General features: G+C 65.8%; 49 protein-coding genes and 4 tRNA genes (2 of these 53 cut by a window edge). 15 read left to right on the top strand and 38 right to left on the bottom strand.

The annotated features are described in order from the left end of the window. Positions 1-602, bottom strand: the 5' portion of a protein-coding gene (locus tag LK459_RS15020; protein ID WP_227919252.1) for an MlaE family ABC transporter permease. It extends 262 nt beyond the left edge of the window; the window shows 602 of its 864 coding nt (coding positions 1-602); its start codon is at positions 600-602; its stop codon lies beyond the left edge, outside the window. Positions 603-620: 18 nt separating this feature from the next. Continuing rightward, positions 621-1,400, bottom strand: a complete 780-nt coding sequence (locus LK459_RS15015) for an ABC transporter permease (RefSeq protein ID WP_007239685.1) — start codon at positions 1,398-1,400, stop codon at positions 621-623. A gap of 275 nt (positions 1,401-1,675) precedes the next feature. On the opposite strand from LK459_RS15015, the gene LK459_RS15010 reads away from it, so the two are divergent. Continuing rightward, positions 1,676-2,284: a TetR/AcrR family transcriptional regulator gene (locus LK459_RS15010; RefSeq protein WP_227919250.1), complete on the top strand. Its 609-nt coding sequence runs from the start codon at positions 1,676-1,678 to the stop codon at positions 2,282-2,284. A 76-nt stretch (positions 2,285-2,360) separates the two neighbouring features. Here the strand turns inward: LK459_RS15010 and LK459_RS15005 are convergent, their stop codons facing one another. From LK459_RS15005 to rplJ, 15 genes are all read right to left on the bottom strand, one after another. Further along, on the bottom strand, positions 2,361-6,317 hold the full coding sequence (locus tag LK459_RS15005) for a DNA-directed RNA polymerase subunit beta' (protein ID WP_227919249.1): 3,957 nt from the start codon (positions 6,315-6,317) through the stop codon (positions 2,361-2,363). Between the two features lie 79 nt (positions 6,318-6,396). Continuing rightward, positions 6,397-9,894 (bottom strand): DNA-directed RNA polymerase subunit beta, encoded by a 3,498-nt coding sequence (gene rpoB / locus LK459_RS15000; protein ID WP_227919247.1) that lies wholly within the window; start codon positions 9,892-9,894, stop codon positions 6,397-6,399. Between the two features lie 482 nt (positions 9,895-10,376). Beyond that, positions 10,377-11,408: a ribosomal eL19 family protein gene (locus LK459_RS14995; protein WP_227919245.1), complete on the bottom strand. Its 1,032-nt coding sequence runs from the start codon at positions 11,406-11,408 to the stop codon at positions 10,377-10,379. Further along, positions 11,408-12,067 carry a hypothetical protein gene (locus LK459_RS14990; protein ID WP_007239680.1) on the bottom strand — a complete coding sequence of 220 codons (660 nt, stop codon included), beginning with the start codon at positions 12,065-12,067 and terminating at the stop codon, positions 11,408-11,410. Before LK459_RS14990 ends, LK459_RS14995 begins: the two co-directional genes overlap by 1 nt. An 81-nt stretch (positions 12,068-12,148) precedes the next feature. Then, positions 12,149-13,426, bottom strand: a complete 1,278-nt coding sequence (locus LK459_RS14985; RefSeq protein ID WP_007239679.1) for an MCE family protein — start codon at positions 13,424-13,426, stop codon at positions 12,149-12,151. Then, positions 13,423-14,760 (bottom strand): MCE family protein, encoded by a 1,338-nt coding sequence (locus tag LK459_RS14980; protein ID WP_227919244.1) that lies wholly within the window; start codon positions 14,758-14,760, stop codon positions 13,423-13,425. Before LK459_RS14980 ends, LK459_RS14985 begins: the two co-directional genes overlap by 4 nt. Further along, entirely contained in the window at positions 14,760-16,076 is a 1,317-nt protein-coding gene (locus tag LK459_RS14975) for an MCE family protein (protein WP_227919243.1), read from the bottom strand. The genes LK459_RS14980 and LK459_RS14975 overlap by 1 nt, the downstream gene beginning before the upstream one ends. Beyond that, positions 16,073-17,128, bottom strand: a complete 1,056-nt coding sequence (locus LK459_RS14970) for an MlaD family protein (RefSeq protein ID WP_007239676.1) — start codon at positions 17,126-17,128, stop codon at positions 16,073-16,075. Before LK459_RS14970 ends, LK459_RS14975 begins: the two co-directional genes overlap by 4 nt. Positions 17,129-17,130: 2 nt before the next feature. After that, complete coding sequence (locus tag LK459_RS14965; protein ID WP_007239675.1) at positions 17,131-18,210, bottom strand: MCE family protein; 1,080 nt, start codon at positions 18,208-18,210, stop codon at positions 17,131-17,133. After that, positions 18,207-19,544: an MCE family protein gene (locus tag LK459_RS14960; protein ID WP_227919242.1), complete on the bottom strand. Its 1,338-nt coding sequence runs from the start codon at positions 19,542-19,544 to the stop codon at positions 18,207-18,209. The genes LK459_RS14965 and LK459_RS14960 overlap by 4 nt, the downstream gene beginning before the upstream one ends. Before the next feature lie 3 nt (positions 19,545-19,547). After that, on the bottom strand, positions 19,548-20,420 hold the full coding sequence (locus tag LK459_RS14955) for an MlaE family ABC transporter permease (RefSeq protein ID WP_007239673.1): 873 nt from the start codon (positions 20,418-20,420) through the stop codon (positions 19,548-19,550). Positions 20,421-20,422: 2 nt separating this feature from the next. Beyond that, positions 20,423-21,229 (bottom strand): MlaE family ABC transporter permease, encoded by an 807-nt coding sequence (locus tag LK459_RS14950; RefSeq protein ID WP_007239672.1) that lies wholly within the window; start codon positions 21,227-21,229, stop codon positions 20,423-20,425. Between the two features lie 2 nt (positions 21,230-21,231). Beyond that, positions 21,232-22,476, bottom strand: coding sequence for an ABC transporter ATP-binding protein (locus tag LK459_RS14945; protein ID WP_227919241.1), 1,245 nt, complete (start codon positions 22,474-22,476; stop codon positions 21,232-21,234). A gap of 377 nt (positions 22,477-22,853) precedes the next feature. Next, positions 22,854-23,243: a 50S ribosomal protein L7/L12 gene (rplL, locus tag LK459_RS14940; RefSeq protein WP_005169747.1), complete on the bottom strand. Its 390-nt coding sequence runs from the start codon at positions 23,241-23,243 to the stop codon at positions 22,854-22,856. A 96-nt stretch (positions 23,244-23,339) separates the two neighbouring features. Next, positions 23,340-23,864, bottom strand: a complete 525-nt coding sequence (gene rplJ / locus LK459_RS14935; RefSeq protein ID WP_007239223.1) for a 50S ribosomal protein L10 — start codon at positions 23,862-23,864, stop codon at positions 23,340-23,342. 297 nt (positions 23,865-24,161) lie between these two features. On the opposite strand from rplJ, the gene LK459_RS14930 reads away from it, so the two are divergent. Further along, entirely contained in the window at positions 24,162-25,385 is a 1,224-nt protein-coding gene (locus tag LK459_RS14930) for a glycoside hydrolase family 76 protein (protein ID WP_227919239.1), read from the top strand. A gap of 255 nt (positions 25,386-25,640) precedes the next feature. Then, the gene (locus LK459_RS14925) at positions 25,641-27,683 is read left to right on the top strand and encodes a CocE/NonD family hydrolase (RefSeq protein ID WP_227919237.1); all 2,043 of its coding nucleotides are present in this window, start codon (positions 25,641-25,643) and stop codon (positions 27,681-27,683) included. Positions 27,684-27,698: 15 nt separating this feature from the next. Here the strand turns inward: LK459_RS14925 and LK459_RS14920 are convergent, their stop codons facing one another. Then, entirely contained in the window at positions 27,699-28,196 is a 498-nt protein-coding gene (locus LK459_RS14920; protein WP_227919235.1) for a TIGR04338 family metallohydrolase, read from the bottom strand. Between the two features lie 109 nt (positions 28,197-28,305). On the opposite strand from LK459_RS14920, the gene LK459_RS14915 reads away from it, so the two are divergent. Beyond that, the gene (locus LK459_RS14915; RefSeq protein ID WP_007239219.1) at positions 28,306-28,752 is read left to right on the top strand and encodes a hypothetical protein; all 447 of its coding nucleotides are present in this window, start codon (positions 28,306-28,308) and stop codon (positions 28,750-28,752) included. 11 nt (positions 28,753-28,763) lie between these two features. Here the strand turns inward: LK459_RS14915 and LK459_RS14910 are convergent, their stop codons facing one another. Together LK459_RS14910 and LK459_RS14905 are read right to left on the bottom strand one after the other, a co-directional pair. Beyond that, complete coding sequence (locus LK459_RS14910; protein WP_007239218.1) at positions 28,764-29,600, bottom strand: DUF2786 domain-containing protein; 837 nt, start codon at positions 29,598-29,600, stop codon at positions 28,764-28,766. A 72-nt stretch (positions 29,601-29,672) separates the two neighbouring features. Further along, positions 29,673-30,605 (bottom strand): L-lactate dehydrogenase, encoded by a 933-nt coding sequence (locus LK459_RS14905; RefSeq protein ID WP_007239217.1) that lies wholly within the window; start codon positions 30,603-30,605, stop codon positions 29,673-29,675. 289 nt (positions 30,606-30,894) lie between these two features. On the opposite strand from LK459_RS14905, the gene LK459_RS14900 reads away from it, so the two are divergent. Next, positions 30,895-32,466 carry an amino acid permease gene (locus tag LK459_RS14900; RefSeq protein WP_227919234.1) on the top strand — a complete coding sequence of 524 codons (1,572 nt, stop codon included), beginning with the start codon at positions 30,895-30,897 and terminating at the stop codon, positions 32,464-32,466. A gap of 107 nt (positions 32,467-32,573) precedes the next feature. After that, positions 32,574-35,156 carry a helix-turn-helix transcriptional regulator gene (locus LK459_RS14895; protein WP_227919232.1) on the top strand — a complete coding sequence of 861 codons (2,583 nt, stop codon included), beginning with the start codon at positions 32,574-32,576 and terminating at the stop codon, positions 35,154-35,156. A 109-nt stretch (positions 35,157-35,265) separates the two neighbouring features. Here LK459_RS14895 and LK459_RS14890 read toward each other — a convergent pair whose 3' ends face one another. Next, the gene (locus LK459_RS14890) at positions 35,266-35,637 is read right to left on the bottom strand and encodes a PLDc N-terminal domain-containing protein (protein WP_007239214.1); all 372 of its coding nucleotides are present in this window, start codon (positions 35,635-35,637) and stop codon (positions 35,266-35,268) included. A gap of 159 nt (positions 35,638-35,796) precedes the next feature. Between LK459_RS14890 and LK459_RS14885 the strand changes: the two genes are divergently transcribed. After that, the gene (locus tag LK459_RS14885; protein ID WP_227919231.1) at positions 35,797-36,729 is read left to right on the top strand and encodes an alpha/beta fold hydrolase; all 933 of its coding nucleotides are present in this window, start codon (positions 35,797-35,799) and stop codon (positions 36,727-36,729) included. Between the two features lie 92 nt (positions 36,730-36,821). Here LK459_RS14885 and rplA read toward each other — a convergent pair whose 3' ends face one another. The 5 genes from rplA to LK459_RS14860 all read right to left on the bottom strand — a co-directional run bounded on the left by rplA (position 36,822) and on the right by LK459_RS14860 (position 39,786). Further along, complete coding sequence (rplA, locus tag LK459_RS14880) at positions 36,822-37,538, bottom strand: 50S ribosomal protein L1 (protein WP_007239212.1); 717 nt, start codon at positions 37,536-37,538, stop codon at positions 36,822-36,824. A gap of 133 nt (positions 37,539-37,671) precedes the next feature. After that, positions 37,672-38,106 carry a 50S ribosomal protein L11 gene (rplK, locus tag LK459_RS14875; protein ID WP_007239211.1) on the bottom strand — a complete coding sequence of 145 codons (435 nt, stop codon included), beginning with the start codon at positions 38,104-38,106 and terminating at the stop codon, positions 37,672-37,674. Between the two features lie 119 nt (positions 38,107-38,225). Beyond that, entirely contained in the window at positions 38,226-39,134 is a 909-nt protein-coding gene (gene nusG / locus LK459_RS14870; RefSeq protein ID WP_227919228.1) for a transcription termination/antitermination protein NusG, read from the bottom strand. Between the two features lie 82 nt (positions 39,135-39,216). Then, complete coding sequence (gene secE, locus LK459_RS14865; protein ID WP_227919226.1) at positions 39,217-39,675, bottom strand: preprotein translocase subunit SecE; 459 nt, start codon at positions 39,673-39,675, stop codon at positions 39,217-39,219. 38 nt (positions 39,676-39,713) lie between these two features. After that, a tRNA-Trp gene (locus LK459_RS14860) sits at positions 39,714-39,786 on the bottom strand. Positions 39,787-40,128: 342 nt separating this feature from the next. On the opposite strand from LK459_RS14860, the gene LK459_RS14855 reads away from it, so the two are divergent. Next, positions 40,129-41,001, top strand: coding sequence for a type IV toxin-antitoxin system AbiEi family antitoxin domain-containing protein (locus LK459_RS14855; protein WP_227923776.1), 873 nt, complete (start codon positions 40,129-40,131; stop codon positions 40,999-41,001). A gap of 88 nt (positions 41,002-41,089) precedes the next feature. Here LK459_RS14855 and LK459_RS14850 read toward each other — a convergent pair whose 3' ends face one another. Further along, positions 41,090-42,499, bottom strand: a complete 1,410-nt coding sequence (locus LK459_RS14850; protein WP_227919221.1) for an aminotransferase-like domain-containing protein — start codon at positions 42,497-42,499, stop codon at positions 41,090-41,092. Between LK459_RS14850 and LK459_RS14845 the strand changes: the two genes are divergently transcribed. Both LK459_RS14845 and LK459_RS14840 read left to right on the top strand, forming a co-directional pair. Further along, positions 42,498-43,502 (top strand): DMT family transporter, encoded by a 1,005-nt coding sequence (locus LK459_RS14845; protein ID WP_227919220.1) that lies wholly within the window; start codon positions 42,498-42,500, stop codon positions 43,500-43,502. The two genes, LK459_RS14850 and LK459_RS14845, sit on opposite strands and share 2 nt — an antisense overlap. Continuing rightward, positions 43,499-44,815 (top strand): diacylglycerol/lipid kinase family protein, encoded by a 1,317-nt coding sequence (locus tag LK459_RS14840; protein WP_227919218.1) that lies wholly within the window; start codon positions 43,499-43,501, stop codon positions 44,813-44,815. Before LK459_RS14845 ends, LK459_RS14840 begins: the two co-directional genes overlap by 4 nt. 44 nt (positions 44,816-44,859) lie before the next feature. Here the strand turns inward: LK459_RS14840 and LK459_RS14835 are convergent, their stop codons facing one another. The 5 genes from LK459_RS14835 to LK459_RS14815 all read right to left on the bottom strand — a co-directional run bounded on the left by LK459_RS14835 (position 44,860) and on the right by LK459_RS14815 (position 46,992). Next, positions 44,860-45,945, bottom strand: coding sequence for a fused (3R)-hydroxyacyl-ACP dehydratase subunits HadA/HadB (locus tag LK459_RS14835; RefSeq protein ID WP_227919216.1), 1,086 nt, complete (start codon positions 45,943-45,945; stop codon positions 44,860-44,862). A 362-nt stretch (positions 45,946-46,307) separates the two neighbouring features. Then, entirely contained in the window at positions 46,308-46,475 is a 168-nt protein-coding gene (gene rpmG / locus LK459_RS14830) for a 50S ribosomal protein L33 (protein ID WP_003929651.1), read from the bottom strand. Between the two features lie 88 nt (positions 46,476-46,563). Beyond that, positions 46,564-46,637 (bottom strand) — tRNA-Met (locus LK459_RS14825). A gap of 77 nt (positions 46,638-46,714) precedes the next feature. Beyond that, positions 46,715-46,787 (bottom strand) — tRNA-Thr (locus tag LK459_RS14820). A 124-nt stretch (positions 46,788-46,911) separates the two neighbouring features. Further along, positions 46,912-46,992 (bottom strand) — tRNA-Tyr (locus tag LK459_RS14815). Between the two features lie 170 nt (positions 46,993-47,162). Here LK459_RS14815 and LK459_RS14810 point away from each other — a divergent pair. Then, positions 47,163-47,654 (top strand): YajQ family cyclic di-GMP-binding protein, encoded by a 492-nt coding sequence (locus tag LK459_RS14810; protein WP_005169630.1) that lies wholly within the window; start codon positions 47,163-47,165, stop codon positions 47,652-47,654. 96 nt (positions 47,655-47,750) lie between these two features. Here the strand turns inward: LK459_RS14810 and htpX are convergent, their stop codons facing one another. Together htpX and LK459_RS14800 are read right to left on the bottom strand one after the other, a co-directional pair. Further along, positions 47,751-48,605 (bottom strand): zinc metalloprotease HtpX, encoded by an 855-nt coding sequence (htpX, locus tag LK459_RS14805; RefSeq protein WP_407648595.1) that lies wholly within the window; start codon positions 48,603-48,605, stop codon positions 47,751-47,753. Between the two features lie 105 nt (positions 48,606-48,710). Next, on the bottom strand, positions 48,711-49,724 hold the full coding sequence (locus LK459_RS14800; RefSeq protein ID WP_227919214.1) for a polyprenyl synthetase family protein: 1,014 nt from the start codon (positions 49,722-49,724) through the stop codon (positions 48,711-48,713). A 119-nt stretch (positions 49,725-49,843) separates the two neighbouring features. Here LK459_RS14800 and LK459_RS14795 point away from each other — a divergent pair, with 119 nt between their 5' ends. Together LK459_RS14795 and LK459_RS14790 are read left to right on the top strand one after the other, a co-directional pair. Continuing rightward, a complete protein-coding gene (locus LK459_RS14795; RefSeq protein ID WP_227919213.1) occupies positions 49,844-51,130 on the top strand; it encodes a geranylgeranyl reductase family protein in 1,287 nt (428 codons plus the stop codon). A 114-nt stretch (positions 51,131-51,244) separates the two neighbouring features. Further along, entirely contained in the window at positions 51,245-52,186 is a 942-nt protein-coding gene (locus LK459_RS14790) for an oxygenase MpaB family protein (protein ID WP_227919211.1), read from the top strand. A 343-nt stretch (positions 52,187-52,529) separates the two neighbouring features. Here LK459_RS14790 and LK459_RS14785 read toward each other — a convergent pair whose 3' ends face one another. From LK459_RS14785 to menD, 4 genes are read right to left on the bottom strand one after another with little or no spacing between them, the layout of a single operon-like run. Then, positions 52,530-53,225 carry a demethylmenaquinone methyltransferase gene (locus LK459_RS14785; protein ID WP_007239199.1) on the bottom strand — a complete coding sequence of 232 codons (696 nt, stop codon included), beginning with the start codon at positions 53,223-53,225 and terminating at the stop codon, positions 52,530-52,532. A gap of 13 nt (positions 53,226-53,238) precedes the next feature. Next, a complete protein-coding gene (locus tag LK459_RS14780; RefSeq protein ID WP_227919204.1) occupies positions 53,239-54,396 on the bottom strand; it encodes a glycosyltransferase family 4 protein in 1,158 nt (385 codons plus the stop codon). A 10-nt stretch (positions 54,397-54,406) separates the two neighbouring features. Then, a complete protein-coding gene (locus tag LK459_RS23335; RefSeq protein ID WP_407648594.1) occupies positions 54,407-55,084 on the bottom strand; it encodes a hypothetical protein in 678 nt (225 codons plus the stop codon). A 32-nt stretch (positions 55,085-55,116) separates the two neighbouring features. Next, the gene (gene menD / locus LK459_RS14770) at positions 55,117-56,823 is read right to left on the bottom strand and encodes a 2-succinyl-5-enolpyruvyl-6-hydroxy-3-cyclohexene-1-carboxylic-acid synthase (protein WP_227919202.1); all 1,707 of its coding nucleotides are present in this window, start codon (positions 56,821-56,823) and stop codon (positions 55,117-55,119) included. Positions 56,824-56,835: 12 nt separating this feature from the next. On the opposite strand from menD, the gene LK459_RS14765 reads away from it, so the two are divergent. Then, on the top strand, positions 56,836-57,000 hold the full coding sequence (locus LK459_RS14765; protein WP_227919194.1) for a hypothetical protein: 165 nt from the start codon (positions 56,836-56,838) through the stop codon (positions 56,998-57,000). Between the two features lie 10 nt (positions 57,001-57,010). Then, positions 57,011-57,671, top strand: partial view of an AbrB family transcriptional regulator gene (locus LK459_RS14760; protein ID WP_227919193.1) — the 5' portion only. It continues 494 nt past the right edge of the window; 661 of the gene's 1,155 nt are visible here — the first part of the coding sequence; its start codon is at positions 57,011-57,013; its stop codon lies off the right edge, out of view.

The raw sequence follows: 57,671 nt of genomic DNA, 5'->3' as shown, positions 1-57,671 counted from the left end.
TTGCCGTAGACAACGCTGACGACGATCCGTGACGAGAGGTAGGCCAGGCACAGCGAGATCAGGTAGAACGGCACGATCGCGAGGACGCCCGCGATCACCCGGGTGCCGACCACGAACGGGATCGGCCGGATCGCCTGCGCCTCGAGGGCGTCGATCTCCTCCGAGATCCGCATCGATCCGATCTCGGCCGTCATGCGACAGCCGGCCTGAGCCGCGAATCCGACGGCGGCCACGATCGGGGCCATCTCACGGGTCGCGGCATACCCGGTGATCAGGCCTGCCATCGGCGAGAGGTTCAGCGACGACAACGAGGTGACGCCGAGGATCCCGATCATGCCGCCGACCGAAACACCAAGGATGGCAAGCACACTCGCGATGCCGCCGCCGACGAGGATCGAACCGTTGCCCCAGGTGGTCTCGGCGAACGCCGCGAGTGTCTGATTGCGGTAGGCGCGCACCGTGTGCGGCAGGCCCGCGATGATGTCACCGATGAACGTCGCCTGGCGACCGATGTGTTCGAACGGCCGACCGGCGTCGTCGGCGACCTTCTCCAGTCGCGCGAACTTTGTGCTGGGAACGAACCCGCCAGCGCGTTGTGCCATCTCAGCTCACCACCACTGTCAGATCACCTGCGGCGGGATGAACAGTGTCGTGATCTGGGTGATGATCACGTTGATCACCATCGAGGCGACGATGCCGAGTACGACTGCGGCGTTGACCGCGTCGGCGACCCCGCGCGCCCCGCCGGCCGCTTCGAGGCCACGACGGCTGGCGATCACGACCACCACGAAACCGAAGACGACTGATTTACCCAGGCAGATCCACAGATCTGTGGTCGAGGCGTAGCTACCGAACGACTGCCAGTACGAACCGGCGATCACCCCCTGGCCGACGATCGCCACGATGAAGCTGGCAGCCACAGCGATCACGATGATGAGCACCGACAGCACCGGAGCGACCAGGATCATCGCCACCATGCGCGGCGCAACGAGGCGTCGGGTCGGATCGATGCCGAGGACCCGCATCGCGTCGATCTCCTCGCGCACCGTCCGCGCGCCGAGATCGGCCGTGATCGCCGACGCGCCTGCACCGCCGAGGAGCAGCGCGGCAGCCATGGGTGCGCCCTGTTGGATCACGCCCATGCCGCCGACCGCGCCTGCCATCGACGTCGCGCCGAGGTTGCTGGTGAGGCCACCGATCTGTACGGCGATGATGACTCCGAACGGAACAGCCATGAGCAGCGCGGGCAGCACCGTGATGCTGAGCAGGAACCACGCCTGCACTGTCGCCTCCCGGATCGGAAACCGGCCGCCCACGATGTCAGTCGCCGCGATGACAGAGGTGCGTACGCCGAGCCTCACCGTGCGACCGAAGCCCTGCACACTCTGCGCCACCGGCACGCGCAACCCCCAAGAATCAATCAAGCATTTGTTTGGTTTTGAGACGCAGACCGCGCCCCGGTTTCACTTACGGTCAGTGGTGAGTATCACACATGAATACGTCCGCTGTCACACCCTCGGCGAGACAAGCGGCATCAACAGCAATAATGAAGCAGCACTCGGATCTCTGAGCTCGATACCGTCGGTGTCGAGTGTTCGCTGCAGTGAAACGCAAGTGTGGGATATGGTTCACCCATGGTGACAACAGCGGTGTCTGAACGGTCGGCCGTGACACGATGTCGACGTTGAGTTCCGCTCGGAGTCGCCGCACCCAGGAGCAGCAGCGTCAGGAGCGTCGAATCGTCGACGCGGCGTCGGCGGAGTTCGTGCGTGCGGGTGTTCGCCGCGCCAGCATCGATCGGATCGCGCGCGACGCGGGTGTCAGTCGAAGCACTCTGTACCGACGCTTCCCCAGCAAAGAGGCGCTTCTGACCGAAGTGGTCCTCCAATTGCAGCGGGACTTCTTCACCGCGATGGAGAACGCCGTCGGCCACCTTGACCCCCGCCAGTCGGTGATCGAGGGTTTCCAGGTGGCCATCGCGCGCGCACGTTCCAGCGATCTGGTCAAGAGAATCATCGCCGACGAGCCGGGCGCCGTCGACCTGATCATCGGGCTCGACGGACCCAACATCGTCACCCTGGTCGATCAGTTCAGCGCCCGCATCGTCGAATCCCTGCGTAGCGCGGGAGCCAACATGCCCGACGCCGACCTGCGTCTCGCGGCCGAGACCATGTTCCGGCTGATCATGTCGTACGCACTGACGAGTTCGCATTCCATCGACATCGACGACCCCGACGCCCTGCGGGACTACGCGGCGAAGTTCCTTGCGCCGATGGTCTGGTAACAGACGCCCCGGATAGCACTCGGCCCCCGCACTCACGAGAAGTGCGGGGGCCGAGTCTTTTTCGATCAGCTGCGGATCAGCGGTAGTCGCTGCCGAACCCGTAGTCGTCGAGCGGAACCGCAGCGCCGGCCGGAGCACCGAAGGTGCCGTCCGGGCTGTAGTAGGTGTCGTCGTAGGACGGCACCGCGTAGGCGGCCGCGCGGGCCTCCTCGGTCGGCTGGACCTCGATGTTGCGGTACCGGTTGATACCCGTACCGGCCGGGATCAACTTACCGATGATCACGTTCTCCTTCAGACCGATCAGCTTGTCGCTGCGGCTGTTGATGGCCGCATCGGTCAGGACACGCGTGGTCTCCTGGAACGACGCCGCCGACAGCCAGGACTCGGTCGCCAGCGAGGCCTTGGTGATACCCATCAGCACCGGACGTCCGGCAGCGGGCTCGCCACCCTCGGACACGACCTGACGGTTCGCGGCCTCGAACTCGGCGCGCTCGGTGAGCGAGCCGGGCAGGAACTCCGTCGAACCCGAGTCGATGATCGTCACGCGACGCAGCATCTGACGCACGATGGTCTCGATGTGCTTGTCGTGGATCGACACACCCTGGCTGCGGTAGACCTCCTGGACCTCGTTGACCAGGTGCACCTGCACCTGACGCGGACCCATCACGCGGAGAACCTCGTGCGGGTTCGCCGAACCCTCCATGAGCTGCTGGCCCACCTCGACGTGGTCGCCATCGGCGAGAAGACGCTCGGAGCCGTCGTCGTGCTTGAAGACACGCAGACGCTGACGCTTCGAGATCTTGTCGTAGACAACCTCTTCCGATCCGTCATCGGGGATGATCGTGATCTTGTAGAAGCGGTCGTCGTCCTCGAGACGAATCCGTCCGGAGACCTCCGCGATCGGTGCGACACCCTTGGGTACGCGCGCCTCGAAGAGCTCCTGGACACGCGGCAGACCACCGGTGATGTCGTCACCGACACCACCCTGGTGGAAGGTACGCATCGTCAGCTGGGTACCGGGCTCACCGATCGACTGGGCCGCGATGATACCGACGGCCTCGCCGATGTCGACGAGCTTGCCGGTGGCCATCGAACGGCCGTAGCACATCGCGCACACACCGGTGCCGGTCGCACAGGTCAGGACCGAACGGACCTTGACCTGGTCGATGCCTGCAGCGAGCAGGGCCTCGATAGCCGGATCGCCCAGATCGTGACCACGTTCGACGATGACGTTGCCGTTCTCGTCGACCGCGTCAGCGGCCAGGGTGCGGGCGTACGCCGAGGTCTCGACGTGCGCGTCGCGGATGATCGAACCGTCGGGCTGCTTCTCGCCGAGCGACACGTTGATGCCGCGCTCGGTGCCGCAGTCGGTCTCGCGGACGATGACGTCCTGGCTGACGTCGACCAGACGACGGGTCAGGTAACCCGAGTCCGCCGTACGAAGTGCCGTGTCCGCCAGGCCCTTACGAGCGCCGTGCGTGTTGATGAAGTACTCCGCGACGGTCAGACCCTCTCGGAACGAGGACTTGATCGGACGCGGGATGAACTCACCCTTCGGGTTCGTCACCAGACCCTTCATACCCGACAGGTTGCGCACCTGCGTCATGTTTCCGGTCGCGCCGGACTTCGGGATCATGGTGATCGGGTTGTCGTCGGGGTAGTAGTCCTCCATGGCCTTACCGACTTCCTCGGTGGCCTGCTTCCAGATCTCGACCAGAGCGTCACGACGCTCGTCCGGGGTGAGGGCACCACGCTGGAACTTGCGCTCCAGACCGTCGGCCCGCTCCTCGTAACGCTCGAGGATCTCCGCCTTCGCCGGCGGCACCAGCACGTCGGCCATCGACACGGTCACACCCGAGCGGGTCGCCCAGTAGAAACCGACGTCCTTGAGCTTGTCGACGGTCTGCGCAACGACGATCATCGGGTAGCGCTCGGCGAGATCGTTGATGATCGCGGCCTGACGCTTCTTCGGCATCTGCTCGTCGACGAACGGGTACTCCACGGGCAGCAGCTCGTTGAAGAGCACGCGACCCAGCGTCGTCACGACGTCCCACGGCTGACCGTACTTCCAGCCATCCGGGAACTGCTCGGCCTCGATGTCGGCAGGCGGACGCTGATCGGTCAGGCGCACCTTGATGCGCGACTGCACGGTGAGCGCACCGCGGTCGACGGCCATGATGGCCTCGGCCGGGCTCGAGTAGACGCCACGTTCGATGTCGTCGTCGGTCGCCGGGGTGTACTCGCCGGCCGCACCCTCCTTGAGGGTGGTCAGGTAGTACAGACCGGTCACCATGTCCAGACGCGGCATGGCCAACGGACGACCCGACGCGGGCGACAGGATGTTGTTCGACGACAGCATCAGGATGCGTGCCTCCGCCTGCGCCTCGGCGCTCAGCGGAAGGTGCACGGCCATCTGGTCACCGTCGAAGTCGGCGTTGAACGCCTCACACACGAGGGGGTGCAACTGGATGGCCTTGCCCTCGACGAGCTGCGGCTCGAACGCCTGGATGCCCAGACGGTGCAGCGTCGGAGCACGGTTCAGCAACACCGGGTGCTCGGCGATGACCTCTTCGAGCACGTCCCACACGGCCGGGCGCTGACGCTCGACCATGCGCTTGGCGCTCTTGATGTTCTGTGCCTGGTTCAGGTCGACGAGACGCTTCATCACGAACGGCTTGAACAGCTCGAGCGCCATCAGCTTGGGCAGACCGCACTGGTGCAGCTTGAGCTGCGGGCCGACGACGATGACCGAACGGCCCGAGTAGTCGACGCGCTTGCCGAGCAGGTTCTGACGGAATCGACCCTGCTTGCCCTTGAGCAGATCCGACAGCGACTTGAGCGGACGGTTGCCCGGTCCGGTGACCGGACGACCGCGGCGGCCGTTGTCGAACAGGGCGTCGACCGACTCCTGCAGCATCCGCTTCTCGTTGTTGACGATGATCTCGGGTGCGCCGAGGTCGATCAGTCGCTTGAGGCGGTTGTTGCGGTTGATGACACGGCGGTACAGGTCGTTGAGGTCGGAGGTCGCGAAGCGGCCACCGTCGAGCTGCACCATCGGACGGAGCTCCGGCGGGATCACCGGCACGGCGTCGAGCACCATGCCCAGCGGCGAGTTGCCCGACTGCTGGAACGCGGCGACGACCTTGAGTCGCTTGAGCGCACGCAGCTTCTTCTGGCCCTTGCCGCTACGGATGGTCTCGCGCAGCGACTCGGCCTCGGCGTCGATGTCGAAGTTCTCGAGGAGCTTCTTGATCGCCTCGGCGCCCATAGCACCGGTGAAGTACTCGCCGTAGCGGTCCTGCAGCTGGTGGTAGAGCTTCTCGTCGATGATCAGATCGCCGGGAGCGAGCTTGGTGAACTTGTCCCAGAGCTCTTCGAGAGCGTCGAGCTCACGCTGCGCGGCGTCGCGCATACGCTTCATCTCACGCTCGGCACCGTCACGCACCTTGCGGCGCACGTCGGCCTTGGCTCCCTCGGCCTCGAGCTCGGCCAGGTCGGCTTCGAGCTTCTGCTGACGCTCGGCGAGATCGGCTTCGCGCTGGTCGGCGACAGCTTTCTTCTCGACCTCCATCTCGGCCTCGAGGGTCGAGAGCTCGTTGTGGCGCAGCTCGTCGTCGACCGAGGTGATGACGTAGGCGGCGAAGTAGATGATCTTCTCGAGATCCTTCGGCGCGAGGTCGAGCAGGTAGCCCAGACGGCTCGGCACACCCTTGAAGTACCAGATGTGCGTGACCGGAGCGGCCAGCTCGATGTGACCCATCCGCTCGCGACGCACCTTGGCCTTGGTGACCTCGACGCCGCAGCGTTCGCAGATGATGCCCTTGAAGCGCACGCGCTTGTACTTGCCGCAGTAGCACTCCCAGTCGCGAGTAGGTCCGAAGATCTTCTCGCAGAACAGGCCGTCCTTCTCGGGCTTGAGCGTGCGGTAATTGATGGTCTCGGGCTTCTTGACCTCGCCGTATGACCAGTTGTGGATATCGTCGGCCGTCGCAAGACCGATTTTCAGTTCGTCGAAAAAGTTGACGTCGAGCACTTGTTACCTTTCCAGAGCTCTGTCAATAAAGGGCCGTAGGCCGCCGGTCACGAATTCCCGTGACCGGCGGCAGCGAGTGTCAGTTCGCGAGGTCGTCGACGGTGGCCGACTCGTTGCGCGACAGGTTGATGCCGAGGTTCGCGGCTGCCCGCTCGAGGTCCTCGTCATCGGTGTCGTGCATCTGGATCGCCGCACCGTCGGAGCTGAGCACCTCGACGTTCAGGCACAGCGACTGCAGCTCCTTGAGGAGCACCTTGAACGACTCGGGGATGCCCGGCTCGGGGATGTTCTCGCCCTTGACGATGGCCTCGTAGACCTTGACACGGCCGACCACGTCGTCGGACTTGATCGTCAGCAGCTCCTGCAGGGTGTAGGCAGCGCCGTACGCCTGCATGGCCCAACACTCCATCTCACCGAAGCGCTGGCCACCGAACTGGGCCTTACCGCCGAGCGGCTGCTGGGTGATCATCGAGTACGGACCGGTGGAGCGAGCGTGGATCTTGTCGTCGACCAGGTGGTGCAGCTTGATGATGTACATGTAGCCGACGGACACCGGGTACGGGAACGGTTCGCCGGAGCGACCGTCGAACAGTGTCGCCTTGCCGTCGCCGTTGACCATGACCTCACCGTCGCGGTTCGGCAGCGTCGAGGACAGCAGTCCCGTCAGCTCCTCCTCGCGGGCGCCGTCGAACACCGGCGTCGCGGTGTTGGTGTCGGGCTCGGCCGAGTACATGTCCTCGGGCAGCTTCGACGCCCAGTCGGGCACACCACTCGCGACGTTGATGTTCCAGCCGGTCTTGGCGATCCACCCGAGGTGGGTCTCCAGGATCTGACCGATGTTCATACGACGCGGAACACCGTGGGTGTTCAGGATGATGTCGACCGGGGTGCCGTCGGGCAGGAACGGCATGTCCTCCTGCGGGAGGATCTTGCCGATGACGCCCTTGTTTCCGTGGCGGCCTGCGAGCTTGTCGCCGTCCTGGATTTTGCGCTTCTGCGCGACGTAGACGCGGACCAGTTCGTTGACACCGGGAGCGAGATCGTCGTCGTCGTCGCGGCTGAAGACGCGGACGCCGATGACCTTGCCGGTCTCTCCGTGGGGCACCTTGAGCGACGTGTCGCGAACCTCGCGAGCCTTCTCACCGAAGATCGCACGCAGCAGACGCTCTTCCGGGGTCAGCTCGGTCTCGCCCTTCGGGGTGACCTTGCCGACCAGGATGTCGCCATCGCGGACCTCGGCACCGATACGCACGATGCCGCGCTCGTCGAGATCGGCGAGGACCTCATCGGAGACGTTCGGGATGTCGCGCGTGATCTCCTCGGCACCCAGCTTGGTGTCGCGGGCATCGATCTCGTGCTCCTCGATGTGGATCGACGTGAGCACGTCCTCCTCCACGAGCCGCTGGCTCAGGATGATCGCGTCCTCGTAGTTGTGACCCTCCCACGGCATGATCGCCACGAGCAGGTTCTTGCCCAGGGCCATCTCACCGTTCTCGGTGCACGGACCGTCGGCGAGGACCTGTCCGGCCTCGACGCGCTGGCCCTCGTCCACGATCGGACGCTGGTTGGCGCAGGTGCCGTGGTTCGACCGCGCGAACTTGCGCATCCGGTAGGTGTCGCGGGTGCCGTCGTCTGCCATCACGGTGATGTAGTCGGCGGAGACCTCTTCGATGACACCGGTCTTGGTCGACACGATGACGTCGCCGGCGTCGACCGCTGCACGCAGTTCCATGCCGGTGCCGACCAGCGGCGACTCGTTACGGACCAGCGGCACAGCCTGACGCTGCATGTTCGCACCCATCAGGGCGCGGTTGGCGTCGTCGTGCTCGAGGAACGGGATCATCGCGGTCGCGACCGAGACCATCTGTCGCGGCGAGACGTCGAGGTACTGGACCTCGCCCGCGCCGACGAACTCGACCTCGGAGCCCTTCTTACGGACCAGCACACGATCGTCGGTGATGGTGCCGTTGAGGTCGAAGTTGGTGTTCGCCTGGCCGATGAGGAAACGGTCTTCCTCGTCAGCGGTCAGGTACTCGATGTCGTCGGTGACGACACCGTCGATGACCTTGCGGTACGGGGTCTCGATAAAGCCGAACGGGTTGACCCGCGCGTACACCGAGAGCGAACCGATCAGACCGATGTTCGGACCCTCAGGGGTCTCGATCGGGCACATGCGACCGTAGTGCGACGGGTGGACGTCACGGACCTCGAGTCCTGCGCGCTCACGGCTCAGACCACCGGGGCCCAGCGCCGAGAGACGACGCTTGTGCGTCAGGCCCGACAGCGGGTTGTTCTGGTCCATGAACTGCGAGAGCTGCGACGTTCCGAAGAACTCCTTGATCGCCGCCACGACCGGACGGATGTTGATCAGGGTCTGCGGCGTGATCGCCTCGACGTCCTGGGTGGTCATGCGCTCACGCACGACACGCTCCATACGCGAGAGGCCGACGCGGATCTGGTTCTGGATCAGCTCACCGACGGTACGCAGACGACGGTTACCGAAGTGGTCGATGTCGTCGACCTCGATCGGAACCTCGAGGCCGTCCTGGCCCGCGACCTTGGCGAAGGACACAGTGTGCGGATCCGCCTCGTGCAGGCGAACGAGGTACTCGACGGTGGCGGCGATGTCCTCGCGGGTCAGCACCGACTCGCCCGTCATCGGGTTGTCCGTCAGACCCAACTTCTTGTTGATCTTGTAACGACCGACGCGTGCGAGGTCGTAGCGCTTCTCCTTGAAGAACAGGTTCTCGAGGAGGTTCTCCGCCGACTCACGTGTGGGGGGCTCGCCCGGACGCAGCTTGCGGTAGACCTCGAGCAGCGCCTCGTCCTGGTTGGCGGTGTTGTCCTTCTCCAGGGTGGACATCATGATCTCGGAGAAGCCGAAGCGCTCGCTGATCTCCTCGGTCGTCCAGCCGAGAGCCTTGAGCAGCACGGTGACCGGCTGGCGACGCTTGCGATCGATGCGGACACCCACGGTGTCGCGCTTGTCGACGTCGAACTCGAGCCAGGCGCCACGGCCCGGGATGACCTTCACGGTGTGGAGGGTCTTCTCGGTTGCCTTGTCGATGGCGGCGTCGAAGTAGACGCCGGGGCTGCGGACGAGCTGCGACACGACGACACGCTCGGTGCCGTTGATGATGAAGCTGCCCTTGTCGGTCATGATCGGGAAGTCGCCCATGAAGACGGTCTGCGACTTGATCTCACCGGTGTTGTTGTTGATGAACTCCGCGGTGACGAACAAGGGCGCCGCGTAGGTCATATCCTTGTCCTTGCACTCCTCGACGGAGGCCTTGACCTCGTCGAAGTGAGGGTCGGAGAAGGAGAGCGACATCGACCCCGAGAAATCCTCGATCGGGGACAGTTCGTGGAGGATGTCCTCCAGGCCGCCGACGGGGTTCTCCTCGCCTCGGGCGATGGCCTTGGCGCGCCACTCGGGCGAGCCGACGAGCCACTCGAAGGAATCGAGCTGGAGATCAAGGAGGCCCGGTACCTCCAAAGGCTCGCTGATCTTTGCGAACGATGCGCGATGCGGCGCATTCGGGATGGTGGTTGAGGTGGACTGGCGATCGACTGCCAAGGTGCGTCCTTCCAACACGAGGGTTCTGCCTAGCGGTGTGTTCAACAAGCGCTGCGTGGCTTGGGCCGTTCGCTGGTGACAACCTTCGATCGGCGATCACCAGGCACACACGTGACAGATATGTGGCCAGAAGGAGAATCGACAGATGGACAGGAGGCAGCCAGCGCAACGTCCAACTGTAGCAGAAAATAGACGCACTTTGTCAAGTAGCGTCTGGAAACGATTTCGCACCGGTGGCTGCCTGCGCTGCAATCGCTGGACACAGATTGGCCCGCCAACGCCGCCACGTCAAGCGGTACGCGCCAATTTGTGTCAGAAAATTAGCGCCTCACCTGCGTAAGCGCAGGATCCGGCAGGTCGAGGCGCTGTGTCGGTGGTGTGCCGAAGTGTTCCGCTCGACCAATTCACTCCCGCTCGATCGACCCGATGAGCGGGAGTGAAGTCGGTGTGCGACAGGATCGCCGAGCCCTGCACCCGCACGATCAGATGTCGGCGACCTTCGCGATGAGCCAGGCGTCGCCGTGCTTTTCCATGTTCACCTGGTAGCGCGGGGTCAGGCTCTGCGTCGGCACGCCGTTCTGGGTGCCCGACAGCACCATGTTGACCACGATGACCGCGCGCGAACCGTCACCGCTACCGGTGAGATCGCGGACGCCGATCGCGTCGATCTGGCAGTCGGTCGTCGCCTTGGCCTGCTCCATCACCTGTTTGAGCGGCGCGACCTGTTTGTTGAACTGCTCGAGCGCCTCACCGGTGAGGCCGGCGCGAGCCTTGCCCGACCACTCGTCGAACTTGACTCCGGTCGCGGAGTTGGCGGTGCAGACCTTCGTCTGCGCCTGCGACACCAGCTCGCTGGTGGCGGCCTGGTCGATGAACGCCTTGTTGGAGCCGATCGATGCGCCCGGGTGCAGCGCCAAGATCACCGCCGCCACGACCAGCACTCCGGTGATGACACCGAGGACTCCCAGCGTCGTCCGACTCATCCGCAGCAGCGACGACGGCGTCATGCCACGTCGAGGTGACCGCACGCTGGTCGGTGCGGTTCCGGCCGCAGGGGACGTCTTCGATGCCGCCGCGTTGGGCTTGATCGTCGACACGCGCGCGACCGGTCGGGTCTTCGCACCCGGCGCGCGGGTGTCAGGGGTGGGGCTGCCGGTGGGGTCTGCGGATTCTTCGGTGCCGTCGGCGGGTTCTGCGGTGCCCTCGACGGGTTCTGCGGTGCCCTCGACGGGTTCTGCGGTGCCCTCGACGGGATCTGCGGTGCCGTCGGCAGGTTTTGCGGTGCCGTCGGCAGGATCCGCGGTGCCCTCGGCGAGATCTGTGGTGCCGTCGGCGGAATCTGCGGTGCCGTCGACGGGTTTTGCGGTGCCCTCGACGGAATCTGCGGTGCCGTCGACGGGCTCCACGGTGCCCTCGACGGGCGTCGACGCGCGGCCGCGGCCGGCGACGCGGGGCCGGTAGGACGATGTTCGACGCGGCGGGCGGTAACCGGGCTTGCGGGGTGGGCGTGCCATCAGTTACCCCCTCCCTGTTGTTCGCTGGGTTGTTGGCCGGATTGCTGGTTGCCCGCGCCTGCTTGTCCTGGATCGTCGACGCTGATCCCGTCGAGCGGCGAGATGTTTGACGCTTTCCAGGTGCCGTCGACCTTGGTCATGGTGACCGAGAAGCCCATCGTCTGTGTCACGCCGGCCTCGTTGTCACGCTTGGCCGTGGCGTCGACGTAGACGAGCACCTTCGCAGAACCGCCGTCGGCGTCCACCTCGGTGGGGGCCGAACGCTTGAGCCGTGACGTCAGCGTCGCCGCCTGGGGTCCGGCCTGCGTGATCTGCTGGTTGAGCGTCGACACGTCCTGCGCGGTGATCTGCTCCTTGGCCTTGCCGGTCAGTGAGCTGTCGACCCGGCGCTTCCAGTCCGCGGTGTTCTTCGGGTCAACGGTGGTGACGTTGATGATCGCCTGTTCGGCGCCCGAGACGGCCTCGTCGCGAGCGGTCTGGATCGGCTTCTCGACGAAGTACACCTCGTATGCGCGGTATCCGAAGTACGCGACACACGCCGCAGCCGCGATCATCGCGACGATGACGAGAGCACCGACCAACGGGTGGCTTCGCCACGTCGCGTCGCCGCGGTTCGCCTGCTGCTCACGGGCCTGGGTCGGGTCAGTCATGGTGGTCATCGGGCGTCACTGTAGCGAGCACACCTGAGAGAGAGCCAATTCCGTCGACGCCCCTCGACGCCGACACGGCACGCTCGCCGGTCAGCCACCGACCCCGTCGGTGCCGAACCCACCCGGCTTGACCGGACGCACACCCATCAGGGTCGCCAACTGGGTTGCCAGCGGGGTCAGGTTGAGCTTGTCCGGATCCTTCTTCGGGGTCGAATCCCAGGGCTGGGGCGTGTCCGGGTTCGCGTACTCGACGCGCTTGGCACTGCGCACACCGGTCGGATTGCCGAACGGGACGTCGCATGATGCCTGCGTGTTGAACGGGAACTCGTCGTAGCGGATGTCGAATGTTGGGTCCTTCTTCTTGATCTGGTCGATCATGGCGTCGGTCGAACCGTAACCGCGCGTACAGGCCGCGGGGTTGTTGGTCTCCAGCACGATGCCGAAATGGATCTGTCCGTCACCGGGCGCAGGTGAGTGGCTACCGGCCGACAGCGCCGAGAGCATCGCGAACGTTCCGTTCGTCATGTAACCGGCCGGTTCGATCGTTCGTGCCACCTCGGAGAGTTGTCCGACGACCTTGCCGATGTCGCCACCGTTCTTCTGGATCAGGTTCGAGATCTGGGTCGCAGACGTCGTACCCGTCGTGAGCAGACGCCGCAGATCAGGGTCGGAGGCCGCGAGAGTCGCGGTGATGAGATCGAGGCTGCGCGACCACGCAAGAATCTGATCGGACTGTTCGGCCTGTGTCGCGAGCACGACGTCGGCGTTGTTGATCAGCGAAATAGTCTGGTCGAGGTTGTCGACCCCGGCGCGCGACAATTTGCCGAGGGAGTCGACGAGCCGCGTCAGGTTCTCCGACTGCCCGTTGAACGCCTTGCCGAGCTCGGTGATCACCGTGTGTAGATCGTCGATCGGGATCGACTCGGTGAAGTCGATCGCCGACGACACGACGTCCTCGAGCGGGGGCGGTACCGACGAGCGCGTGATCGTCGAGTTGTCGGCGAGATACGGCGACCCCGTCGACTGCGGCTGGAGGTCGACGTACTGCTCACCGATCGCCGACCGGTTCGCGATCACAGCGACCGAATCCGCAGGAATCTTCGGCGAATTCGAGTCGATGACGAGGGCAACGTTGACGCCGTCCTTCGTCAGCTCGAGCTTGCCGACGCGACCCACCGGGATGCCCATGTAGGTCACCTCGGCGTTGGTGAAGATGCCTCCGGAATCCTTCAGCGCCGCGGTCACCGTGTAGGTGCCGATGCCCACCGTCTTGTCCAGCCTCGCGTACTTGGCACCGACGAAGGCGATCGCCACCAAACCAACGATCACGAACACGATGAGCTGGATCTTCGCCAGCCTGCTGATCATTGTCCGACCCCCAGGAGTTTCAGCGGACCGTCGATGAACCGCTGATCACTCGACGCGGGTTCAGGGAAGTTCGCGGGTTTGGCGGCCGATGCCCCACTCCCCCGCGGAACCGTCGCGGATGCCGGGTACCGACCGCCGGACGGCGGGGTGTTGGGACCCGGTGTCGCATTGGCGGCCGGCGGCAGCAACGTGATCGTCGGCCACCCGTACCGCGGGCCGTTGCCGTTGATGTACGGGTTCTTCGGATTCACGGGAACGTCGTGGCGCTGCGGGGGCGAGTACTTCGGCGTCCCCTGACCGACGCCCAGCGCCTCGAGCTGGTTGAGCAGCCGCAGGTCGAGCGTCATGAACAGGTTCGTCGAATCGCCCTGGACCGCAGGCAACAACGAGTCCGGGAACGGGTGCGTCAGCATCAACGGCGCTGCGGTGATCAGATCCGGCGCCGCCTTAGCGAGCTCGGTGAGCACCGGGCGCAACGCTTTCAGGTCGGTGATCAGCGCATCATGCGAACGGCCCAGAACGTCGGTGCCCACCTGACCGAGCTTGTCGAGCTTGGTCAACAGGTCGACGAACTGCGGACGCTGCTCCTCCAGGACTGCAACGCCTGCGGGCAGTTCCTTGAGGATGCGGTCGATCTGCGTCGTCTGTGCCGCCGCACGGTCGGACAGACGGTCGAGACCGTCGATCGCGCCGAGGATGGAGTCACGCTGGCGGTTGAGGCCCGCCACGAGCGAACTGGTGTTCTCGATGAGGTCGTGGACCTTGTCTGCGCGTCCGTCGAGCGCCTTGTTCAGCTCGGTGACGATGGGCTCGAGCTGGTTGATCCCACCTCCGTTGAGCAGCATCGACAAGGCACCGAGCACCTGCTCGATGTCGGTGGCGGTCCTGGTGCGGTCGAGCGGGATCGGCATCGACTGACTCTGACGCGGCAATGATGCACTGTTCGACGGTTCGGTCAGTGCGACGAACTTCTCGCCGAGCAGTGAGGTCTGCTGGACCGCGGCTCCGGCCTGGTCCGACAGGTTGATGTCGTTCTTCACCTTCACCGTGACCAGCGCGAACCACTCGTTCTTCGGGATCTCGACACTGGTCACACGACCCACCGGGATGCCGTCGCGCTTGACGACGGACTGCGGCACGAGGTCGAGAATGTTGGAGAACTGGATCTTGTAGGTACGCGGGTTGTCGCCGACGTCGACGCCGCCGGGCAGCGGAATCGACTGGACACCGTTGGAACCACAGCCTGCGACGGTCAGCACCGCGGTCAACACGACCACTGCGGCGATGACGCCACGCCATGCGCGCGGCACGAAACCACCGAGACGCCCGGTCATCAGTTACCTCCCGACCGTGGTGCGGTCGACGGCTTCGCCGACGACGGTGCGGGGGTCGCAGGACCGGGGTTGGCCTGCGGATCAGGCGTCCCGGGAACCGTGCCGGGCACCGGATACTTCTGCAGCTTGTTGTTGCTCATGATGCCGAACGGCAACACGGGCAGGATCGGGGTGAGCACATTGTTGGTGATCTGCTTGCCGATCGCCGCGCACTGGTTGATGAAGGGCTTGAGACTGTCGCTGATCTGGTCTGCCGCAGGGTTTCCGGGCAGCAGTGCCCCGAGGTCGAACAGGCGACACGTCGTCTGAGTCGGGTCCTGCAGGTCAGGGATCGTCAGTCGCATCGCGATCGTTCCCGACTCGGCGTCGTACGCGTTGATCAGGTTGTTGATAGTCAACGGAAGCACCGTCAGCGTCTCCTTGAGACTCTGCTGCGTGTTGACCAGCGCCTGTGTCGTCGGCTTCAGGTCGTTGACCGTTTCGCCGATCTGCTCACGGTTGTCGGCGATGAACGTGGCGACATCACCGAGCGCGATCGACAGTTTGTTCAGCGCAGCCGACAACTGCTGACGCTCACCCGCGAGGAACGTGGTGAACGACGCCATCTGATTGTTGAACTGCCGCACCTGGGAGTCGTTCTCCTTCAGTGCGCCGACGAAGACGTCGAGGTTCTTGATGGTGTCGACGATGTTGCCCCGCGAATCCGAGAGGGTGGTCGTCGCCTTCGACAGGTTCTCGATCGCCGACCCGAGCTTCTCACCGTTGCCGTCGAGGTTCTGCGCACCGACCGCGACGAGGTCGCTGACGGCTCCGTCCTTGTTGGCGCCGTTGGGCCCCAACGCCTTCGACAGCTTCTCGAGGCTGGCGTAGATCTGGTCGACCTCGACCGGGACCATCGTCTGCTTCTCGGTCAGCGTGATGTTGCGCGACGCCTTGGGTCCTCCCGAGAAGGCCGGGGTCAGCTGTACGTAACGGTCGGCGACCACGGAGGGGATGACCTGCACCGCACGGACGTCGGCAGGCAGGTCGACGCCGCGGTCGACGGTCATGGTCACCTTCACGGTCTGGCCGTCGGGGGTCACCGAGTCGACCTTGCCGACGGGCACACCGAGGACCCGGACGTCCGACCCCTTGTAGATGCCGACGGTCCGCGCGAACGTCGCGGTGATCTTGGTGGTCCCCATCGAGGTGAAGACCCACCACAGGGCGCCTGCGACGATCAGCGCCAGGATCAGTCCGAGCACGATGACGACGATGTGGCGAGGGGTGAACCAGCGGCCGGGGCCGGAGCTCTTCGACAGATCCGGGGCGGTCATCCGGTTGCCTCCGTTCCACCGTTGTTCTGGTTCGCCTGCTTGTTGGGCAGGCGGGTCGTGTTCTGCTGCGGCAGCGCGGGCGGCAATAGGTTGGTCACCACGGACTCGAACCAGCGGCCGTTACCCAACACGTTCGCGTAGAGCCGGTAGAACGGCGCCATGTAGGTGATCGTGTCCTGGAGGTTCTTGTTCTGCTCCTTGAGCAGGTCGTTGACGCCCTTCAGCGAATCGAGCGCCGGGCCGATCTGTGCCTGGTTGTCCCTGACGATCCCGCTGAGCGAATCGCTCAGGGCCGTCGTCGTTTTCAGCAACGCCGCGATGTTCTTCTGACGGTTGTTGAGTTCGTCGAGCAACTGGCCCGCACCGGCGATCAGCTTCACGAACTCCTGGTTCCTGTCGGCGAGGATCTTCGACGTGCTCTTCGTCGCCTCGAGGAGTTTCTGTACCTCCTGGTCGCGACTGGCGATCGTCTGCGACAGACGCGTGATGCCGTCGAGTGCAGGCCCGACGTCGCCGGACGTCCCGGAGAAGGTGTCCGAGATGGCCTTCATCGACGTCGCGAGCTGGTCGGTGTTCAGTGTCTCCACGGAGTCGGCGGCGTCGGAGAACGCCTCGATCACGTCGTACGGAGACACCGTGTCGGTCAACGCGACACCGGGGTCGGCGATCTTGCTGCCGCGCGGATTGAGCGAGAGGTACTTCTGGCCCAACACCGTCTTGATCTGGATCGACGCCTGTGTCTGATCGCCGATCCAGGTGTTGGTGACGCGGAATTTCACGTCGACGCGGTTCCCGTCGAGCGAGACATCACTGACCTCGCCGACCTTGACTCCGGCGACACGCACCTCGGCACCCTTGCGCAGTCCTGCGGCCTCGGTGAACTTGGCGGTGTACTGGGCGCCGGCACCGACGAGCGGCAACGAGGTCAGGTAGAACGCCGACACTGCCATCATGAGCAGGACGAGGATGCCGATCGCACCGATGCTGACCGGGCTGCGATGCCCACCGAATCGCTTGTGCCCCGGCTTTTTCTGGGCTGTTCCGTCTGCCATGCTCACCCCCCTGGCTTGTTGTCTTTCCAGCAACGGCTCGCCGCGCTGGTGTAAAGGACATGGTTGATGTCGGGAAGCGGGACGACCGGCTGGGTCAGCAGCGTCGACTTACCGTTTCCTGCGACGACGTCGATGCCGCACAGATAGAACTGGAACCAGGAGCCGAAGGTCGCCGCCCGTCCGATCTTCTGCAGCTTGACCGGCAGGTTCGTGATGATCTGCGCGACGTCGTCACGGCGCTTGTTGACCTGGTCCGCCACCTGCTTGAGACCCGCGATGTCACCCTGGATGGATGGCCGCGTCGAGGTGAGGATCGACGCGGTGACCGCCGTCAGGTTGGACACCGAGGTGATCGCCGATCCGACCGAACCACGCTGTGCGGCAAGACCCGTCACGAGCTGCTCGGTGTTGTCGAGCAGCGAGGTGAACTGGTCGTCGTTGCGGTTGACGGTGTCGAGCACCTTGGTCAGGTTCGTGATCAGATCACCGATCACGGCGTCCTTGTCTGCGATGGAATTGGTCAGGTCCGACGTGTCGCTGATCAGGCTCGACACGCTGCTCGACTCGCCCTGGAAGACCTTGATGATCTCGTCGGAGAGCTTGTTGACGTCCTCGGGCTGCAGCTGCCGGAACAGCGGTTTGAAGCCGTTGAACAACTGGGTCAGGTTGACCGCGGGATGGGTGTTCTTCTCGTCGGGGTTCGCACCGAAGGTGTGTCCCGGACTCACGGTCTGCGACGCGTCGCCCGCACCTTTCTCCACGGCGAGGTATCGCAGCCCGGTCAGATTGCGGTACTTGATGTAGATCTGCGCGCCCTCGGGCAGCTGACGGTCGACGTTGAACGAGACCTCGGCACGGTTCTTGTCGTAGACCGCCACGTCGCTGACCTGACCGACGCGAACGCCGGCGATACGCACGTCGTCGCCCTTGTTGAGCATCGATGCGTCGGAGAAAACGGCCTTGTAGTCGTTGTCGGCTCCCCCGCCGATGTTGGCGATGGTCAGCGCGAGCAACGCAGTCGCGACCACTGTGATCACCGCGAATGTGATCAGTTTGGCCAACGGCCCCGCGATGGACTTCATTTGATGTGCACCTGCGCTCCCTGCAGCGGCGCAGCACCGATCATGGTGGTCCAGGTGGGCACGTCGTCGGGCTCTGTCCCGCTGGCCGCGCCGTAGATCACCTTCAGCTGCGCCCGGTAGGTCGGATCGTCGAACGAGTTCTCCCGGATGGTGCCGACCGGTGTCTTGGTGAACTGCGGTTGTGGCAGCTTGTTCACCGTGGTCGGGCCGGGATTGCGTGACGGGGGCTGATACGAGCCGTCGGCCAGGCCGCCGCCCGGATACTGCGGGAAGGGGCGGCCGTTGGTCGGCGGGTCGTAGCAGACCGCAGGCGCGTCCTTGTCGAAGAAGCGCGGCTCGTCCTGGTTGGGCAGATACCTACCGCGCGGGTTGACGAACTGCAGATTCACACGCACACCGGGATTCTTCGTCCCCTTGCCGACGATCTTCTCCGATTCCGGGATCAGTGTCGCGAAGTTGTGGAAGGCGCAGACGAACGTCGGTGACTGCTTGGCCAGACCCGTCAGGAAGGGCTCGGAGTTGGTGACGAGGTCGACGAGGTTGTTGCCGTTGCGCTGCAACCAGTTGGTCGTGTCGGTCGACGCCGTGCCGAGCGTGGCGATCAGCGTCCGCAGATCGCCCTGGCGGTCGACGATCGTCTTGTTGGTCGTCCGGAAGGTGTCGAGCGCATCGATGACATCGGGAAGCGCCGTCGAGTAGGTCTTCGAGAACGAGGCGAGTCCGCGCAGAGTGCCCTCCAGCGAGTTCAGGTTCTTCGTCGTCGACAACCGGCCGAAGATCGTGTTGAGCTCTTCGAGGGTGGTGCCGATCTGTTCGCCGCGCCCCGACAGGGCCTGCGACAGTGCGGTCAGTGTCACGTTCAGATCCTGTGGCGGGATCGCGTCGAGCACCGGCAGCAGACGGTCGAGCAGGTCCTGGACCTCTTTCGCGTTGCCACTGGTGTCGGTCTGGATCGTCATGCCATTGGCGAGAGTCGGCCCTGCGGTCTGCTCGGGAACCTGCAACGCGACATAACGCTCGCCGAACAGTGTCTTGGGCAGGATGCGCGCTGTGGTGTCGGCGGGCAGTTGCGCCGCCATCTCCGGCTTGAGTCCGAGGGTCACGTTGACCGTGCCGTTACCCGCGGGCTCGACGTCGCGGACCTCGCCGACCAATACGCCGCGAGCCTTCACATCGGCGTTGGTCGGCAACGCGTTGCCGACCGAATCGGTCTTGAGCGTCACGTCGGTGAAGGTCGTGAAGTCCTTGTTGAATTTCATGATCGTGAGCGCGAAGAACAGCGCGACCACCACGAAGAACACCAGTCCGAGTAACCGGCGACGAATCACGGTCATCGCCTAGCCCCCCACTCTCACCGTCGTCGTCGTGCCCCAGATGGCAAGGCCGAGAAAGAAGTCGAGCACGGCGATGAGCACCAACGCCGCTCGCACCGCGTGACCGACGGCCACACCGACGCCCGCGGGCCCACCGCTGGCATAGTAGCCGTAGTAGCAGTGCACCAGGATGATCACGAACGCGAAGACCAGCACCTTACCGAATGACCACAGCACGTCTTCCGGCGGTAGGAACAGGTTGAAGTAGTGATCGTAGGAACCGCCCGATTGCCCGTTGAAGACGGTCGTCACCACGCGTGAGGCGAAGTACGCGGAGAGCAGCCCGAGCACGTAGAGCGGGATGACCGCGATGAAGCCCGCGATGACCCGGGTCGACACCAGGAACGGAATCGAGGGAACGGCCATCGACTCTAGTGCGTCGATCTCCTCGGAGATGCGCATGGCACCGAGCTGGGCGGTGAAACCGCACCCGACCGTCGCCGACAACGCAAGTCCTGCGACGAGCGGCGCCACCTCGCGGGTATTGACGTACGCGGACAGGAATCCCGTGAGAACCTGCGAACCGATCTGGTCGAGCGCGGCGTAACCCTGCAGCCCGACGACGACGCCGGTGAACCCGGACATCAAGACCATCACGCCGACGGTGCCGCCGATGACGGCGAGTCCGCCGGAACCGAAGGCCACCTCTGCGAGGATTCGGAGAACCTCACGCGTGTAGTGGATCAGCGTCCGGGGGATCCAGGCGAGCGTGCGTCCGTAGAACGACATCTGCTCGCCGGCACCGTCGAGGACCTTGAGCGGTTTCCCGAGCTGTTTGCGCGCCTCGTACATGTAGTACTCGGGGCGGCTCTTGGCGATAGTGACTCCACCGGCCATGGTCAGCTCCCCTTCGGCGGGACGATCTGCAGGTACACCGCAGTGATGATCAGGTTCGCCAGGAACAGCAGCAGGAACGTGATGACGACGCTCTGGTTGACCGCGTCACCGACGCCTTTCGGTCCGCCCTTCGGAGTGAGCCCCTTGTACGCGGCGACCACCCCGGCCAGCACACCGAAGACGGCAGCTTTGAGCAGAGAGACCCACAGGTCCGGTAGCTGAGCGAGCGCACCGAACGACGCCAGGTAGGCGCCGGGGGTTCCGCCCTGCACGATCACGTTGAAGAAGTAGCCACCGCCGATGCCGACCACGGCGACAAGGCCGTTGAGTAGTACGGCGACCAGGACCATCGCCAGCACACGGGGAACGACGAGACGCTGAATCGGGTTGATACCCAACACTTCCATCGCGTCGATCTCCTCGCGGATCGTCCGCGAACCGAGATCGGCGGCCACGGCGGAACCGGCCGCGCCGGCTATCAACAAGGAGGTGACCAGCGGAGATCCCTGCTGGATGACGACGAGCACAGATGCGGCACCGGTGTACGACTCCGCTCCGAGCTGCTTGATCAGTGAGCCCGTCTGCAGCGAGACGATCGCGCCGAACGGGATCGCGATGAGCGCCGTCGGAAGGATAGTCACACTCGCGATGAACCAGGCCTGCTGGATGAACTCGCGCCACTGGAAAGGACGCACAAAAGTTTGGCGTGCGACATCGACGAACAGCTGGACGATATTGCCTGTCTGGGCGAGTGCACCTTCACCGGCCCGCGCGATCCTGTCGACGCCACGCGTGGTGGCATTCGGCATTCCTAGGAGCCCCCGCCGTAGTGACGCCCACCCTCGGGCTGTTCCGACTCGATCTGCTGTGTTCTGGCTTCTTCCGGTACGGCCCACTGCTGTGTCTGTGCGTCGTCTCCGGCGTAGTCGTTGCCGTAGCCGCCGTGGTCGATCACGTCGGTCGAGGTGTCGACCATGACGCTCTCGGTGCCTGCCTGTGCTTCGCCCTCGGTGTCGGTCCATTCGACGCCCTGGGTGTTGGCGGCGTGGGCGCGGGACTCGGCGCGGATCTGGTCTTCCTGATCCATCGATTCACGGATCGCGCGTTGAGCGTTCTCGGGCAGTGTCGGCAGCAACTCCAACACCCGCTCACGATGGCGGGCGACCGCTTTACGCTCGGGCATCCCCGGATTGGGCTGCACCTGCGGAATGATCTCCGAGAAATCATCCTTCGTACCACCACCACCGATACCGGCGGCCTGCATCGCCTCTTCCTGCTTCTGCACCGCCTCGTCCTTCTCCTCCGACATACCGATCGGACCGAACCGATCACCCGAGAGGAACTGCTTGACCACCGGCTGCTCCGAGGTCAGCAACTGCTCACGCGGACCGAACATCACCAACTCCTTCCGGAACAACATGCCGATGTTGTCCGGAATCGTGCGAGCAATGTTGATGTTGTGCGTCACGATCAGAATCGTCGCGTCGATCTGCGCATTGATATCGATCAACAACTGCGAGATATAAGCAGTACGCACCGGATCCAGACCCGAGTCCGGCTCATCACACAAAATGATCTGCGGATCGAGTACCAACGCCCGCGCCAACCCGGCACGCTTGCGCATACCACCGGAGATCTCACCGGGCAGCTTGTCCTCCGCACCGGCCAAACCCACCAGATCGATCTTCTCCATCACGATCCGCCGGACTTCGTCTTCCTTCTTCTTCGTGTGCTCACGAAGCGGGAATGCGATGTTGTCATACAACGACATCGACCCGAACAGCGCGCCGTCCTGGAACAACACACCGAACAGTTTGCGGATCTCATAGAGCTCTTTGGCCGAACACTGCGTGATATCAGTGCCATCGATGATCACCGACCCCTGCTCGGGATGCAGCAAACCGATCAACGTCTTCAAAAACACCGACTTACCGGTACCCGACGGACCCAGCAGCGCAGACACCTCACCCGACGGCAAAGTCAACGTCACATCACGCCAAATATTCTGAGAACCAAAAGACTTGGTGAGCCCCTCGACGCTGACCTCAACACCCACTACATCCTCCAAGAAACTCGGGTCCAGTAGCGCGGCAGCCGATCACCAAGCGCAGACGCAGTCGGACTCAACTGTGGTTGGGGTCACTCTAGCGGACGACTCCCCCGTATCCACACCGCCTCTCGGCGGTTCTCAGGTCCGGTCAATTACCCACCGGTAACCTGGCTGCCCAAGAGAGTATCCCATGCCACCGACAGAACAAAAGTGGGTTCACGATCACATCGTCGGCCCACTGTGTTCTGTCTGCAGACAGCAACGAGCCCGGGACAGCACGCTGTCCCGGGCTCGTCCGAGATGAAGTCTCGAACCGTCTTACTTGACGGAAGTCGACACGCAAGCGCGCTCCGCCAACCTCCGCAAGCTCCGGTTGCCTCCGCTTACTTGACGGATACCTTGGCGCCGGCCTCTTCGAGCTTGGCCTTGGCGGCGTCGGCAGCTTCCTTGTCGACCTTCTCCAGGATCGGCTTGGGAGCACCCTCGACGAGGTCCTTCGCCTCCTTCAGGCCGAGGCCGGAAACGACCTCACGCACAACCTTGATGACCTGGATCTTCTTGTCGCCGGCACCCTCGAGGATGACGTCGAACTCGTCCTGCTCGGCAGCAGCCTCGGCGCCGGCAGCAGCCGGAGCGCCTGCGGCGGCAACGGCGACCGGAGCGGCCGCGGTGACCTCGAAGACCTCTTCGAACTTCTTCACGAAATCGCTGAGCTCCAGCAGGGTCAGTTCCTTGAACTGATCGATGAGCTCGTCAGCGGTGAGCTTCGCCATGGTGGCGTCCTTCCTGTAAGTCCCCACGCGGGGCATCTGTTGTCTCTTCCCCGCGCGGGGGAATGCTTGTGTGCTGGCGGATGAGTACCGGAGTACTTACTCGCCTGCGGATTCCTTCTTCTCCTGCAGGGCGGCAGCGAGTCGTGCCACCTGCGACGCCGGCTGATTGAACAGTCCGGCGGCCTTTGCCAAGTTGCCCTTCATGGCACCGGCGAGCTTGGCCAGCAAGACCTCACGGGTCTCAAGGTCGGCGATCGTTTCGATCTCGGACACGGACAGCGGCTTGCCGTCCATGTACCCGCCCTTGATGACCAGAGCCTTGTTGTCCTTGGCGAAGTTCTTGATCGCCTTCGCGGCCATCACCGGCTCGCCTTCGATGAAGGCGATCGCGGTCGGGCCGGTGAACAGCTCGTCGAGTCCCTCGACGCCCGCCTCAGCAGCGGCACGCTTCACAAGGGTGTTCTTGGCGACGGAGTAGGTTGCGCCCTCACCGAGGGAACGTCGCAGATCAGTGATCTGAGTGACGGACAATCCACGGTATTCCGTGACGACCGTCGCTGTTGAGCCCTTGAACTGCTCGGCGATCTCCGCGACTGCGGCGACCTTTTCGGACTTGGCCATACTTCGCCTCCTTCCTCATCACTCGAGTTGGTCAGAGTTCGGACCAGATACCCGCAAGGAGGGGCGAAACAAATGAACGCCCCGGCACGCAGATGGCACGGGGCGTAGTTTCTCGGCAGGCGCATTCGACGATGCACTCACCACTATTCCTCGTTCTCCCTGCGTGGGCCGCCGACCTCGCGCCTACGACGCTGCAGCCGACCTTCGACCGGAATCGCTTCCGATGACCGACGGTCTCTGGTTGAACCGATACGACGCACACCTGCGCGTCACACCGAAGTAATAGGCTACCCGACCATGGGGAATGCATCCAAATCGCCTGCCAGCGCCGTCTCGGATCCCAACGCGCGCGCGGCGATCGCGGCCGACTCGATCCTCGGCAGGCATCTTCGGCATGCGTGGTGGGTGCCCGGCACACGCCTGGCGACGGTCGCATGGCCGTTGAGCCGCCTCCCGCTGGACGTGCTGCGTAGCCGTTTCGGATTCTGGCACTACTGGTGGCACGCCCATCTACTCGACCTCATCGTCGACGCCGCCATCCACCGCCCCCTCGACGACGCACCCTACGACCCTGAGCTGGCCGACCTGGCCAACCGCCTCCTGCGCGGCATCCGGCTGCGCAACCTCGGACGGTGGACCAACAATTACTACGACGACATGGCGTGGCTGGGGCTGGCGATCGAGCGCGCCGATCGTCACCTCGACCTCCATCACCCGAAGGCACTGCGCGTGTTGAGCAAGCGCATGTACGACGCCTGGGAGCCCGAGCGCGGCGGCGGTATCCCGTGGCGCACCATCGACACCTTCTTCAACGCCCCCGCCAACGGACCCGCGACCATCCTGCTGGCACGGACCGGGCGGGCAGGGCCCCAGCCCGGCAGCCATGCGCGGCGCGCATTGGAGATGTGCGACTGGATGGACGCGACACTCGTCGACCCCGACTCCCACCTCGTCATCGACGGCATCAAGCCGCGGGACGGCGGGTTCGAGCGCGTCACCGCGATCTACACGTATTGCCAGGGAGTCGTGCTGGGCTCGGAGGTCGAGGCCGCGCGGCTCACCCGCGATCCCGTACACCTCGCCCGGATCGACCGCCTGCTCACAGCGGTCGAAAGCCACGAGTGCCCCGACGGCGTGATCCGTGGTGCGGGCGGTGGCGACGGCGGACTGTTCATGGGCGTTCTCGCCCGCTATCTGGCGCTCGTCGCGACCGATCTGCCCGCCGACCTACCCGGCGCCGATGAACTTCGTCGTCGGAGCGCGACGCTCGTCCTCACCAGCGCCGACGCCGCCTGGCAGACGCGCACCGAGGTCGATGACGCCGTGGTGTTCAGCGCCGACTGGCACCAGCAGGCAGCCAGGCCCACCCGCGGCGGCGGGGACGCCGCATTCGTGGCGGGAGCGGTCAACTCGTCGGCGGTTCCCGAGCGCGATCTCTCGGTTCAGCTCTCGGGATGGATGGTCCTCGAAGCCGCCGCCGCTGTGGATCTCGGCCTATCCGAACAGAATGTTCAGGATTAATATATGCCCTGACCTGCGTATTTGACTACGAGGGCCAAATTGACGCCCCCTAGTTAGCGTTCCGAGACCACAGATGGACTAGTGTCGGTGTCCGGAGTGAGATGGACCACAACCGGGTGGGGTTGAGGCCATGCGCCACAACGCGGTCCAGCTTCTCCAACCGACACGATGAAGTGACGGCATCGGCGACAGCACGCCCACCGGTCGAAACCGGCTGACGCAGGTGCAGTGACCTCAAAGGCAGGCTGATGCACCATGGCGTTTCAGTTGGGACCGACAGAATCCGACCGCAGTCGGGTTGAGCCGTTTCCGCTCGACCCGGTTCCGCAGCGTCGATCCACGTCCGATGCGCCCGTGTTCGGAACCCTCCCCCTCGGCGACCCCACCGGCGGTGCGAGCGCGATGCGTTGGCGCGAGCAGGTCGACGGCCCGCAGGTCTACCCGCGCGTATCGATCGACCGCGACGTCACGCTGACGATGAGCGACGGCATCGAGCTCCGCGCGACGGTGGTGCGTCCCGCGACCCGCTTCGGCGACGTCGTCACCACGCCGTATCCCGCGATCATCAACATCAATCCCTACAACCGCGCCGCCATCGACTTCATCGACGCCACGATGCACGCACCCATCCTCGGTGGCGCCGTCCGGGCCGCGGCACGGTCGGTCGATGCGTCGGGAACAGCGCTCGAAGGCCTCACCACCCTGACGCAGACCCTTGCCGGAGGCGTCATCGACGTCTTCGGCATCAATCGGAACCTTGTGCGCAGCGGCTACGCGCAGGTCATCGTCGACGTCCGCGGTACCGGCGCCAGCCACGGCAAGTGGGAGATCCTCGGTCCACGTGAGCAGCAGGACTCCGTCGAGATCATCGACTGGGTCTGCGAGCAGTCCTGGTGCAACGGCCGTGTCGGATTGGCCGGGTGGTCGTACTCGGCCATCAATTCGCTACAGGCAGCCGACAAACGGCCCGCCGCTCTGGGCGCGGTCTTCGCCGTCGAGGGCTGTGACGACATCGTCCGCGACATCTACATCACCGGCGGTATGCCATCGGCGTTCATCCCGGCGTGGCTCTCGGTGGTCAACATCCTGAAGTGGGTTCCGAATCCCTCGACGATGCTGCGAGATATAGTGCGCGGCAACCATTTCCGTTGGCTACGCGACCGCGTTGCGTCTCCTGCCACCGAAATCCCTTCGCTCCTTTGGGGTTTCCTCACCGCGCGCGACGACCGGATCTTCGACGACCCGTACTTCGACGCCCGCGATCCCAGGATCGACCAGATCGAGGCGCCGACCCTGACCGTCGGAGCGTGGCACGATCTGTTCGGTCGAAGTGCCACAGGCATTTACGAACGCCTCAATCTCGAACCCGGCCGCAAGCAGTTGATCGTCGGCGACGGCTACCACTTCGACGTCGGGTCCGGATTCGGCGGCAAGTTCGCGCCGCCACGCCTCGACGTGCTCGAGCGCGCATGGTTCGACCGTTGGCTCAAGGGACACGCGAACGGCGTCGAACACTACGGCCCGGTGACGTTGCGTCAGCAGGGCGGCACATGGACGGCGGGGCAGTCGTTTCCCCGTAACGGTGTGACGCCACGCAGGCTGTACCTGTCGAACGAGTGCTCGTCGAGCGCTGATCACTGCGTACACGACGGCGCGCTGCAATCGACGCCCTGTGCTGAGCACACGTCGCTACACGTGCGGGCCGACGTCCGCGGGATCATCTCGCGCGACATGACCCAGGTGACCGCCGGCGCCACCATGGCACTCGGCAAACACTTCACCGCCGACGCGCGTTTCCAGGAACGCGGGGCGCTCGCATTCACCAGCGACCCCGTCACAGAATCGACCCCGATCAGCGGTTCGATGAACCTGCGACTCAACGTGGCAACAACTGCACACGAGGCGATCTGGGCGGTGACCGTCAACGACGTCGCACCGGACGGAACGTCGAAGGTGCTGACCAACGGAGCGCTCTCAGCGTCGAATCGTGCGCTTGACCCGAGTCAGTCGACATACGCGTCCGACGGCAGTCTCGTCGGTGCGCACCACTTCCTCTCCCGCAAGCGCAAACTGCCGGTGCCACCCGATGCGCCGGTCCGTATCGACGTCGACCTCGTGCCGACCGACGCGGTCCTCGAACCGGGACATCGTCTGCGCGTCAACGTGTACGCAGCGAGTTTCCCGCGGTACCTCACCGTCGTCCCCGACCTCGTGAAGGCCCGCGGCCGCAGGCAGCGACTCGTCCTCGACCCGAAGCATCCGAGCTACCTCACTTTCCTCGCCGGCGACGGGATCTGACATCCGCTCGGTCTGTCACACCCCCGAGTCCGCCAGGACGACCCGGTAGACGAACTCCGCCTCCGGCCCCATCACCAGGCCGACGAGTTCGGTCAGTGTCTGCGTGAATCTCCGACCGTGCGCCGGACCGTCGGACTCGTCGAGATGGTGCGCGATCTCGTGCAGCACCACGGCTTCGCGCAGTGCCCACCGCCCGTCGCGGCCGTCGGGTATCGCAATCTCGCGGCCCCCCGACGAGTCGACGGCATAGTGGGCCGAGCGGTTCCCGCGGCGGCTGCGCACGGTCACGGGCCGTCGTGCGGCGTCGAACCGCGCGGTGACCGACGGCATCGTCAGCACTCGCCCGACGTACTCGCGCACCGAGTCGATCGAGCCGAACTGCGCTTCGACCGGGAGCGTCAACTCGGTGCCCGCGAGTTGCACCGTCCGGTGGTCTCCGGCGCGGTCGAAGAGTCCTCTGATCAGTCGCTCCGCCTCGTAGAACCGTTCGCGTCCGGTGTCACGCGGCGCCACGGTGCTCCGCCACCTCCCGCGGACCGGGACGCGGCTCATGTCCCCGCGGGCCGGGACTAGGCTCGGAACTGCCACGATCTCGACCAACGACGGACAGGGAGTTCACGCGATGCCGCTGCGTTCGCACACCACAGGACGACTCACCGTCGGGCTCGTCGGAGCAGCGGCGATCCTCGTCTGCGGTCTCAGCGGATGCAGCTCGTCTGCGGGCGAGGTGACGACCGTGACCCCGGCGTCGTCGACGTCGTATGTCGACAATCCCGTCGATCCGGCCGAACTCGACCAGTTGCTCGACCGCATCGCCGGAACCGGCCTGCCCGTCACCAACCGGCACGACGCCACGGCGACCCTGTGTCCCGCGGCCGGATGCACCGTCGCCGTCGAAGCCGACCAGGTGATCCTCATGAAGTTCCCGACAACCGGCCGCGCCGAACTCTACAACGGCGCCCATCCCGGCAACTACCAGGTCGTCGACATCGTGATGTCGTTTCCGGGTGGTACGGACACCGCACAGAACCAGCGCTATATCGACGCACTGCAGGGCATGATCCGCTGACCCTCGGCGCACTACGCCTCCAACGCCCCACGTGGAGAACCGAATTCGCGATCGGCGCCGATCTTCGCCCGCCTACCTGCTCGGTCGCCCGCCTGACGGGCACCCTCCGAGTAACCAGACGAAGCGCTCGTCGGCCGCCAGGTACCGCGCGCCGTCGACTCGGTCTTGTAGAAGTTGGTGACCTCGAGTTCCTTGTCGCGCAGGGCGATCGCGGTCGACGTCGAACCCGAAGCGAGCTCCTTCGACTCCTCGCGCGCCATCGCCTCCTGCCGCGCGGCATCGCGCGCCTCGGTCAGTCGCAGACCGATCCGCTCGGCAAAAGCGGACTGGAAGTTCAACCGCGCGGTGATCGGAGCCACCGGCTTGCGTTCGACGACCCTGCGCGCTCGCCAGCCCGACCCCTTGCGCACCACCCGCGCCGACATCTCGCCCCTGTACTCCCCGGACCGCAGATACGCGTCACTCGCCGCGACCATCTGGATCAGCAGCGACGTGTACAAGGCCTCGCAGGTGTCGATGTCGGCTTCGTATCCGTACGCCAGCACGAATGTGGAGTTGCCGGCGACGTCGACCGTCACGTCGTTGGCTCGTGCGATGGCGACGAAGAGCTGCACGTATGTCTTCAATCCGCGCTTGCCGGTCTCGCCGATCGCGATCTGCCTGGTGATGGGCGTGGTGGCCCGACGTGCAGCGGGATCGTGCGCACGCGCCACCGCCAGGTCGATCGACGCCGACGTCGCCAACCGCTGCGCGGCCTGCATGAACGTCTCGGCTTCGTGTTCGTTGTCGGTGTTCTCGGCTTGGCGCAGCAGCGCCGCGATACGAGTGAGGAGCTTGTCGTCGCGCATACAGATCAGACTAGATCGACACCGGATTGGTTCCATCCGGCGCCGAATCGATCTCCGAGCATCCGCAGTCGACTACAGCCCGAACTTGTCCTGCATCTCCCGCAGTGTCTCGGCGGACTTCATCAGACCGTCGTGCTCGGCATCGGACATCTTGATCTCGAGTCGGCTACCCGCCCCGTTGCGATCGATCAACGTCGGCAGCGACAGACACACGTCGTCGAGTCCCTCGTACCCGCCCGTGACCGTCGAGATCGGCATCACGCGGTGTTCGTCGTTCAACACCGCTTCGACGATGCGCGTCGTCGCGAGTCCGATCGCGTAGTTCGTCGCCCCCTTGCCCTCGATGATCTTGTAGGCGGCATGCACCACCTCGTGCTGGATCCGTTCGCGAGCCGGGGCGTCGATCGCCTGTCCGCCGGGGATGGGCTTCCACTCCAGCAACGGCACACCGCCGATCGACGCCGAACTCCACAGTGGGATCTCGGAGTCGCCGTGCTCGCCGACGATGTAGCCGTGGACGTTCTGCACGGCGACGCCGCAGTGTTGGGCGATGAGGAACCGCAGCCGCGAGGAGTCGAGCACCGTGCCCGAACCGAATAGCTGATTACTGGGCAGCCCGCTGTACTTCAGCGCCGCGTAGGTGACGATGTCGACGGGATTGGTGACCATGATGTAGATCGCGTTAGGGGCGACCTCGATCACGCCGGGCAGAATGTTCTTGGTCAGATTGATTGTGGCTTCGGCCAATTCGAGCCGCGACTGCCCCGGCTTCTGTTTGGCTCCCGCCGTGAAGACGACGACGTCGGCGTCCGCGCAGACCGACACGTCGTCGTCGCCGATGATGTCGGCGCGCGGAACGAACTCGAGACCGTGCGAGAGGTCGAGGACTTCTGCTGTCACCTTCGACGTGTTGATGTCCATCAGCGCAATCGTGCGCGCGACCCCGCGGATCAGCGACGCATATGCGATCGCGGTACCTACGGCACCTGCGCCGATGATCGCCATCTTGCTCGGTCGGGCTTGTCTCACGTTCACCGCCTGTGTCTCGTGCTGCCCCGAAAATCCCGCCCCTCCTCGGTGATTATCGTCGGCCGACGGCGCATCCGCAGCGTGATCGCAGATCAACTCGCGCTCTCTCGTCGGCATCATTTCGCAACGAGAACAACATGCTCGCTCGTGAATTCGTCGTAATGTCCGTTTCCGGCATGCGAAATCGTCGCGGGCAGCTTATGTTCTGCTGGTCTTGCACATCGCAACGGCGCGTCGCACCATCACTCACTCGCGGGAGTACCCCATGCCCGAAGGCCATGACACCCTTGCCGACGATCTCTCCGACGACGAGGCCCACCTCGCGCGGCTCGGCTACACACAGGAGTTGCACCGGTCCTGGTCCGGGTTCTCCAATTTCGCGATCTCGTTCTCGATCATCTCGATACTCTCCGGATGCTTCACGTCGTTCGGACTCGGCTGGAACAACGGCGGACCGGCGGCGATCGCCTGGGGCTGGCCGATCGTGTCGATTTTCATCCTGCTGATCGGCTTCTGCATGGCAGAGCTCGTCTCCGCCTACCCCACGTCCGGCGGAATCTATTGGTGGGCAGCCAAACTCGGTGGTGCGAAGGCCGGCTTCTACACGGGATGGCTCAACCTCATCGGCCTCGTCGCGATCCTCGCCTCGGTGGCGTACGGCGCCGCGACCTTCCTCGACCTGACCATCGGCACCTTCAGCCAGTCATGGCTCGACGGCTACAGCCTCACACGCGTCTTCGTCATCTTCCTGATCATCCTGGCGTGCGCCGCGCTGATCAACATCTTCTCCGGCCACCTGCTGTCGATGATCAACAACATCTCCGTGTGGTGGCACGTATTCGGCGCTGCCGCAGTCATTCTCATCCTGTTCCTCCTTCCCGACCAGCACGCCTCGTTCTCCGATGTCTTGGCCAAGACCATCAACAACAGCGGCATCTTCGACGGCAAGACGTCGGGCTTCGGCTTCGTCCTCTTCGTCCTGCCCATCTCGGCGATCCTCACGCAGTACACGATCACCGGATACGACGCGTCCGCCCACCTCTCCGAGGAGACCAAGGGGGCGGCGAACGCTGCGGCACAGGGTATTTGGCGGTCCATCGCGTACTCCGCGGTCGGCGGCTGGGTGTTGCTGCTCAGCTTCTTGTTCGCCGTGCAGGACGCCGACGGCGTCTCGAAGAGCGGCGGCGCCGTGGCGACCATCTTCACGCAGGCGCTCACCTCCAAGTGGGCAGGCGTCGTGCTGATCATCTCGACCGCGGGCCAGCTCTTCTGCACGGCCGCGTGCCAGACGAGCGCGTCGCGCATGATGTTCGCGTTCAGCCGTGACGGTGCGGTCCCAGGCCACAAGCTGTGGTCGCGGGTCCGCTCCAACGGCATGCCCGCCAATGCCGTCGTCGCGACGGCCACCATCGCCGCGATCATCACCCTGCCGGCGCTGGTGTCGGTCGACATCAACGGCGCACCGGTACCGGTCGCCTTCTACGCGGTGGTGTCCATCGGCGTCGTCGGCCTGTACATGTGCTTCGCGGTCCCGATCTACTACCGCTGGAAGGCGGGCGACTCCTTCGAGGCGGGCTCGTGGACGCTCGGCTCGAAGTACAAGTGGATCGCACCGCTCGCGCTCATCGAGATCGCACTGACCTCGCTCGTCGCGATGTTCCCCACCTCACTCGGCGGCATGCCGTGGGACCCGAGCTTCGAGTGGAAGTACGTCAACTACACGCCATTGCTCGTGGGCGGCGCACTGATCCTGCTCTACGGCTACTGGCACGCGTCGGTGAAGAAGTGGTTCACCGGTCCGATCAAGCAGGTCGACGCCGAAGTCGTTGACGCCTGACGGCCCGCGGGTCCGGTGTGGTCGATGTGCGTCGACCACACCGGACAATCTTTGGACAATTCGAGCACCAGCGCACATCACCGGTCGCGGTGCCATAGGGTCGCCGCATGAGCGACCGCTGGCCGTGGTCGGCAAGAGCCGCCGAGGCCGCACGCATCAGAACCGAACTGTTGACCCCGTCCGGCGGATTCCTGCTGCTCCGCGGCCCGGCAGGTTGCGGTAAGACCCGACTGGTGCGCGAGTCGGTGGCGGGTCTGCCCCTGCCGGTGCATTGGATCTCGGGCACCGCCGCGAGCCCGCAGGTGCCGTTGAGCGCATTCGCCGCGTGGATCGACAACGAGGTGACCGACCCGCTGCGGCGAATCTCCGATCTGGTCGCCAGGCTCTCCGCACGTCCCAGGCAGATCCTCGTCATCGACGACATCGACCGTCTCGACGAGCAGTCGATGCTGGTGGTGCACCGGCTACGCAGCAGACCGTCGGTGACGATCCTCGCCGTTCTCCGCGACGGGGCCCCGCCGACCACGTCCGTCACCGACCTGCTGCGCGAGGGCACCATCCCGGTGATGACCGTGCCGCCGCTGACCGCCGAGGAGACCGAGGAATTTCTGCGCGTCGGATTGCGGGGTCGGGTATCGGCACCGTTGGCCGCACGTCTGTGGACCCTGACGCACGGAAATCCGCTGTACCTGATCGCGCTGTGTGAGGCCAACATCGAGCAGGGCGCCATCATCCGACGCGGCGACTTCTGGGTCATCGATTCCGAACTACGCGTGCCGGATTCGTTGTCGACCACCGTCGAGGCCCAGTTGGGTGGCGCCTCGGATCCTGTGCTGGAGGTCGTCGACTCGGTCGCACTCGCCGAGCCCCTCGCCATGTCGGTGCTCGAGCATTTGTGTGCGTCCGAGGACATCGAAGCCGCTGAGTCGGCGGGCTACATCGTCGTCGACGACACCGAGCCGTTTGGCGGGGACCCGCACGTGCGGATCGGTCATCCCCTGTACGCGGAAGTGAGGTTGGCGCGGGCGAGCGTGGCGCGACTCCGCCGACTGCGTGCGCGCCTGGCCGAGCAGATCACGGCCGATCACACAACCGACAGCACCGCATCGATCCGTCGGGCGCTACTCGCCGTCGACGCCGACATCGATCCCGCGACAAGGGATTCACTCATCCTCGACGGTGCGACAGCAGCCCTTCACCAACTGAACCTGAAACTCGCGCGCGAGCTGACCGCGAAGGCACTCGATGGTCCGATCGCGATTCCCGCAACCCTTCAGCACGGGTATTCGCTCTCGGTGTCGGGTTGGGGTGACGCGGCCGAGGCGGCACTGGCGCCGCTCGCCGACATCGACGACGCCGAAACGCGTGACACCGTCGCGTTCCTGCGTGCGGCCAACCGCTTCTGGGTTTTCGACGACGCCGCAGGCGCCCGTTCGATGGTCTATGACGAGGGCGTGGGCGAACAGACGAGGAGAATGATCGACTTTCTCTGCGATGCGGTCTCGGGCAACCCCGATCGTGCCCTGGAGCTCGGTTCGTCCTTCCCCGCCATAGACTCCCTGCCGCCGCTGTTCGGCATGTTCGTCGGGTGGGGCAGGATTGCCGCGCTGGGCAGCCTCGGGCGGGTGCGGGAGATGAACGACACCGCCAAGGCGTCGTACCAGATCGCCGACACGTTCCGCGCCGCGGCATACCACCGCGCCGAGGTCGGCTACATGCACGCATACTTCTGTGCGCTCACCGGCGATCTCGTGACTCTCGACATGATCGCCTCCGACGTCGCCACCGTCACCGAGGACGTCGGAGGAGGCATCGCGGTGTACTGGGCATGGGGCATCCGCGGTCTCACCGCAGTGGCGCACGGCGATGCCCGCGACGCCGCACTCAGCCTCGACGCAACCCTCCGGGACATGCTGGCCTGCGGCGGTCCCGACTTCATGCGGTTGCCGTTCTACATCGAACGCGCATACGCCGCGGCACTGGCAGGTGACCGGGCGGTTCTGGACGAGTGCGTCGAACGTCTGCCCGATCCGCCGCGTGGCGCTCTCGGTTACGGTCGCGACCGGATCGACCTGCTGGCCTGCTGGCGTTCGGCGCTCGACGGCGTTGTGTCCGCTGCTATCGCCGGCGCCGTCGCGATCGCTGCGCGCGCACGTGATGCGGGGTTGCGCGCACCCGAGTTGTTCGCACTACACACCGCCCTGCGCTGGGGCGCCACCGATCACGTGCAGCGGCTCGGCGAACTCGCAGCAGAGCTGTCCGACGTGCCGCGCGCGCAGGCCGCCGCCGACCACGCTCTGGCCCTGACGCAGCGTGATGGCGACGCACTGTGCGGGGCCGCGACGTCGTATCGCAGTATCGGGATGCTCGACGCCGCGGCCGACGCCTACGCCCACGCGGCCGCCGCCTACGCCGCAGCCGACCGCAACGGTGCACGTCTGTCGGCCCTGGAACACCTCGAAGAACTCCGCGAACGCCTCGGGCTGAACACGCCTGCGATCATCGCCGCGACATCCGATGCCCCTATCCCGACCCGCCAGCACGAGATCGTCACACTCGCGCGGCGCGGATTGTCCAACAAGGCCATCGCGGAACGACTTTCGCTGTCTGTCCGCACTGTCGAAGGCCACATCTACCGGGCGGGCCAGCGTCTTGGTGAGCCGATCCGACGACGCGACCACGACGACTGACCCCTGCACCGACGTTCGGGATCACTCCCGACACCGGGCCGATCGAGCAGGTGGACGCCGAGAACGTCGACGCCTGACCCGCACGCCCGAGGCCGAGCTCGGCAACCGATCACGACGCGGCGTCGCCGTCCTGGCGGCGTCGCGCCTGCTCGCGGGCGATACGTCGTTGCTCCTCCGCGCGCGCACGCACCGCGGCGAGAAACTCGCGATCGGCCTCGGTGTCTTCGGGGATGTAGCGGCCCGGACGGTCGTATTCCGGGAACTCCGCGGCGACCGAACCCGGCGCAGCACCGCGCGGACGATCATCGGCGGTCGGACGTCCGAGAGCCAGCCACAGCAGCGCGCCGATGAGGGGCAGCAGGACCACGAGGAGAATCCAGACCAGCTTCGGCATTCCGCGCACGAGTGCGTCGTCGGTGTTGATGATGTCGATCAGGGCTATGACCAAGATCGCCACGTAGATCAATCCGAGATACGGCATGTACCGGCTCCTGAGTTCGTCCGAGTGGATTCTTCGCAAAAGAAAACAACCGGTTGATTCTGGCATACCTGACACGTGCCCGCCAGGAGAAATCGAGGTCTAACCTCGATAACCGACCGCACCCACGCCGCGCACGCGGCCCGTCGAAAGAGGACACCGTTGTCACTTCGCGAGATCGAGTTCACGTCGGCCAACGACCGCGACACCATCTTCGCCTGGGTCTACGAACCCGCCACCAAGACGCGCGGCATCATCCACGTGATCCACGGCCTCGGTGAACACTCACGGCGGTACCTCCGGCTGATCACCCGACTCCTCGACGCCGGGTTCGTCGTCGTCGCCGACGACCACGCCGGACACGGCAAGACGGCCATGACATCGGGTGTGTGGGCAGATGCCGGGGACGACGCCGACCGTGTCGTCGTGGCCGACGAGCGCACACTTCGCGACAAGGTCCGCGAGCTGTACCCCCACTTGCCCTACGTCGTCTTCGGGCATTCATGGGGATCGATGATCGCGCGCGGCCTGGTCTCCGATGACAGCGACTGGCTCAACGGGCTCATCCTCTGCGGTATCGCTGCCGAGATCCATGGCATCGACAGCGTCCTCGACCGCGCGGCTCTCGCTGCCGAAACCGACCCGACGTCGACCGCGACGGAGACCTACACGACTCAGATGTTCGACGGCTTCACCTCCCGCTACGGGCACGACGCCTTCCCCACCGCGTGGGTGGCGCGCGATCCCGGTGTGGTGCGCGACCACGCTCGTGACCCGTTCAACAACTTCGGGGCGCCCATGTCGGTGCGATTCATCCGCGGGTTCGTAGACCTCTACGACGCCGTCAACGCCGACACCTGGTACCCGACCGTCCGCACCGACCTCCCGGTGCTCATCCTCGCGGGCGACGCCGACCCGGTCGGCAACTACGGCGAGGGCGCCTACCACGTCGGCAACGCCCTGGTCGCGAGCGGACATAACGACGTGCGCGCCCGCATCTACACCGGCTTCCGCCACGAGGTGCACAACGAACCCGAGATCCGCGACGAGGTGGCCGACGAGATCATCGCCTTCGCGCAGCGCTGCGGGGGATAGTCACCGACCCGCAGCCTCAGACGCAGAAGCCCCCGAGCACCAGTGGCACTCGGGGGCTTCTGATCTGTTGCGCTACAACAGATTACGTTGCATCAGGCCTGCGGGGCCTCGGCGAAGTTGCGCGTCACGGCCGGGTCGACGGGGATACCCGGGCCCGACGTCGTCGAGACGGTCACCTTCTTGATGTAGCGACCCTTGGCAGCCGACGGCTTTGCACGCATGATCTCGTCGTACGCAGCGCCGTAGTTCTCGGCCAGCTTGGCCGGGTCGAACGACGCCTTACCGATGACGAAGTGCAGGTTGGCAGCCTTGTCGACGCGGAAGTTGATCTTGCCGCCCTTGATGTCGTTGACGGCCTTGGTCACATCGGTGGTGACGGTGCCCGTCTTCGGGTTCGGCATCAGGCCGCGCGGTCCGAGAACACGCGCGATACGACCGACCTTCGCCATCTGATCCGGCGTGGCGATCGCGGCGTCGAAGTCGAGCCAGCCGCCCTGGATCTTCTCGATCAGGTCCTCGGCACCGACCTCGTCGGCACCTGCTGCGACGGCCTCGGCAGCCTTGTCGCCTGCGGCGAACACGATCACGCGGGCGGTCTTACCCGTACCGTGAGGCAGATTGACGGTGCCTCGAACCATCTGGTCTGCCTTACGAGGGTCGACGCCCAGCCGCATTGCGACCTCGACGGTCGAATCGGTGTTCTTCGACGACGTGTCCTTGGCCAGCTCGACAGCCTCCAGCGGGCTGTAGAGCTTGCTCTTGTCGACCTTTTCGGCCGCGGCCTTGTAGGCCTTGCTGTTCTTGCTCATTGCTCTGTTCTTTCTCCGTGTTGATGATTCGGGTTGGTGGTGTCTGGGCCGAGCCGGCCCTCCCACTCACTTGTCGCTGGTCGCACCGGGCGCGCGCGAAGCGAACACCCATCGTGTGACCACGCCGGGGAAATCAGCCCTCGACCGTGATACCCATGGACCGAGCAGTGCCGGCGATGATCTTCGCGGCCTGGTCGACGTCGGTGGCGTTGAGGTCTTCGGCCTTGGTCTTGGCGATCTCGCGGACCTGGTCCATCGAGACCTTGCCGACCTTCTTCGTGTGCGGCTCGCCAGAACCCTTCTGCAGACCGGCGGCCTTGAGCAGCAGCTTGGCCGCAGGCGGGGTCTTGAGCTTGAAGTCGAACGAGCGGTCTTCGTACACGAAGATCTCGACCGGCACGACGTTGCCACGCTGCGACTCGGTCGCCGCGTTGTACGCCTTGCAGAATTCCATGATGTTCACGCCGTGCTGACCGAGCGCCGGACCCACGGGCGGGGCCGGGTTGGCCTGGCCTGCCTGGATCTGGAGCTTGATGATCCCGGCGAGCTTCTTCTTCTTGGGAGGCATCCTTTGTTCCTTGCTTGTTTTCTTTGCAGATCCACGTCCGCTGGAGGCGTGGAAGTTCATGTCACCCGGTCAGCCGCTAGCTGCCGTTCCGGGCGTTCACGGGGCCGAACCCCGTGCGGTCAGATCTTCTCGACCTGGTTGAAGCCGAGTTCCACCGGCGTCTCGCGACCGAAGATCGACACGAGCACCTTGACCTTGCGCTGCTCCGCGTTGACCTCGCTGATCGACGCGGGCAGCGTCGCGAACGGACCGTCCATGACGGTGACCGACTCGCCGACCTCGAAGTCGACCTCGACGACCGACGTCGCGGCCGCTGCGGCCTGCTCGACGCTCTCGGCGCCCTTGGCGGCAGCCTTCTTGGCAGGGGTCCGCGGCAGCAGGAACTGCAGCACTTCGTTGAGACTCAACGGCGACGGCTTGCTGGTCATTCCGACGAAGCCCGTGACGCCCGGGGTGTTGCGCACCGCGCCCCACGACTCGTCATTGAGATCCATGCGCACCAGGATGTAACCGGGCAGCACCTTGCGGTTGACCTTCTTGGGCTGACCGTTCTTGATCTCGGTGACCTCTTCGGTCGGGACCTCGACCTGGAAGATGTAGTCGCCGACGTCGAGGTTCTGCACCCGGGTCTCGAGGTTGGTCTTGACCTTGTTCTCGTAGCCGGCGTAGCTGTGGATCACGTACCACTCGCCCGGTGCGCGACGCAGTTGCTTGCGCAGCTCTTCGGCGGGGTCGATCTCTTCTGCCTCGGCGTCATCGGCTGCTGCCGCGTCGTCGCTTGCTGCGAGGTCGTCGGCGGCTTCGGCCTGCTCGACTGCGTCCTCGCCACCGTCGACGGCCGCTGCCTCGTCTTCGGCTGCCTCGACCTGCGCCTCGGTGCCCGGATCGTCGGTCTCGTCGACGGTCGCTTCGCTTCCGGCGTCGGTCGCAGTATTCGACCCGCTCGCTTCGCTTCCGGCGTCGGTCGCAGCAGCGTCGACCGTGTCGGCCACATCGGTCGGTTCGAACTCGTTATCCGGGGTGCTCACTGCAGCCCACGCTCCTCTTTCATGAAGTTGGTCGTCCGTCGGATGACCCGGTCGGGAGCGGGCTCACCTGAGTGAGCCCGAATCAGCCGAGGATCCAGAGAACTAGCTTGGCGAAGCCGAGGTCGATCCCGAAGATGAACGCTGTCATCAACACCACGAACACGAGCACGATGATCGTGTACGTGATCGTCTCGCGTCGTGACGGCCAGATGACCTTCTTCATCTCCGAGACGACCTGCTGCATGAACACCCAGATCCGCACAAACGGATTGCTGCTCTGCTCGGACGCCTTCTTTACCTTGCGTTCCTTGACGGCAACCGCGGATCCGCCGTCGGATTCCGAGTCGCCGTCTTTCGTGTCGACGGCACCCGCCGACGAGCGACGACCACGTCCCGAACGCTTGCCGGTCGGACGCAACTCGTCCGACGCGTCCGCGGCTTCGACGGTGTCGTCGCGGCTCTCGAGCTCCTCCGCTGCCGAATCGGCGGCGGTGGACTGCCCGTCGTTTTTCGCGCGGGCGGCTCGATCTCGCTTGCTCACCTTCGAGGTCCTCTCGTCAACGTGTGCCCTCTCCAGGGCAGGGGCGACAGGACTTGAACCTGCAACCTGCGGTTTTGGAGACCGCTGCTCTGCCAGTTGAGCTACGCCCCTTTGCGACTGCGTCAACTCTTTACGAGCTCGGCAGTTGCCGGTCTTCGGTCGACCTGCCGGTTCCAGCGTACCGATCGCGTCGATCGCCACACCGTCCCCGACAAAACCAACGCGCCACCCTATGGGCGGCGCGCAAGTCAAGGGTAAACCTGACACTTCAGTGTAGATCACCGGGCCCACTTAACCCAAAACACTCCAGGTCGACGCCCCTCCCGTCAGCGCCTGGAGTTCCGGTTGCTCAGACGCTCGGATTCCGCACGTCTGCGCAACCGCAAGCTCTCGGCCCCCGGCGTGGAAACTCTGACGTGGAACCTCAGGGCGACCCGCCACGTCCGATACCGCATGACCACGCTCGCACACCACCTGTCGACTCACGACGGCGTCATCACTCTCGCACAGGCTCGCGCCCTCGGCCTCAGCAGGCATTCTGTGCAGCGTCGGCTCTCGGCCGGCACGTGGGTGCGCGAGGCGGCGGGCACCTTCCGTACCGTCGACCATCCACGAACCTCGCGTGTACGAGTCCGGATCGCGGTCGCATCGGTCGGCAAATCCGCGGTGCTCATCGGGTCGTCGGCCGCATGGTGGCACGGCATCACCAGCGCCTTTCCGTCGAAGATCACCATCGCCACGCAGGTCAAGGGTCGCCACGCAGGTGCATCGGCAGGCGTTCTCGTCACGCATCGGCGCCTGCACGAAGCAGACGTTGTCGTAGTCGATGGGCTGCGCGTGGCATCAGCCGCAACCGCCCTGCTCGACATCGCCGCCGATGGCGACACCTCGACCGTCGACAACGCACTACTCACGCGCCGCGTCACCATCACCGAACTCGACGACGCACTGAGCCGTTACCCGCGTCGTCGTGGCGCACCCGAGGCCCGCCGACTCTTCGACGCGCTGCGATCCGGCGCACGATCCGAGGCAGAGCGGACGGCCACCGCGCTCTTCGACGCCCATGGCATCACCGGCTGGACGGCCAACACCGAGGTCCTCGGATACCTCCTCGACTTCGTGTTCCGCGAGGCGCGGCTCGTCGTCGAAATCGACGGCTTCGCGTTCCACCGCGACGCCAAGGCTTTCCAACGTGACCGGACCAAGCGCAACGCCCTCCTCGCGGACGGTTGGCGGGTGTTGAATTTCACCTGGGACGACATCACTCGACGCCCCGACGCCACTGCCCACCAGATCCTCGACGCACTGGAAGTGTCGGCCGCCTAGCCAGGCCCGGTCGACTTGCGGTTGCCCAGGCGCTCGGATTGCGCACCTCTGGGCAACCGCAATCCCGCCCTTTCGGTCAGAACACCGGCTAACACGACCCCGCGAGGATCTCCACCGCCTCGGCGTAGCGGTCGGGGCCCGCCGCCGCATAGCTCAACCGCACGTATGGGCCGGTCGGTTCGGCGGGGAACCACTCGCGGCCCGCGACCACCGACAGCCCGCGTGCAAGTGCCCGCGCCGCGACGACGTCGGAGTCGGTGGGCACACCTCCGTCGCCCACATCGGGCAGACGGACCCACAGGTGCAGCCCTCCCGGCGGTCGTGTCGCGGTCAGTGACGGCTCAGCGGCCAGTGCGTCGAGCAGCGCGTCGCGGCGGGCCCCGAGCCCGCGACGCAGCCGCTGCAGCGACGTCCGCCATGTGGATCGCGTCACGACGTCGAGCGCTGCGAGCTGCAGGAGCGGCGAGACGTACAGGTCGGAGAGCGCCAATGCGCTCTCGATGCGCTGTCGCACCGGCCCGCGCGCCATCACCGCGGCAACCCTGATCGACAGCGACATGCTCTTTGTCAGCGACCTCAGGTAGACGACGTGGCCGTTCACATCCGCGGAGACGAGTGTGCATGGAGCGGCGTCGATGCCGAAGTCATGCGCCCAGTCGTCCTCGACGACGAACGCGCGATGCGCTGCCACCACGTCGAGAACCTCCGCGCGCTGCTGCGCCGACCACTGCTCGCCGGTCGGGTTGGCATAGTTCGGCTGCGCGTAGAAGACACGTGCGCCCGAGGTGGCGAACGCCGAGTCGAGATCGGCTGCGCTCGGCGCCCCGGCGGTCCTCGGCACGGGCACGATTACGAGGCCCGCCTGCCGCGCCGCCGCTATCGCGCCCCAGTAGGTCGGCGACTCCATCACGATCGCCTCTCCCGGCGCGGCGATCGCTCGCATGGTCGCAGCGAGCGCGGCCTGGCCACCGGAGGTGATGACGACGTCGGAGTCGCGCCATCCCCCACCCCCCGAAGTGCTTTCGCCGACGAGATCGCTCACGAACCAGCGACGCAACTCCGGAACTCCCGCGACGGGCGGTCGCGTGAACGCGTCCGCACGCCGCGACACCCGACGCACCGCTGCCGCGACCGAGTCCTGCGGTAGCAGTTCGGCGTCTGGGTATCCGCCGTGCATCGCGATGGTGTCGTGCGGAACCATGCGCAGCGTCGACGCCGTCACGGGAACTCTCGAGCGGTCGGGGCCGAGTGCTGCGGTTTGCCACCCGACGTCGCGCCGCGCGTCGCGACGTCGAAATGCCACGAATGTTCCTTCACCTGAGCGTGTTTCGACGATCCCCTCGGCAACGAGCGCCGCGAGCGCGCGTTGCACCGTGACCGGACCCGCACCGAACTGCTTCGCCAACGCGCGCGTCGACGGCAGTCGCGACCCGGCAGGCTGCCGGTCGGCGAGCGTTCTCAGGTGACGCACTATCGGCGCACTGCTATCGTCGGACATGAATATTGATAGTAGCGCTATCGGGCACTTCGCTCCTGCGCTATCGCCGCGTGCGCGAGCCAGTGGACTGCTCTGGGGCTTCGTCGGGGTCGCCGCGTTCTCGTTCTCGGTTCCTTTCACCCGCATCGCCGTCGGCTCCTCGGACTCCCCGGGACTCGATCCACTCCTCGTCGGTTGCGGCAGGGCCGTCGTCGCAGCGGCACTGGCGGTGTTCGCTCTCGGTATCACCCGCACGGCCATCCCCTCCGCCCGGCACTGGCTTCGCCTGATCCCCGTCGCCGCGGGCGTCGTCGTCGGCTTCCCGTTGTTCACCTCGCTGGCGCTGCGACATTCCGACTCCGGGCATGCCGCGGTCATCGTCGGACTCCTGCCCGCCATGACCGCCGTGGTCGCGGTCATGCTCACCCGCGAACGTCCCAGTCTGCGTTTCTGGATCGGCGCGAGCGCGGGCGCCGCCGCCACGGTGGTGTTCGCGTTCGTGGCGCATGGCGGGACGTCGGGCGGCGGCGTCGACGACCTCTACCTGATCTGCGCTGTCCTGCTCGGTGCGATCGGGTACGCGCAGGGTGGCATTCTCGCGCGCGAACTCGGCGCGTGGCAGACCATCTGCTGGGCCCTGGTGCTCGCGCTGCCCGTCATGGCCGTCGTGTCGGCGCGGTCGATCCACCTACACCCGCCCACGGACATCACGACCGCACAGTGGTCGGCGTTCGCCTATCTGTGCGCGGTCAGCATGTTCCTCGGATTCTTCGCCTGGTATCGAGGTCTCGCGATCGGCCCGATGACCGTCGTCAGCCAGACCCAACTCGTCCAGCCGGTGCTGTCGGTGGCGTGGTCTGCGCTGCTGCTCGGCGAGGCCATCTCGCTCGGCGTCGTCGGCGGTGGTCTCGCGGTCATCGCGTGCGCTGCGTTCACCGTCCGGAGTCGCACCCGTGACAGCACCTCGCTGCGGGCGCGGATGTCCCACGTCACGACTGGTCGGCTGCGTATCGTGAGCAGATGACAAGATCTGCGGGACAACGACGCGGTGCTGCCATCCTCTCCCTCGTCGCGGGTGCCGCCGGGGCGGTGCTCGCCGTGATATCGGCCGCGGCACAGTTTCCGGTCGGACTCATCGCGCTGGTGCTCCTGCTCATCGCGGCCGGACTGGCGATCGACGGATTGTTCAACATCGGGACCCGACGCCTCGCTGAGCTGATCGTCGCGGTGATCCTGGCGGTCGTCGCGATCGTGGTGGTGGTGATGCGCAGCTGGTGGCTGCTCGTCGGCACGCTCGTGGTGATCGCTCTCTTCGCGCTCGCGATCGCAGCGGCAGCTCGGGCGTTCCGCATCTCGGTGCCGCTGCCCGTCGTCGCTCCCCCGACCAACCCCGTCCTCATCTACAACCGACGCTCCGGCGACGGGAAGGCCGACCGGCTCCACCTCGCCGACGAAGCGGAACGTCGAGGCTACCGGACCGTCGAACTGGTGAAGGGAGACGATCTACGAGCCCTCGCCGAGGGTGCTGTCGCCGACGGCGCCGACGGACTCGCGATGGCCGGCGGCGACGGTTCGCAGGCGGTTGTCGCCGACGTCGCGGCGTCGCACGATCTGCCGTACGCGTGCATCCCCTCGGGCACGCGTAACCACTTCGCCCTCGACCTCGGCGTCGACCGCGACGACGCCGTCGGAGCACTCGACTCCTTCGTCGAGGGTGGCGAACGCCGCGTCGACCTCGGCGTCGTCAACGGACAGGTCTTCGTCAACAACGTCTCACTCGGCGTCTACGGCGAGGCGGTTCAGCGCGAGAGCTACCGCAACGCGAAAGCCAAGACCTTGCTCGACGTCGCGTCGCAGGTGCTGGGTCCCAACTCCGATCAGCCGTCGGTCTCCTGGCACGACCCGCACGGCACAGCGCACGAGTCCGTCGCCGCGATCATGGTGTCCAACAACCAGTACCGTCTCGGACACATCATCGGGTCGGGCACCAGACCCAGCATCGAAGACGGGCTGCTCGGCGTCGCCGTCATCGCAGATCCGGCGTCGCGGCCGGGTTCCGAACGCCTCCAACACCTGTGGAGTGAGTGGGTGGCTCCGACGTTCGAGATCGATTCGGACACCGACCTCAACGCCGGCATCGACGGCGAGGCCGCAACGCTCACGGCGCCGGTGCGGTTCGAGATCCGGCATCGGGTCCTGCGTGCCCGCATCGCGCGACAGCACCCCGGCGCGTCACCGTCAGCCGACGTGCCCGACGGCGCCGTCGACTCGGTGCGAGCGCTGTGTCGCATCGCGCTCGGCAAGCCGGTTCACATCCAGCCGATCTCCGTCAGCTGAGCGTCGCGAGCGCCTGGTCTAGCCTTTCGGGACCGGCCGCCCCGTCAGTTGAACTGCACGTGCGCCTGCGCGCGCCCGAAGATCTTGCGGTCGCCTTGCTTGGCGACGATGGTGATCACGCCGCGTCGGGTCTCCGGGTCGAGCGACTTGATCTTGCCCGTGAAATCGATGTCGGCGTAGGTGTCGGGGTGGACGTACACAGGGCTCGTGAATCGCACGTTGTACTCGTAGATCGCTGCGGGATCACCGACGAACTCGGTGATGAAGCTCGCACCGAGACCCATCGTCTGCATGCCGTGCGCGACGACCGTCTCCAGCCCGATGACCTTGGCGATCTCGTCGGAGAAGTGGATCGGGTTGGGATCCCCGGCGACGCCCGCATAGTTGACCAGGTTGCCGCGAGTGAGTGTCTTCGTCATCGGCGGGAGTTCCTGACCGACCTCGAGGTCGTCAAAGCTGATGGCCGCATACGGCTTCGGCGCGACGACCGGGTCCGCATCGTTGTAGCGGTCGAAGGGTCCGTGGACGCTCCGTGGGAGCGTGGGCTCCTTGTCGACCTTCATCATGACGTGCTCGAGTTCGTCGAGGACCTCGGGATCGGCGTCGACCGCTGGCCGTGCGACCAGGCTGGTGAAGGTGGTCATCACCGGCTCGTCGTGTTGGTTCCAGATGATGTTCTTGGTGACCATCACGTCGGCGCCGCCCATCTGACGGAACGACTCCAGCGAGACGTCGCAGATCAACCGGTCACCGACCTTGATGGGCTGGTGGAAGATCAGTCGCTGGTCGGTCTGCATGATCTGCCACAGGTCGTAGCCGGTGACGATGTCTTCGAAGAGTCGACGCTGCGCGATGATCCCGAGAACCGACACGAACGTGGGTGCCGCGATCAGCGTGTCGTGGCCCATCGCCTTGGCCGCATCCTCGTCCCAGTGGACGGGGTGCGCATCCTGCACGGCGCGTGCGTGCTTACGCACTTCTTCGCGGCCGACCTCGTAATAATCGTCGACGGTGTAGTTGTAGCCGACCATCGATTTCGTGTGCGCCGCGATCTCTTCGGGAGTCAGCTTCACACCACTTTTCAGTGCTTCGATCCGTTCCTGGATCTCGCTGTCGGTGATCTGTGACATCGGCTGATCTCCTTGCTGCACTCGCCTGCGGGTCCGACGGCCGGGGGCTGTCCGGTCCTCGTCTCCGACACATACTCGCAGGCAACTGTACTGAAATACTTCATCTGAACGACAACTGCGGGCCGCCTCGTGTGAGACAGCCCGCAGTTGAAAAACTTTGTGGAGCGCTTCCCGTTACGACGGACCGCGCAGGTTGCGCATCCCGCTCGACGCCGACACGCACCGCGCCGTAGGACGAGATTGCGACGGCCGAGCGAGCCCGACGGGTGACTCCGTCAGAGGAAATCGGCCGACCGGCCGTCATCGATACGGCAATCCCCGATCAGCGCACTCGACGACAGCATGTCCGTCGATGGAGCTGACTAGCGCGATTCCTTGTGCGCCTGGTGCTTGCCGCAGTTCGGGCAGAACTTCTTGATCTCGAGACGATCGGGATCGTTGCGACGGTTCTTCTTGGTGATGTAGTTGCGGTGCTTGCACACCTCGCAGGCCAGGGTGATCTTGGGCCGCACGTCAGTTGAGGAAGCCACTGGGTTCGCCTTCTTTCGGGTGGGTCTGTGTCGTCGGAGCACTAGGCGCCGCCTCGCCCGACCCGGGCCGCGCGACAAGCCTTACGTGTAGCGGTGGAGGGACTCGATCCCTCGACCTCACGATTATGAGTCGTGCGCTCTAACCAGCTGAGCTACACCGCCATGGAGACTCAGAACTCCGTCAGCGTGGACGCAGTCCTCGCGGTGGCGCTGCGGCGTCGGGCGTTCAAGTCCTACCGAGCCCCCTGACGGAATCGAACCGTCGACCTTTTCCTTACCATGGAAACGCTCTGCCGACTGAGCTAAGGGGGCGTTTCCGGCAGCCCGTGTGGGCGTCCGGAGAGCCTTAACGAGGTTACACACCGAGGCGGCGGCTCACCAAATCGCTGCTCTACCAGCTCTCCGATGGACCGCCGACTGCACGTTCACCTCGCTGTGGCAGGTATAGGATTCGAACCTATGTAGCTTGCGCGACGGATTTACAGTCCGCTCCCTTTGGCCGCTCGGGCAACCTGCCGTGTCGTTCCGAGCAAGCCCCGCGAGGCCGCACGAACAACGCCGAGAAGAATACAACGAATCCCGGCCGTTGACGCAAACGTGCAGTTCAGCGCTCTGTGAGGCGCGCCGACCCGGCTGCCGGACCACTGCCCCCCAGAGCCCGAGAGTCCGCGGGCTAGGCTGAGACCCATGGCTGATTCATCGTTCGACGTGGTGAGCAAGATCGACCGCCAAGAGGTCGACAACGCCCTCAACCAGGCCGCGAAGGAACTCTCGCAGCGCTACGACTTCCGCGGCACCAACACCGGCATCGACTGGTCCGGCGAGGAGACGATCGTGATCACTTCCGACGCCGAGGAGCGCGCTCAAGCAGGGCTCGAGGTGTTCAAGGAAAAGCTGATCCGCCGCGACATCTCGCTCAAGGCGTTCGACGCCGGCGAGGTGCAGGCGTCGGGCAAGACCTACAAGATCTCCGGCAACCTGGTGCAGGGCATCGACTCCGAGCACGCCAAGAAGATCTCCAAGAAGATCCGCGACGAGGGACCCAAGGGCGTCAAGGCACAGATCCAGGGCGACGAGCTGCGTGTCTCGAGCAAGAAGCGCGACGACCTCCAGGCAGTCATCGCGCTACTCAAGGGCGAGGACTTCGGCATCGCCCTGCAGTTCGTCAACTACCGCTGATTCTCTGCGCGGGCCCGTTCTCGCTCCGAGCCTCCTCGCTCCGCTCGTCGAGCCTCACTCGACGAGCAGCTGATTTGCTGCGCGGGCCCACGAGATCTACACCCCGCGGCGCGCCATCTCCTGCAGTCGCCTGATGCGCTCCTCGGTCGGCGGGTGCGTCGAGAACAGCTTGGCCATGCGGTCGGTGGCGCGGAACGGGCTCTCGATCATCGCGTGGCTCTGCGCCGCGATGTCGGGCTGCGGGGGCAGCGGCGCCACCTGGATGCCGCCGGAGATCTTGGCCAGCGCCGACGCCAGGGCCAACGGATCGTTGGTCAGCGCCGCGCCCGACTGATCGGCTTGGTACTCCCGCGACCTCGAGACCGCGAGTTTGATGAGCGTCGCGGCGAACGGTCCGAGCAGCGAGATGAGGATCAGCGCGATCGGATTGGGTCCGTTGTTGCGGTTGCCCGACATCCCGAAGAACATCGCAAAGTTCGCCAGGCCGCTGATGATCGCGGCCATCGCGCCCGCGACCGAGCTGATCAGGATGTCACGGTTGTAGACGTGCGACAGTTCGTGCCCGAGCACGGCGCGTAGCTCGCGTTCGTCGAGCAGCCGCAGAATGCCTGCGGTGCAGCAGACAGCCGCGTTCTTGGGATTGCGTCCGGTCGCGAACGCGTTCGGCGACTCCGTGGGGCTGATGTACAGCGCAGGCATGGGCTGTCGCGCCTGCGTCGCCAACTCACGGACGATCCGGTTCAGCACGGGCGCCTCGACCTCGGTCACGGGCTGCGCATGCATCGCCTTGAGCGACATCTTCGCGCTGTTGAAATACACGTAGGCGTTCACTGCGATCGCGAGGATCACTGAACCCCAGAGGACTGCCGGGCTCCGGAAGCACGCACCGATTGCCACGATCAACGCCGACATAGTGCCGAGCAGGAGCGCAGTCTTCACACCGTTTCGCATCAGATCCTCGTCCGATCTCGCCGCCGACGCCATGCCGGGGCTCTCAGTCCCTCAAACGATCCAGGGTCCGTTTCGGTTTCCGCGCGGCGTCGAACACCGTCGGCCCTACCCGGTGCGGGCGATCGTGTAATCCACCAACGAGGTGAACGCCGCATGTGCCGGGCCGTCGGGAAGGGCTCCGAGAACCTGCCCCGCCTCATCGGCGTAACCGCGCAGCGTCGCGTTCGCCTGCGCCATCCCGCGCGACCCGACGAGCAGGCCGAGCGCTTCGGCGACCTCGGCGTCGTCGGTCAGCGGTCGCGCCGAACCTCCGTCGTCGACGAGCAGTTGCCGCAGCCTCTTCGACGAGGCGTCGTCGTCGGCCAACGCGTACAGCACCGGGAGCGTGTGCACACCCTCACGCAGGTCCGTTCCCGGCGTTTTGCCCGAATCACCTGTCGGGGAGCTGATGTCGATGATGTCGTCGGAGAGCTGGAATGCGGTGCCGACGATGTCGCCGAGTCGTGAGAGGCGCTCGATGTCGTCGACCGTGGCCCCAGAGGTCATCGCGCCGAACCGACCTGCCGCGGCGATCAGCGAACCGGTCTTCTCCCACACCACTTTCAGGTAGTGGTCGATGGGATCGGCGTCGCGGGCGCCGATCGTCTCGCGCATCTGCCCCGTGACCAGTTCCGCGAAGGTCTCGGCGATGATCCGCACCGACTCCGGGCCAAGCGTCGACACCAGTCGCGATGCGCGCGCGAACAGGTAGTCGCCGGACAGGATCGCGATGCTGTTGGACCATCGTGCGTTGGCGCTCTGCGCTCCGCGTCGCATCGGGGCCTCGTCCATGACGTCGTCGTGATAGAGCGTCGCAAGGTGGATCATCTCCACGACCGTCGCTGCCGTGATCACTTCGCTCGCATCCGGACGCGGACCGAACTGCGCGGAGAGGATCGCGAACATCGGGCGGAACCGCTTGCCACCCGCCTTGGCCAGGTGTGTCGCAGCCTCCGTCATGACGTCGTCGCCCGACGCCAGTTCCGACAGCAACAATTCCTCTACCTGGGCCAACGCCGTCCGCACCGTGCCCGCGAACTCTTCGGAACCCAGATCCAGCCCCGCGAAAGTCGACTTCACTCCGCCGAGCCTAGTCGGTGCGCACGTGCGCGCGACTCGGCGGGAGTGCTCGCGTCCGCGCCGACGGGATCAACGGGCGGGACTGCAGCGCTCGCGCGGGTGGACGACATACTGGTCGGGTGACGAGCCAGATCCCCGAGAGCGCCGACGTCCTCGTGGTCGGCGCAGGCCCGGGCGGGTCCGCTGCTGCCGCCCATGCCGCGACTGCCGGCCACGACGTCGTACTCCTCGACGCCGCCGTCTTTCCGCGTGACAAGACCTGCGGCGACGGCCTGACACCGCGCGCGACCGCCGAACTGGTCGACCTCGGATTCGCCGACCGCCTCGCCGCCAGCCCACGCATCGACGGACTCGAACTGCACGGCTGGGGCGCGACCCAACGCATCCCGTGGCCCGCGGGTCGCTTCCCCGCCCACGGAAGCGCCATCACCAGGATGGAACTCGACGACGAGCTGCGCGCGCTGGCGGTCAGTCGGGGCGCCCGAATGTGCCAGGGCGCCAAGGCCGTAGACGTCGAGCGCAGCGGCGACCGGATCACTGCCGTGACCGTCGACGGCGCCGACGGACCGCGCACCATCAGGGTTCGTGAGGTGATCGTCGCCGACGGTGTGCGCTCGACGCTTGGCAAGAAGCTCGGCCGTGAGTGGCACCGCGACACGGCATTCGGCGTCGCAGCTCGCGCATACGTCCCGTCGCGGCGCGCGAACGAGAACTGGATGGGCTCACACCTCGAACTGCGCGCCCCCGACGACGCGCTCCTGCCGGGCTACGGCTGGGTCTTCCCGCTCGGCGGCTCCGCTCACGCGGCTGGCGCACGAGCGGACACCGAGGACTCCGCAGTCGGCCTGCTCAACGTCGGTGTCGGCGCGCTCGCGACGTCGAAACGTCCCGCGCACATGGCTTTACGTCCGATCCTCGAGCATTACGCGCGCATGGTGGCCGACGAGTGGCAGATCACCGGGGAGCCTGTTCGGCTGACGTCTGCGCTGCTCCCGATGGGTGGCGCGGTCTCGGGCGTTGCCGGGCCGAACTGGATGCTGATCGGCGACGCCGCCGCGTGCGTGAATCCGCTCAACGGCGAGGGCATCGACTACGCCCTCGAAACCGGCAGACTGGCCGCCGAGCGTCTCGGCGCCCCCGACCACACCGGCGAATGGCAGCGAACACTCATCGACCACTACGGGCTCGCCTTCTCCGCAGCCCGACGACTCGCCGGAGTGCTGACGGTCCCCACAGCGGTACCGCTGCTCGGCCGACCGGGAATCAGGTCGGCCGGACTCATGTCGCTGGTCGTGCGCGTGATGGGCAATCTGATCACCGACGACGACACCGACCTGGTGGCCCGCGTCTGGCGCGGCGTAGGACGGGTCTCCACGCGGGTCGACCACCGACCCCCGTTCGTCTGAGTCGGCGCTCGGCTGCGGCGGCCGACGTCGCGACCATTGGCGTGAGACGTTATGCGTGATACGTTCCACGTATAACTGTGTCGCAGCACACATCGCCAACCCTGGGAGATCCTCATGCCTGCGCAGACACTGTCGTCGCGACTCTTCGGGCAGATCTCGGCGCGCAGGCGTGAGCGCTATCGGCGCCGCGACGAACTCGCCGCCGTCGACCCTGCCGAGGATCCGCGTACGTACGCACTCGAACTGTCCACCAAGGAGTTCGTCTGGGGCACCACCCAGGCACTGAGCTTTGCACTGTTCCGCACCTACGCGGTTCCGTCGATCGGTGAGTTGCTCTACGCGACTTCACAATTCACCGACGAGGTACAGAAGCGCTACGACGACACCGCTCTGCTGCTGTCCGCACCCGTCGAACACGGCTTCGAGCCGGGCAGTGAGGGGCACGCAGCCATTCGCCGAATCAATCAGATGCACGGTCGCTACGACATCTCCAACGACGACATGCTCTACGTGCTCGCCACATTCGTCGTCTGCCCACCGCGCTGGATCAACGCGTACGAGTGGCGTTCGCTCACCCAGCGCGAGATCGACGGCGTCACCAACTACTACCGCACGCTGGGGAAGTACATGGGGATCAAGGACATCCCCGAGACCTTCGCCGAGTTCGAAACGCTGATGGACTCCTACGAGCGCGAGAACTTCGCCTTTCGCGAAGGCTCACGCGCAGTGGCGGATTCGACCCTCGAGCTCCTCACCACCTTCATGCCGTACAAGCTGCTCCCGGCATCGCTGGTCAAGCGTCTCGCCCGCGCTCTCATGGACGAGCCACTTCTCGACGCCTTCGGCTACCCGCATCCCACCCGCGCCGAGCGAGTTCTCGTGGCCGCAGGCCTCAAGGCACGCGGACTGGCGATCCGCTACTTCGCCACCCCGCGCACCGAATCGGTCTTCGCCATCGACACCGCCGAGGTCCGGGGCTACCCGAACGGTTACCGCGTCGAGGACCTCGGCACCTTCCCCACGGGCTGCCCTGTGGCGCACAAGACTTCGGCGTAGCGGCATCCTCCAGCCATACGTGTGTCGTATCGAAGGGTGAGAGTGCTGCAGCGCCCACATACTTCGACACAACACATCTACAAACGACACGAGTCCAGCCACCTGGTCCGAGCGCGCACAGCCTCCCGGTTGCCGCCCGACTGCATACACAATCCGGTCCTCAGCGGACCGCCACGACAATTATCTCCCCGGCTCTCCGCTCACGTCACGATCGTGTACGCACCCCACCCCGTCGACCAGCCCACGGCTCGCTAATCATCGCCCGCTCATTGATCAGCGCCCGTTCGTTGATCAGCGCCGGCCGTTCATCAACCCCGGTCCGTTGGATCCGCTCCGGCTCGCGCTACGCCTTGCGGCCGGTGTGCACCGCGGCGATCCCGCCGGTGAGGTTCTGCCAGCGCACGTCGGTGAAGCCCGCGTCGCGGATCAGGTCGCCCAGACCGAACTGGTCCGGCCACGCCCTGATCGATTCCGCCAGATACACATACGCCGCTGGATTGCTCGACACCTTGGTGGCCACCGCGGGCAGCGCCTTCATCAGGTACTCCATGTACACGGTGCGGAATGGCCCGAACGTCGGCGTCGAGAACTCGCAGATCGCCAGTCGCCCACCGGTTTTCAGCACACGGTTGAGCTCACCCAGCGCGACCGCGACGTCGTTGACATTGCGCAGCCCGAACGAGATCGTGGCGGCGTCGAACGAACCGTCGGCGAACGGCAGTGCCAGCGCGTCGGCTGCCACCTTCGGCACGTCACGGTCGGCGCCCGCTTTCAACATGCCCAGCGAGAAGTCGGCGGCGATGCACTTCGCCCCCGACGCCGACAGTTCGACGGTCGACACCGCGGTACCCGCTGCGAGATCCAACACCACGTCCGAGGGGCCGAGCGCCAACGCCTTACGAGTGGCCTTGCGCCACCGACGGTCCTGTGCGAAGGAGAGCACCGTGTTCGTGATGTCGTAGCGCTTCGCGACGCCGTCGAACATGGCGGCGACCTCGGCAGGCGCCTTGTCGAGACCTGCGCGGTCGGTGATGGCCATGGCGACCACGCTACTACCCGGCGAGCCGCATCCCGTCGGTCAGTCCGCCCTGCGCAGCGATCACGGCGCGGTAGTGCCCGACCAGCTGCTCGCAGATCGCGGGCCAGCTGCGATCACGCACCGCGGCCAGCCCCGCCCGACCCATCGCTGCGCGATGCGCGTCCTCGCGCAGCACGTCGATCACCTCGGGCAATTTCGCCGAATACGACGCCGGTTCGAGGAGATATCCTGTTCGCCACGCCGACACCAGATCCCTCGGCCCCCCGGCGTCGGGGCCGACCACGGGCAAGCCCGACGCCATCGCCTCCTGGATCGCCTGACAGAAGGTCTCGTGCTCGCCCGCATGCGCGAAGACGTCCAGGCTGGCGTACGCGCGGGCCAACTCGACACCCCGCAACTCCCCGGTGAACACCGCGTTCGGCAGCAGTCGTGTCAACCGCGCGCGTTCGGGTCCGTCACCGACGATCACCAGCCGCAGCGAGTCGTCGTGCGCCAGCGACGCCAATCGTTCCACGTGCTTCTCCGGCGCCAATCGTCCGACGAATCCGACGATCAACCGCTCCCGCTCACCCATCCATTCACGACGCAACTCCTCGTCACGGCGAGCGGGGTTGAACAACTGCGTGTCGACGCCCCGACCCCACCTGTGCAGTCGCGGAACCCCGTTCGCCGCAAGGGATTCCAACGTCGCACTGGAGGGCACGAGGGTTCGGTCGCACATCTCGTGCAGACGCCTGGTGTATCGCCACGCCGCACGGGAGGCGACGCCGAGTCGGTACGCGCCCGCGAATCCCGCGATGTCTGTCTGGAACACCGCGACCGAGGGAATGTCGAGGCGTCGGGCGGCCACCGCCGCCGCCCCGCCCACGACGAATGGCGACGCGAGATGCACGACGTCGGGTTCGAAATCGCGCAGCGTCCGATACAGCACGGGCGCTGGGACGCCCACCGGCAACGACGACACCCGCGGCACCTTCACCGACGGCAGCAGATGCACCGGCGTGCGTCGACCCACCATCCGCGGACCGCGCTCTACGCCGCGCGCCGAGTCGGGAGCGATCACCACGGCCTCGTGGCCGGTGCGTTCGAGGTGGTCGATGACCCGGAGAACAGAGTTCACGACCCCGTTGACCTGCGGAAGAAAACTCTCGGCGGCGAGTGCGACGCGCATGCCGCAAGAATCAGCGAGTGAGGTTTCCGGCAACCTCGGCCGACGTGTCGGGTCCCGAAACTCCACGTGAAGTCTGGGCAGCGGAGCCGTCGGACGCCGTCACAGACTCGGGCCCAGCCGCGGTCCCGGCGGCACCCGCGCCGGGTACCTCGCTGCTACTGCTGTGCACCGCACCCGAGCCGACCTCGACGTCGGAGTCGGGTGACTCCCAGTCGCCGCTCCCCTGATCGTCCGACGCGTTTCGAGCTGCGCGCCGCGCCGCGCGGCGTCGAGCCCAGCGTCGGGAGAACTCCGCGACGCCCAGCATCAACGCACCGACGACGATCCAACCGAGTACGGCCACCGAGACCGCGGGCACGATCGAGAGCACAGCACTGCGGCCCGTCGGCTTGGCGAGGTCGGGGTTGGCGGTGCTGTAGTCGACACGAATCCGCTGGCCCGCGGTCAACTCCGTCGGATACAGCAGGCCGAGTCGTGGACTGTGCACCGAGCCGTCGGGCGTCTGGAAGTACGCGTTGGCGTGCAGCCGGTCGGCGTAGACGACGTCGGCGGTGACCGTCGCCTTGTTCGCTTCGATCGCCGCGTCGTTGCGGAAACACGCCACGATCAGCACCAGGCACATCGCCGTCACGACCAGCCCGAGCGTGAGCAGTACCTTCTGCACACGTCGCAGGATGGTCGGATTCATGGCTGCCAGGATAACCGTCGACGCCGACGGCCCTATTTCTGCGCGACCTGTGCCGCGATCGCGGCGTGCACCTCCCGTAGCCGCGAGCGGTCGGTGACCACCTCGACCACCTCGATGCCCCCGGCCTCCGGACTCAGCGGCTCACTCAGTACCCCGGACAGCTCGCCCAGCGACACCCGACGGTGCGCCACCCGCATCCCGGCGCACAACGCGGCGAGGTCGGTGCGATGGGGCGTCCCGAAGACCCGCTCGTACGCGCCCGACAGTGCGCCGGAGTCGAGCCCTGGATCACCCTGCTCGAGCAGCCCGAAGATGCCGCCACCATCGTCGTTCGCGACGACGATCCGCAGCGACGACGGCCGCGGCTCCCCCGGTCCGATGATCAGTCCGGTCGAGTCGTGGATGAAGGTCAGGTCGCCCATCAGGGCAACGGTCCGCGCCGACCCACCGGCCAGCGCTGCCCCGATCGCCGTCGAGTTCGTGCCGTCGATTCCCGCGACACCCCGGTTCGACAGCACGCGGACCCCCTCGGACACCCGACCGGCCAGCGCGACGTCGCGGATCGGGTTACTCGCGCCCACCACGAATTGGTCGCCCGCGGACAGCGCGGCGCTCACCACCCGTGCCACGTGCAGCCCGGTCGGCGGACCCGGTTCGTCGAGCACGGCGTCGACGGCTCCCAGCACGCGCTGCTCCAGCGCCGCGCACTCCTTCAGCCAGTCCTCGCGTGGCTCGCCGATCACCTCGGCGCGCGTCCCGGTGGCGTACACATTCCCCGACACATCCGGCCATCGCGGTCCGGTGGTCAGCGCGTAGACCCGAACGTCGGGATCGGCCAGCAACCGCGACACCCCGCGATGCAGCGTCGGACGTCCACAGATGATCGCCTGCTGCGGCTTGATCGAGCCGAGCGCGAGCGGATGCAGCGGCGTCGCGGCGTGCGGCGCAGTCGGTTCGGCGACCGTCGGCACCCCCGCCAGCTCGGGATGTACGCCCGACCCGTGTCCGGAGATCACCACCGTGTCCAGCGACAGGTCGATCGGCAGCGGGACGTCGAGTTTCGCGACCGGCGCCTGCGTCCACGGCACGCCGCCCGGCCTACCCGCGAAGACACCCAGATCGTCCTCCGACGACGCGACGTCGGGCACCAGCGGCTCGCGCAGCGGGATGTCGAACTGCACCGGGCCCGGGTTTCCCGTCCGCGCACCACGCGCCGACGCCAGCACACGCCCGACCGCCGACCGCCACTGGCTGTTCGTGTCCAGGCCCTCCTCGGCCAGTCCGATACTGATCGCCGCCCGCACCTGTGTACCGAAGATGCCGAACTGCTCGACAGTCTGGTTCGCGCCCGATCCCAGCAGCTCATAGGGCCGATTGGCGCTGACCACCACCAGTGGCACCCGCGCATAGTTCGCCTCGAACACCGCGGGCCCCATGTTCGCGACGGCCGTGCCGCTCGTCATCACGATCGGCACCGGCTGCCCCGACGACACCGCCAGCCCCAACGCCAGAAAGCCCGCCGACCGCTCGTCGATCCGCACGTGCAACCGCAGCCGACCCTCCCGATCCGCCAGGTACAGCGCGTAGGCCAGCGGCGCGTTGCGCGAACCCGGACACAGCACCGCCTCCCGCACACCGCCGCGGACCATCTCGTCGACGATCACCCGCGCCTGCAGCGTCGACGGATTCGGCCCCTGCGCACCCCGCCCACCGGGACGTGACGTTGTCGAGGAATTCATGAGCTCCAGCCTATGTCCGACGCCGAGGGCACCGAGATCCACGCCGAGGGCACCACGTTTCTCGCCGACGGCACCAAGATCCACACCGACGGCACCGCGTTTCTCGCCGACAGCACCAAGATCCACACCGACGGCACCGCGTTTCTCGCCGGGAGCACCCGGCCACACCCTCGCTAGGCTCGACCGGGTGTCCCGCTGGTTTCTGCTCGCCGCGCTCACGGTCGGTGTCAGCGTCCTGCTGGACCTCATCGACGTCGACGCCGCGCCGCTCTTCGCCGGACTCCTCGTGGCCGCACTCCTCGCGATCGTCGGCCTCGCCCCACGGCCGCGGTCTTCCGCCGGCGGCACCGGAAAACACGCCGACAGCACCGGAAAATCCGTCGACAGCACCGCCCCCGACGCCGACGGCGCCGCAAAACCCGCCGACGGCACCGACCCGCCCATGGTTCCGCGTGCGGCGATGCTCGCGGCGCAGGGCACCGTCGGCGTCTACATCGGCACCATGGCCGACCCAACGACCATCTCGGGACTGGGCTCCGATTGGCTACCCGTCCTTGTCGTCGGGCTCTGCACACTGGCGCTCTCCGTCGCGGGAGGTGCACTCCTGGGTCTCCACAAGGACGTCGACGCCCTGACGGGCTCCCTTGCCCTGGTCGCAGGCGGGGCGTCGGGCCTGGTTGCGCTGACCCGCGATCTCGGTGGTGATGAGCGCGTAGTCGCGGTCGTCCAGTACGTTCGGGTCGCGATCGTGACCAGCACCATTCCCCTCGTGGCGTCGTTGGTGTTCCACGCGTCGTCGTCGACGGCCGTCGTGGTCCGCCCGACGTGGGGCGAGCAGGCGTGGGGTG

The sequence above is a fragment of the Gordonia otitidis genome (assembly GCF_020735545.1).
In the GTDB taxonomy this organism is placed as follows: domain Bacteria; phylum Actinomycetota; class Actinomycetes; order Mycobacteriales; family Mycobacteriaceae; genus Gordonia; species Gordonia otitidis.
The sequence above is the reverse complement of the archived record's forward strand: the minus strand, read 5'-3'. Positions and strand labels throughout refer to the sequence as shown.

Bases quoted from the DNA above. Each gene is read 5' to 3' on its own strand.
- LK459_RS15010 (WP_227919250.1), top strand. From the start codon at position 1,676: ATGTCGACGTTGAGTTCCGCTCGGAGTCGCCGCACCCAGGAGCAGCAG.
- LK459_RS14995 (WP_227919245.1), bottom strand. From the start codon at position 11,408: ATGGCACGCCCACCCCGCAAGCCCGGTTACCGCCCGCCGCGTCGAACA.
- LK459_RS14990 (WP_007239680.1), bottom strand. From the start codon at position 12,067: ATGACCACCATGACTGACCCGACCCAGGCCCGTGAGCAGCAGGCGAAC.
- LK459_RS14985 (WP_007239679.1), bottom strand. From the start codon at position 13,426: ATGATCAGCAGGCTGGCGAAGATCCAGCTCATCGTGTTCGTGATCGTT.
- LK459_RS14980 (WP_227919244.1), bottom strand. From the start codon at position 14,760: ATGACCGGGCGTCTCGGTGGTTTCGTGCCGCGCGCATGGCGTGGCGTC.
- LK459_RS14975 (WP_227919243.1), bottom strand. From the start codon at position 16,076: ATGACCGCCCCGGATCTGTCGAAGAGCTCCGGCCCCGGCCGCTGGTTC.
- LK459_RS14970 (WP_007239676.1), bottom strand. From the start codon at position 17,128: ATGGCAGACGGAACAGCCCAGAAAAAGCCGGGGCACAAGCGATTCGGT.
- LK459_RS14965 (WP_007239675.1), bottom strand. From the start codon at position 18,210: ATGAAGTCCATCGCGGGGCCGTTGGCCAAACTGATCACATTCGCGGTG.
- LK459_RS14960 (WP_227919242.1), bottom strand. From the start codon at position 19,544: ATGACCGTGATTCGTCGCCGGTTACTCGGACTGGTGTTCTTCGTGGTG.
- LK459_RS14955 (WP_007239673.1), bottom strand. From the start codon at position 20,420: ATGGCCGGTGGAGTCACTATCGCCAAGAGCCGCCCCGAGTACTACATG.
- LK459_RS14950 (WP_007239672.1), bottom strand. From the start codon at position 21,229: ATGCCGAATGCCACCACGCGTGGCGTCGACAGGATCGCGCGGGCCGGT.
- rplL (WP_005169747.1), bottom strand. From the start codon at position 23,243: ATGGCGAAGCTCACCGCTGACGAGCTCATCGATCAGTTCAAGGAACTG.
- rplJ (WP_007239223.1), bottom strand. From the start codon at position 23,864: ATGGCCAAGTCCGAAAAGGTCGCCGCAGTCGCGGAGATCGCCGAGCAG.
- LK459_RS14930 (WP_227919239.1), top strand. From the start codon at position 24,162: ATGGGGAATGCATCCAAATCGCCTGCCAGCGCCGTCTCGGATCCCAAC.
- LK459_RS14925 (WP_227919237.1), top strand. From the start codon at position 25,641: ATGGCGTTTCAGTTGGGACCGACAGAATCCGACCGCAGTCGGGTTGAG.
- LK459_RS14915 (WP_007239219.1), top strand. From the start codon at position 28,306: ATGCCGCTGCGTTCGCACACCACAGGACGACTCACCGTCGGGCTCGTC.
- LK459_RS14910 (WP_007239218.1), bottom strand. From the start codon at position 29,600: ATGCGCGACGACAAGCTCCTCACTCGTATCGCGGCGCTGCTGCGCCAA.
- LK459_RS14905 (WP_007239217.1), bottom strand. From the start codon at position 30,605: ATGGCGATCATCGGCGCAGGTGCCGTAGGTACCGCGATCGCATATGCG.
- LK459_RS14900 (WP_227919234.1), top strand. From the start codon at position 30,895: ATGCCCGAAGGCCATGACACCCTTGCCGACGATCTCTCCGACGACGAG.
- LK459_RS14895 (WP_227919232.1), top strand. From the start codon at position 32,574: ATGAGCGACCGCTGGCCGTGGTCGGCAAGAGCCGCCGAGGCCGCACGC.
- LK459_RS14890 (WP_007239214.1), bottom strand. From the start codon at position 35,637: ATGCCGTATCTCGGATTGATCTACGTGGCGATCTTGGTCATAGCCCTG.
- rplA (WP_007239212.1), bottom strand. From the start codon at position 37,538: ATGAGCAAGAACAGCAAGGCCTACAAGGCCGCGGCCGAAAAGGTCGAC.
- rplK (WP_007239211.1), bottom strand. From the start codon at position 38,106: ATGCCTCCCAAGAAGAAGAAGCTCGCCGGGATCATCAAGCTCCAGATC.
- LK459_RS14855 (WP_227923776.1), top strand. From the start codon at position 40,129: ATGACCACGCTCGCACACCACCTGTCGACTCACGACGGCGTCATCACT.
- LK459_RS14845 (WP_227919220.1), top strand. From the start codon at position 42,498: ATGAATATTGATAGTAGCGCTATCGGGCACTTCGCTCCTGCGCTATCG.
- LK459_RS14850 (WP_227919221.1), bottom strand. From the start codon at position 42,499: ATGTCCGACGATAGCAGTGCGCCGATAGTGCGTCACCTGAGAACGCTC.
- LK459_RS14840 (WP_227919218.1), top strand. From the start codon at position 43,499: ATGACAAGATCTGCGGGACAACGACGCGGTGCTGCCATCCTCTCCCTC.
- LK459_RS14835 (WP_227919216.1), bottom strand. From the start codon at position 45,945: ATGTCACAGATCACCGACAGCGAGATCCAGGAACGGATCGAAGCACTG.
- LK459_RS14810 (WP_005169630.1), top strand. From the start codon at position 47,163: ATGGCTGATTCATCGTTCGACGTGGTGAGCAAGATCGACCGCCAAGAG.
- htpX (WP_407648595.1), bottom strand. From the start codon at position 48,605: ATGCGAAACGGTGTGAAGACTGCGCTCCTGCTCGGCACTATGTCGGCG.
- LK459_RS14790 (WP_227919211.1), top strand. From the start codon at position 51,245: ATGCCTGCGCAGACACTGTCGTCGCGACTCTTCGGGCAGATCTCGGCG.
- LK459_RS14785 (WP_007239199.1), bottom strand. From the start codon at position 53,225: ATGGCCATCACCGACCGCGCAGGTCTCGACAAGGCGCCTGCCGAGGTC.
- LK459_RS14780 (WP_227919204.1), bottom strand. From the start codon at position 54,396: ATGCGCGTCGCACTCGCCGCCGAGAGTTTTCTTCCGCAGGTCAACGGG.
- LK459_RS23335 (WP_407648594.1), bottom strand. From the start codon at position 55,084: ATGAATCCGACCATCCTGCGACGTGTGCAGAAGGTACTGCTCACGCTC.
- menD (WP_227919202.1), bottom strand. From the start codon at position 56,823: ATGAATTCCTCGACAACGTCACGTCCCGGTGGGCGGGGTGCGCAGGGG.
- LK459_RS14765 (WP_227919194.1), top strand. From the start codon at position 56,836: ATGTCCGACGCCGAGGGCACCGAGATCCACGCCGAGGGCACCACGTTT.